Raw genomic sequence first — 40,442 nt, 5'->3', positions numbered from 1 at the left:
AATCAAATTTCTTCGATCTTTTCAACACCAGCGATCTGCATCGCTTCTCTTTAGCAGAGCCTTGCATTGTAGCACGTTTTTTCGTGCTGTCTACAAGACTTTTCTGACTCATCGCTGTCTGCAAGGCAGTGTGGCGACGAGGGATCGAACTATAGCATGGGTTTTTACCGATGGCGTGAAATTCGTGAACTTCCTTGCAGACCCGTGAAGAAGCCACCGCCCCGCCCTCTGAAACCGGCTCGGAGCCTGCCCTGCGGGCAGGCTCCGAGCGGGGAGGCCTTGCTGCCTGCACCAGGAATCGGGCCCGCATAGATAATGCGCGCACGATGGCATTGATTACTTTGATAGACGCCCAACTGGCGTTCGGGCATGTGGCGCTTCTCGACCACGCCCAGTTTTCCCTGGAGAGCGGCGAACGTGTGGGCCTGATCGGTCGAAACGGCGCAGGGAAGTCCTCTTTGTTGAAGATTCTTGGCGGACTGGCCAAGGCCGATGACGGCCAGGTCCAGACGCAGTCCGGTATCCGCATTACTTATGTGGCGCAGGAGCCGGTGCTTGTGCCCGAGCAGACGATCTTCGAGTCGGCGTCCGCCGGCATTGCCGAGGTGATCGCCGTGCGCGAGCGCTATCTGGCGGGTGGCGAGGGCGAGGATCTCGATGCGCTGCAGTCCCAGATCGAGGCCTATGACGCCTGGAATTGGGAGCAGCGCGTGGAAGAGACGCTGCAGCGGCTGCACCTGGATCCCGACGCCCTGGTGGGCACGTTGTCCGGGGGGATGAAGAAGCGCGTTGCGCTTTCCCAGGCGCTGGTGGCCCGTCCTGACGTGCTGCTGCTGGACGAGCCTACCAACCACCTGGATCTGGATGCCATCGAGTGGCTGGAGGAGCTGCTGCTGAACTTCAAGGGCAGCGTGGTGACCATTACCCACGACCGCTCCTTCCTGGACCGCGTCTCCACGCGCATCGTTGAGCTGGATCGTGGAACGCTGCGCTCCTATCCCGGCAATTTCGTTCAGTACCAGCAAACCAAGGAAGATCAGCTGGCCCAGGAAGCCGTGATCAATGCCAAGGCCGACAAGCTGCTGGCCCAGGAGGAGGTGTGGATCCGCAAGGGCGTGGAGGCGCGCCGCACGCGCAGCCAGAGCCGCATCGGCCGATTGGAGCAGTTGCGGGCCAACCGCGCTGCCCGCCGTGATGTGCTGGGCGGGGTGAAGATGGACATTGCCTCGGGCCGGGGCGATGGCTACCAGGGCAAGATCGTGGCCGAGCTGACCGATGTGGCCAAGTCCTTTGGCGACAAGCAGATCGTCTCGCATTTCAGCGCCACCATCCTGCGCGGTGACAAGGTGGGACTGATCGGGCCCAACGGTGCCGGCAAGACGACGCTGCTCAAGATGATCCTGGGCGAACTGGCGCCTGACAGCGGCAACGTGCGGCTGGGTGCGAATCTGCAGGTGGCTTACTTCGACCAGATGCGGCACCAGATCAATATGGATGCCACGCTGGAGGACTTCATCAGCCCTGGCAGCGAGTGGATAGAGATCGGCAACCAGAAAAAGCACGTGAAGAGCTATCTGTCGGATTTCCTGTTCTCTCCGGCACGCGCTCACTCTCCTGTGCGTTCACTGTCCGGCGGCGAGCGCAACCGCCTGCTGCTGGCACGCCTGTTTGCCCGCCCCGCGAATGTGCTGGTTCTGGACGAGCCGACCAACGACCTCGATATCGAGACGCTGGAGATGCTGGAAGACCTGCTGCAGAACTACGACGGCACGGTGTTCCTGGTCAGCCATGACCGCAGTTTCCTGGACAACGTCGTCACCAGCACCATTGCCTGGGAAGGGTCGGGCAAGTGGCGCGAATACGAAGGCGGCGTTCAGGACTGGCTGGACCAGTCGCGCCGCAGCCAGGATCTGGCCGAGGCTGCACAGCCCAAGCCTGCCAAGGAAGAAGCCAAGCCGACGGCGGTGCGCAGCGACAGCAAGCCCAAGCGCAAGCTCAGCTACAAGGAGCAGCGCGAGCTCGATCAGTTGCCCGAGACCATTGCATCTCTGGAGGCGGAGCAGAAATCCATTCGCGAGTCCCTGGCCGACGGCTCGCTGTATGCCAACGACAACTCCCGCGCCGTTCAGTTGCACCAGCGCGATGGCGAGATCGATGAGCAGCTGATGGAGGCACTGGAGCGCTGGAGCGCCTTGTCCGAGTAGGCACCGTGTCGAACTGACAAAAAAAAGAGCGCCATGCGCTCTTTTTTCATGGAGGCCGCCAGAGCGGGCCGTTGCGCTCAGATGCGGTGGTGCACCTGGTCCGAACCTATGCGCAGCTTGCCCAGCAAGGCGGCGGCGATCTGGTTGAGGGGCAGCACTTCGTCGGCAGCGCCGTGGGCGATGGCCTCGCGCGGCATGCCGAAGACGATGCAGCTGGCCTCGTCCTGCACGAGGTTGTAGCTGCCTGCATCGCGCATTTCGCGCATGGCGACCGCACCATCGGCGCCCATGCCGGTGAGCATGATGCCGTAGGCGTTGCGGCCCGCGCAGGCGGCCACCGACTTGAACAGCACTTCGACCGAAGGCTTATGGCGATTCACCGGCGGGCTGTCATCGACCACGGCGACATAGTTGGCGCCGCTGCGCTGCACGGAGAAATGCTTGCCACCCGGGGCGATATAGGCATGACCGGGCAGCAGACGCTCGCCGTGCTGCGCTTCCTTCACGGTCATCTGGCACAGGCTGTTGAGCCGGGCCGCGAAGCTGGTGGTGAAGCTCGGCGGCATGTGCTGGGTGATGACGATGGCCGGGCAGTCGGCCGGCAGATGGGTGAGCACTTCGCGGATGGCCTCGGTGCCGCCCGTGGAGGCGCCGATGGCAACCAGCTTCTCCGTGGAAAGCCGCCCCAGCAGCGACGTCGGTGCAGCCTGGCGCGGCACGGCCGAACCTGCAGAGGAAGCGACCGGCGCTGCCGCGCTGCCTGCGGCAGAGGCTGCACTGCGGGGAGCGACCGGCAGACGCCGTACCTGGGCCACGGCAGCAACGCGGATCTTGTCCACGATCTGCGCGGCCAGTTCCTGCAGGCCGTTGGAGACACCCACGCGCGGCTTGGCCACGAAGTCGATGGCACCCAGCTCCAGTGCACGCATGGTGACCTCGGCGCCGCGTTCGGTCAGCGTGGAGATCATGACCACCGGCATGGGACGCAGGCGCATGAGCCGGCCCAGGAAGTCGATGCCATCCATGCGCGGCATTTCCACATCGAGCGTGATCACGTCGGGATTCATCTCGCGGATCATTTCGCGTGCGATCAGCGGGTCGTTGGCCGAGCCGATGCATTCCATGTCGTGCTGGCGATTGATGATCTCGGACAGCAGACTGCGCACCAGCGCAGAGTCGTCCACCACGATCACCCTGATTTTCCTGTCCATTCCTTTGAACCTTCCTCAAAACAGGTCGACCGAGCCGCCTGCCGTATTGCGTGCCACGACGGCTGCATTGCCGCGCGTGAATTCCTGCTGTACCAGCTCCTCCGGATGGGCATGTGCCAGGCGCTTGACCATGGCCTTGCCGCTGGCGGGGAAGAACACCACCTTGCGAGGGTAGATATCCAGCACATCCTCCGAGACGATGGGGATGCGTTCGGTCTGCAGGTACTGCGTGACGAAGGCGGTATTGCGTTCGCCCACGTTCATGGTGGTGAAGTTGTGCATCACCTGCCCGCCGCCGAAGATCTTGGCCTGCAGCGACTCGCGCCGGGCACCGAGCTTGAGCATTTCGTTGATCAGCAACTCCATGGCGTACGAGCCGTAGCGGCCCGATGCATCGGCAGAGTCGCCGTCGGGCAGCATGAAATGGTTCATGCCGCCCACGCGCATGGTGCGGTCCCAGATGCAGGCCGAGATGCAAGAGCCCAGCACGGTGACCAGGATCACGTCCTCGTTGGAGACAAAGTATTCGCCGGGCAGCACCTTGACGGCGTTGTGCTGGAAATGCGGGTCGTAATAGAAGAACGAAGCCTCGCCAGGGTAGCGCTGCTGGCGCTTGAGCTGCTCCAGCGAGGAACGCGGCACCGGATCGCCCGGTGCCGGATAGTCTGCAGCGGTATAGCTGTTGATGCGCGGCATGCGGCGACGCTCCGAGGGCGCCGGTGGCGGTGCGAAGGCAGGGCGGTCTCCGATCATGGGAGCACCCCCTGGCGTGCGGCAGGACCTGCGTCAGCGGCGCTCATAGACGGTCTTCCCCTTGAGCGTGAACAGATCGCGCGATTCACTGAAGTTCTCGGCATGCCCGACGAACAACAGGCCACCGGGCTTCATCACGCGGTGGATGCGCTCCAGCACGCGGCGCTGCGTGGCCGCGTCGAAGTAGATCATCACGTTGCGGCAGAAGACCACGTCGAAGGGGTCGCGGAACGGCCAGTCGTCACGGATCAGGTTGACGTTGAGAAACTCCACCAGGCGGCGCAGTTCGGGCTTGACGCGCACCAGGCCCGCATTGCCGGCCTTGCCCCGCAGGAAAAAGCGGTGCAGGCGCTCGGCGCTCATGCCCTTGATGCTTTCGGCGCGGTAGACGCCGGCCGATGCCGTGTCCAGCACGCGCGAGTCGATGTCGCTGGCCTGCAGCTGAAAGCTGGGCGTGGCACCCAGCGCTTCCAGCGCCGTCATGACGATGGAGTAAGGCTCTTCCCCGGTCGAGGCGGCATTGCACCAGACCTTCCAGGCCGTGCCGGCCGGCTTGCTGCGCAGATGCTGGGCAAAGATCTCGAAATGGTGCTGCTCGCGAAAGAACGCCGTGAGATTGGTGGTCAGCGCGTTCACGAACTCCTGCCACTCCACGCCGTCGGACTGCGACTCCAGCCAGTCCAGGTAGGTGGAGAAGCTGTCGTAGCCCGTCTCGCGCAGGCGCCGCGACAGGCGGCTGTAGACCATGGCGTGCTTGCCATCGTGCAGGCTGATGCCGGCCCGCTGGTAGATCAACGCCTGTACGCGGGCAAAGTCCCGCGACGACCATTCGAATTCGCGCCCCTGGGCCAGGGGCCCGTTGGCATCCCCGTCGTCGGCGACGGGACGTGCGGCCAGTGCCGCATTGGATGAGCCGGATCGCATGAGGGCGCTCAGTGCAAGAACGGGTCTCAGTCGACCGAGGCGACCAGGCCCATGTCCACGTTGTTCATGAGCTTTTCGATGTCCAGCAGGATGAGCATGCGCTCGCCCACGGAACCCAGGCCCAGGATGCAGCCGCTGTCGATGGCGCTTTCGATGTCCGGCGCGGGGCGCACGGCTTCGGGAGCCAGCTCCATCACGTCGCTGACCGAGTCCACCACGATGCCCACCACGCGGTTGCGCAGGTTCAGGATGATGACGACGGTGAAGCTGTTGTATTCCACCTGGGAGCAGTTGAACTTCAGCCGCATGTCCACGATGGGCACGATGGTGCCGCGCAGATTGACCACGCCCTTGATGAATTCCGGCGCATTGGCAATGCGGGTCGGCGGCTCGTAGCCGCGGATTTCCTGCACCTTCAGGATGTCGATGCCGTATTCCTCCTGGTCCAGGCGGAAGGTCAGGTACTCGCGCGCGCCGGTGGCGACGCCTTCTGCGGTCTTAGCGATCACGCTCATTGCTCAGCTCCTCAACTGTCGGGCCCGCGCCGTGGTGGCGCAGGCCATGGTTTCTTGGCGGCGCGCAGGCACTGCCTGCGGCGCCGTCGATTGTGGTCAGGTATCCCTGTCCCGTTCAGTGGCGTGCACGACGCACCAGCGCGCCGGTGTCCAGAATCAGCGCCACCGTGCCATCGCCCAGGATGGTGGCGCCCGAAACGTTGGGCACCTTGCGGTAGTTCGATTCAAGGTTCTTGACCACCACCTGGTGCTGGCCCAGCAGCTCGTCGACCAGCAAGGCCACGCGGCTGCCGTCGGACTCGACCACCACCATGATGTTGCTGGACTGGCTGGTGTCGCTGCGCGGCACGCGGAAGGTCTTTTCCAGCGCGAACACAGGCATGTACTCGTCGCGCACCTTGACCAGCTGCGTGCCGTTGGCCACGGTGTTCACGTCTTCGGCCTTGACCAGGAAGGACTCGACCACCGAGGACAGCGGCAGGATGTAGACCTCGTCGCTGACGCCGACCGACATGCCATCCATGATGGCCAGGGTCAGCGGCAGGCGAACGGCCACACGCATGCCCTTGCCCTGGGTGGACTCGATCTCGACCGAGCCGCCCAGCGCCGCGATATTGCGCTTGACCACGTCCATGCCCACGCCGCGCCCGGACACGTCGGTGACCACGTCGGCCGTGGAGAAGCCCGGCGCGAAGATCAGCTGCCAGACCTCCTGATCGGGCATGTTGTCCGAGACATCCATGCCGCGCTCGCGGGCCTTCTGGAGAATCCGCTCGCGGTTCATGCCGCGCCCGTCGTCGCGCACCTCGATGACGATGGAGCCGCCCTGATGGGAGGCTGCCAGCGTCAGCGTGCCGTGCTCGGACTTGCCGGCCGCCAGACGGTCCTCGGGCATTTCGATGCCGTGGTCCACGCTGTTGCGCACCAGATGGGTCAGCGGGTCGGTGATCTTTTCGACCAGTCCCTTGTCCAGCTCCGTGGCCTCGCCCAGCGTGATCAGGTCGATCTTCTTGCCCAGCTTGCCGGCCAGGTCGCGCAGCATGCGCGGGAAACGGCTGAACACGGTGGACATGGGAATCATGCGGATGGACATCACCGATTCCTGCAGATCGCGCGTATTGCGATCCAGGTCGGCCAAGCCTGCCAGCAGTTGCTGGTAGGCCGATGCGTCCAGTCCGTGGCTGTTTTGCGCCAGCATGGCCTGGGTGATGACCAGCTCGCCCACCAGGTTGATGAGCTGGTCGACCTTGGACACCGACACGCGGATGCTGGTGGACTCCATCTGCGCCTGCTGCGTCTGGGCCGCCGTCTTGGCGGCGGGCTTGGCCACGGCGCCGGCCGGCTGGATGGCCAGCGCGCCATCGGCCTGGGGCATGCCGGGCGCGCCGTTGAAGAAGCCATAGGCCTCATCGGCAGGCGGAATGGCGGCCGAGGCCAGGGCGGCATCGGGGTCGTGCGCATGCTCTTCAGCGGCCGGGGCTTGCGCCGCCACTGCTGCGGGTGCTGCCTCGGCAGGGGCTCCGGCCGCCGTGATGCGGACCTGCTCCTTGGCCACGTGGAAGGCGAACAGATCGAGCAGGTCGTCGTCGGTGGACGAGGTCTGCACGTCAAAGAGGCGGCTTTGCGGCTGATCGCAGGCCAGGTCCTCGATGCGTCCCAGACCGGGAATGTCGCGGAACAGCTCCTTGATGGCCTCGGCCATCTCCAGGCGCTCCAGCGGACCGATCAGGATATGCAGCGAACGTCCGCCGCTGCTGGGTGCCGTGCCGACGGCGCCGCCCGAGACAGGTGCTGCAGCAACCGGGGCCGGAGCCTGCGCTGGCGCAGCCACAGGGGCTGGAGCCGGGGTCGGTGCGGGAGCCGGCGCTGCCGCTGCAGGTACGGCGCTGCGGCCTTCCGCCAGCGTCTCGATGCGTGCCACCAGATCCGTGGTGGACAGGGCCTCGCCCTCGTTGCCGGCCTGGTGGCGTGCCAGCAGGCTGCGGCTGGCATCAGCCGACTCCAGCAACACATCGACCATCTCCGGAATCGGTGTGATCTCGTGCCGGCGCAGCCGGTCGAGCAGCGACTCCATGCGGTGCGTCAGCTCGGTCACGTCGGCAAAGCCGAAGGTGGCCGCCCCGCCCTTGATCGAGTGCGCGCATCGGAAGATGCCGTTGAGTTCCTCGTCATTGGCCGCTGACAGATCCAGATTCAGCAGCATCTGCTCCATCTGGTCGAGGTTCTCGGCCGCTTCTTCGAAGAAGATTTGATAGAACTGGCTCAGGTCGAAGTCTGCGCCCGCTCCTGCCCCATCCTGGTGTAGATCCGCCATCTTTGGTCCTGCTGTTTCCTGTTGCCCGTACTTATCGGCTCAACGCATTACTTTCTGAATGACTTCGATCAAACGGTTTGGATCGAAGGGCTTGACCAGCCAGCCCGTGGCGCCCGCGGCGCGTCCGGCCTGCTTCATCTGATCGCTGGATTCGGTGGTGAGAATGAGAATCGGCGTGTTCTGGAACTTGGGGTCTTCGCGCAGCTTGCGGGTCAGACCGATGCCATCCAGACGCGGCATGTTCTGGTCGGCCAGCACCAGGTCGACTTGTTCGAGCTGTGCCTTCTCGAGCGCATCCACGCCGTCAACCGCCTCCACAACGCGAAATCCCGCCCCTGCGAGGGTGAACGCCACCATCTTTCGCATCGAGGGGGAATCATCAACAGCCAGAATCGATCGCATGTATAGCTCCAACAGACGGGCAATAAAAGGTAGAAGAGTGCATGGTCAGTGGTCAGAACAGCTCGACCGAGCCAGCATCCATCTCGCTTTGCGTGACGGGATTGGGCCGGTCGGGTATCGCCGGCAGGCCCAGGGAATCGTCCTCCCCCTCGTCCACGCCCATGGTGGCTGCGGCCAACTGGAACGCGCAGCCTTGCAAAATCTTCGTAATATGGGCGATCAACTGGGAGGACATGTCGTGAAACTGCAACTCGGTCACCGCCAACCGAAGCGTGGACCGCGCGGCGTCCAGCTCGGGCAAGGCGCCTAGCGCCTCACCGGCCAGCTGGCCGTGGGTCTCGTCGAAACGGTCCAGCAGGTTCTGCGTTGCATGATTGAGAAGGCCTTCCAGGCGCTGCAGATCGCGCATCGCCACCAGCAAGGCATCCTGCAGGTCTGCGGCCACCATGACGGGCATGGGGACGGCAGGCTCGCCCGAAGGCTTGTGCATTGACTGCATTGTTACTCCACCACCAGCGTTTCAGCCCAATGTTCGCCATGCTCTGCAGCATGGCCAGCCCTTGTCAATCGTCCCCAAGAATGCAGCGCATCCCTTGATATACACGACCACTTGCATTTATGTTCCAAAATGTATCTCATGATAGCGCCCCCGGGGATGCCAGACCACCGCACAAGCCCTTGCGCATATTGCACATCGAGGATTCGGCGGCCGACCAGGCGCTGGCGCGGCTGAGCCTGCTGCGCGGCGGACTGGTCTGCGAGATTGTCGCGGTCGACCTGCTCGATGATGCCGCAGCCGCGCTGCAGAGCCAGGCATTCGACCTCATCCTGGCCGACTACCACCTGCCCGGCTTCACGGCGCTGGACGCCTGGGAGCTGGTGCGCCGCCAGCCCGGGCATCCGCCCTTTGTGCTGCTGTCGGGCGCCATCGGCGAGTCGGCCGCCGTGGACGTGATGCGCGAGGGCATCAGCGACTACCTGCTCAAGGACCACATCACGCGCCTGCCCCATGTGGTCTCGCATGCGCTGGAAGTGCACGAGGCCCGCCTGGCGCGCCGCCGCGCGGCGGCCGAGCTGGCGGCGTCCGAGCGGCGCCTGGCCGATCTGACCGAGCACCTGCAGACCTCCACCGAGCGCGAGCGCGCCAGCATTGCCCGCGAGATCCACGATGACATCGGCGGCTCGCTGACCTCGGTGAAGTTCGATGTGGCCTGGATTGCGCGCAATGCGCCCGAGGGCGGACTGCGCGAGCATGCGCTGGCCGCGCTGGAAATGCTGGAGCATGCGCTGGGTGCAAGCCAGCGCATCATGATGAACCTGCGCCCGCCCGTGCTGGACCAGGGACTGGTGGCCGCCGTGCAGTGGCTGGCCGAGAATTTCGAGCGCCGCACGGGCGTGCCCACCCGGGTGCGCAGCAGCCGCGAGAGCATGGACATCGCGCCCGACATCCAGGTCGTGGCCTACCGCACGGCCCAGGAGGCGCTGACCAACGTCGGCAAATATGCCCAGGCGCGCCATGTGGACATCGATCTCTCGGACCGCGAAGGCTTTCTCACGCTGGAGGTGACGGACGACGGCGTGGGCCTGGCCGAAGGCGCGCGCGACAAGCCCGAATCCTTCGGTTTGCGCGGTCTGGGCGAGCGTGCGCGCACCGTTCAGGGCTGGCTGGATGTCAGCAGTCAAGCCGGGCGAGGAACCTCGGTCATCGTCTCCATTCCGCTGGACGATGGCGGCACTTGCCCTAATATCCCGGGCAATGAATGCTGAACGCCATGGCGGCGTGACCCTTTTTCCAGGAGGCCGACTTTGATCCACGTGGTGCTGTGCGACGACCATGCGGTGCTGCGCCGGGGCATCCGTGACACCCTGGCCGAGGCAGTGGACATCAGCGTCACCGCCGAAGCAGGCAGCTATGCCGAGCTGCGCGAACAGCTGCGCACCGCCACCTGCGACGTGCTGCTGCTGGACATCAACATGCCCGGCCGCAGTGGCCTGGAAGCCCTGGCCAGCGTGCGCGAAACCCATCCGCTGATCAAGGTGCTCATGGTCTCCATGTACCCCGAGGATCAGTACGCGCTGCGCTGCCTGAAGGCGGGCGCGCAGGGCTACGCCAACAAGGCAGGCGACCCGGTGCTGCTGATCGAGGCGGTGCGTACCGTGGCCACGGGGCGCAAGTACCTGACGTCCGAAGTGGCCCAGATGCTGGCCGACAGCCTGGCCCAGCCCGCACCCCAGGTGCCCCATGAAAGCCTGTCCGAGCGCGAGCTGCAGACGCTGATCAAGATCGCGGCCGGCCAGCGGCTGACCGACATCGCCACCGAGCTGATGCTCAGCCCCAAGACCGTCAGCGTCTACCGGGCGCGCGTGCTGGAAAAACTGCAGATGAGCAGCAATGCCGAACTCACGGCCTACGCCATCCACAACCAGCTGATCTGAGGCTTTTGCGGCCGACAGGCCTGTAAATCTGTTGTTTTTCACAACTGCTTACATTGAAGTGCCAAATACCGCAATGCCGCGCTGCAGCAAGGCGACCAGGGGCTGCTCGAGCAGCGGCAGCGTGGCCATCAATCCCGTCAGGCCCACGGTGAGCGTGACCGGAAAACCCACGGCATAGATGTTCATCTGCGGTGCCACGCGCGAAATGATGCCCAGCACCAGGTTCACGAACAGCAGCATGGCGACCATGGGCAGGGCGATCCAGAAGGCACTGGCAAAGACCGCCGCCCCCATCTCGTGCAGCCGCATCTGGTTGATGGCCTGCAGGAAGCTGCCGTCCACAGGAAACGCCTCGTAACTCTTGAGCACGGCCATCAGCACCAGCAGGTGCCCGTTGATGACGATGAACAGCAGCGTGGAAATCTGGACCATGAAGCGCGCCACGGCGCTGAGCTGGGCATTCGTGGTCGGATCGAAGAAGCTGGCGAAGTTCAGCCCCATCTGCAGGCCGACCACCTCGCCCGCAACCTCCACGGCGGCAAACACCAGGCGCACGGCAAAGCCCACGGCCAGCCCCACCCCGACCTGCTGAATCAGCGTGCCCAGCGCCTGCGGCGAGTTGATGCCGATCACGGGCTGGTCGCCCAGCACGGGCTGCGCGCACACCGCCACCAGGAAGGCCAGGCCGATCTTCAGACGCATGGGAATGACGCGCTGCGAGAACACGGGGGCCACGGAAAACATGGCCAGCACGCGCAGAAACGGCCAGAGAACGGGCGACAGCCACGCCACCAGTTGGGCTTCGCTGAAGGTGATCACAGTGGCGTTTCCAGTGCGCGGCGCAGGGCTCAGCCCACCGCCTGCGGAATGGTCTCGATGGTGCGGCGGATGAAGTCCACCAGCGTGCTCAGCATCCACGGGCCCGCTATGGCAAACACCAGCACGGCGGAGATGAGCTTGGGCACGAAGGCCAGCGTGGCCTCATGCACCTGGGTCACCGCCTGGAAGACGCTGACGGCCAGGCCCACGGCCAGCACCACGCCCAGCACGGGCATGGAGATCATGAGCAGCAAGGTCAGTGCCTCGCGGCCGAAGGTGAGCACGTATTGGGAGGTCATGGAAGGATTTCCAAAAAAGAGCGGGGCTAGACGGCGAAGCTGGCGGCCAGCGAGCCTATGAGCAGGTTCCAGCCATCGGCCAGCACGAAGAGCATGAGCTTGAACGGCAGGGCCACCAGCACGGGCGACAGCATCATCATGCCCAGGGACATGAGGATCGAGGACACGACCATGTCGATGACCAGGAAGGGGATGAAGATCATGAAGCCGATCTGGAACGCGGTCTTCAGCTCGCTGGTCACGAAGGCGGGCACCAGCACGCGCAGCGGTGCGGTCTCGCTGGTGACGCCTGCATCGAGCTTGGCCAGCCGCGCGAACAGCGCAAAGTCCGACTGGCGCGTCTGCTTGAGCATGAAGTCGCGCATGGGCGCCTCGGCCTTCTCAATGGCCTGCTCGAAGGTCACGGCATTCGTGGTGTAGGGCACGTAGGCCTCCTGGTACACGCGGTCCAGGGTGGGGCCCATGACGAACAGCGTCAGGAACAGCGATAGGCCGATGATCACCTGGTTGGGCGGCGCCGACTGCGTGCCCAGCGCCTGGCGCATCAGCGACAGCACGATGACGATGCGGGTGAAGCCCGTCATCATCAAGAGGATGGCCGGCAGGAAGGACAGCGCCGTGAAGAACAGCAGGGTCTGGATGGGCACCGAAAAGCTGGTGCCACCGCTGCCCTGGCCGATGACCAGCGGAAGGCTGGCGGGCGCGCCCTGTGCCCAGGAGGCCAGGGGCGTGGCGCAGCACAGCGCCAGCGCTGCGGCGCCAGCGGCCTGGCTCAGCGTGCGCGCCGGGCGCTTGCAGGAATATTCAGACATTCGCACCGTCCGCAGGCAGGCTGCGCGCTTGCGCCATCGCAGCCGAAAAATCAGCAGGGGCCGGGGCCTGCAGCACATGCAGGCACTGGATGCTTTGCGCCGTGACGCCCAGCACCAGACGCACGGTCTGCGCGCCCTCGCCCACTTCCACCGTCACCACCCGCTGCTGCGGGCCCACGCCCACGGCGCCCAGCACCCGCGACTGCAGGCCGGCCGCGCCGCGCAGCGCAGCCGTGCGCTGCTGGAAGCGGCGCAGCAGCCAGGGCAGAGCGGCCATGGCCGTGACCAGGGCCACCACCGTGAGCAGGGTCGGCCACAGCGGGCCCATGCCGGCGCTCTCAGCCACGGCTGACCCGGCGCAAGCGCTCGGACGGCGTGACCACGTCGGTCAGGCGGATACCGAACTTGTCGTTGACCACCACCACCTCGCCCTGGGCGATCAGGTAGCCGTTGACCAGCACGTCCATGGGCTCGCCGGCCAGTGCGTCGAGTTCGACCACCGAGCCCTGGGCCAGTTGCAGGATGTACTTGATCGGCACCTTGGTGCGGCCCAGCTCCACCGACAGCTGCACCGGGATGTCCAGCACCATGTTGATGTCGTTGACCGGCACATCGCCGCCACCGGCGTAGGGACGCACGGGCTCGCCCGTCAGCGGGCCGCCCTGCTCCTCTTCCAGCTTGGCGTCGCGCTCGCGCTGCTCGTCCAATGCCTCTGCCCAGCCCGAGAACGGATCATCGCCAGCGGGCTTTTGCGTATCTTCAGTTGCCATTGTTTTCTCCCATCCAGCCAGCGTCGGCGCCACGCAGGCAGTTCTCGACGCGGATTGCGTACTTGTCGTTGTGAGTGCCGTACTGGCACTCGAAAATCGGGACGCCGCCAATGGAGGCGCGGATCAGCGGCTCGCGGTCGAGTTCGATGAAATCGCCGGGGCGCATGGCCAGCAGCTGCTCCACCGTGGCGTCGGCACGTGCCAGTTCGGCCACCAGGGTCACCTCGGCGGCCTGGATCTCGCGCTTGAGCACCTTGACCCAGCGGCGGTCCACTTCGATGGAGTCGCCCTGTGTCGAGGAATACAGCACATCACGGATGGGCTCCAGCGTTGCATAGGGCATGCAGATGTGGATGGAGCCCGAGATGTCGCCGATCTCCAGCTGAAAGGCCGTGGACACGACGATTTCGCTGGGCGTGGCGATGTTGGCGAACTGCGGTTGCATCTCCGACCGCTGGTAGCCCAGCTCCAGCGGATAGATGCCGTGCCAGGCCTTCTTGTATTCCTCGCAGATCACGTTGACCAGGCGGTTGATCACGCGCTGCTCGGTGTGCGAGAAGTCTCGCCCTTCGATACGCGTCTGCAGCCGGCCCGTGCCGCCGTACAGCGTATCGATGACACCGAACACCAGCGAGGGGTCGCAGACCACCAGGCCGCTGCCGCGCAGCGGACGGATGGCGACGATGTTGAAGTTGGTGGGCACCACCAGCTCGCGCAGGAAGGCGCTGTAGCGCTGCACCGACACCGTGCCCACGGACACTTCGGGACTGCGGCGGATGAAGTTGAACAGGCCGATGCGGAAGTTGCGGGCAAAGCGCTCGTTGACGATTTCCATCGTCGGCATGCGCCCGCGCACGATGCGCTCCTGGCTGGAGATGTCGTACTGGCGGATGATGCCCGCCTCGACCTCCTCGGTCGTGGATTTCTGGCTCTCGCCGGTCACACCCTCCAAAAGGGCATCGACTTCTTCCTGGGAGAGAAACGAATCGCTCATGGCGCCTGGCCTCCCCGGTTACTGGATGATGAAGCTGGAGAAGAGCACGCGGCGCACCGGGTTCTTGCCAGCGGAGGAGCGGCGGCGCTCGCCGTCTTCGTCCTCGGCATCCTCGTCGCGGCTGCGCTTCTTGGCCTTGGCCTGGTTGCCGTAGCCCAGCGGGGCCGAGACTTCGTTGAGCACGTCGGCGGCCAGGCGCTCCTTGCCTTCGCGCTCCAGCAGTTCCTCGGCCGTGCGCTGGGACACCAGCATCAGGATGCCGTTGCGGATGCTGGGCAGGTATTGCTTGACCGTGGTGGCGGTCTTCTCGTCGGCCAGCTCCAGCGTGATGCCGATCTGCACGAAGCGGTCGCCGCCCGTATCGGACAGATTGACCACCAGGTTGTCCAGCGGCAGGAAGGTGGGCACGGTCACGGCCGCCTTGCTGGCGCTGCCCTCTTCCTCATCGCCGCTGCTGTGGCGCTTGGACAGCAGGATGAAGGCAGCGGCCGCGCCTATGGCCAGGACGGCAATGATGACGATCAGCACGATCAGCTTCTTGCCCTTGGCCGGGGCGGGAGCTGCATTGTTGGCGGCATTGGGTGTGGCAGACACTGGAATTCCTCTGGGTGAGCGGGACCGCCACGCGCACGCGCTTCATGCGCGGCGCCATGACGCAGCAGGCCCATGGCAGGAATTATTCGGCGATTGGACCCCGGACCATGGCCTGAATAAGCGCATGAAACCCCGGTTTCTCGCTGGCTTGATGGCCCTCAAACGCCACAGGCCGGGCAGCTTGTCGCCACCCGGCCTGTTGTGAAAACCCTGAAACGGCGCATGCGCCGCCCCGCAAGAAGCGCAGGAAGAATCAGACGAACAGATCCACCCCGCCCGCTGCCGCGCGGCCACCGCCGGCCTGTGCGGCGCCATTGCCGCCCGTGACGCCGGCGGCATCGACCATGGCGCTCACGCGGCCCTGGCGCGCCTGGGCGTCGGCCCCCTGTCTTCCCGAATCGCCGCTGCCGGACTGGCCGCCCGCATCCACGCTGACGCCGGCCAGTTGCAGGCCCTGGGCCTGCAGCAGCTCGCGCAGCTGGTCGGCACCATTGCCCAGCCAGTCACGCGCCTGGGCTTCGCTGGCGCCAAAGCGCACATGGGCCTCGTTGCCCTGCAGGCTGACCTGCACCTGGATGGCCCGGCCCTCATGCTCCACGGACAGCGAGGCGTTCTGGTTCTTGTTGTGGACCCAGAAGGCCACCTGCTCGGACACCTGCTGCTCGCGCTCGGTGGAATTGCCCGGCTGGGCCTGGGCGTCGGGCTGGGCAAAGGCCGCGCCATTTTGGCCGGCCGCCTGCTGGCCCAGGGATTGGCCGGCATGGGCCGCGCCCACGGCAGCCGCAACGCCGTGCAGTCCGTTCGCCGCCGACTCCGTGGAGGCGGTGCCGCCGTCACGGGCTCGCTCGAACAGGCCGCGCCATTCTTCGGGCCGCACTGCGGCCATGCCGTTGAGCGCAATGCCCGACGCCAAGGCCGCGTCCTGCCGCACACCGGCCGCCAGGGCCTGGGGCGTGTGTTCATGCGTGGCCTGGGCGGTGGTTGCCGTGCGTGCGGCGGCGGCCGTCAGTGCCGCATCGGACTGCACGGCGGCCAGCATATCGGCGGCCTGGGCCTGTGCCTGGGTACGGCGCGCAGCGCCATCGGTCAGTGCCCCGGCTGCATTGGGGTCCGCAGCGGCAGCCAGGGCCGCAGCATTGGCGCTGGCCGTGGCCAGCGCCGTGCCTGCGGCATCACCGGCTGCGGACTGCGGAGCCAGGAAGGCCGCGTGCGCCACAGCGCCCTGCTCCTGGCGCAGGGCCATCATGGCAGCGCTGCCCCGGCCGGACAGCCAGTCGCCCGCCACGCCCTGCAGCATGTCGCGGTCGCCCTTGCCGTCCAGATGGGCGGTCTGCCCGACCAGACTGAGCCAGGGCGCCTGGCCGTTGGCAGCCAGCGCCATGGCATCGGCCTGCGCCGAGGTGGTCATATCGGTCGGCTCCGCCTGCGGTTGCAGCGGCAGTTGCGGCTGCTGCAGCAGGCCCTGCGCCAGGCCGGGATCGGCCAGCAGGTCTGCGGCATCCTTCAGGCCGTCCTTGGCTGCGCCCTTGAGGCTGGACAGCGCGGAAAGAGCGGCACTGCCGTCCTCGCCCAAGGCCTGGCCGAGGGCGCCCGAGGCCAGCGCCGGCAATCCGCCAATGCCATCCATCGCCGCCAGCAACGAAGAAAAGCCTGCGGCCTGGTCGTTGGAGGGCGGCTGCGTGCCGCGCGCGGAGCGAACGCCTTCCATGGCGCGCTGCATGGCGCTGCGCGCATCGGCGCGCTGTTCGATCTGGTTGGTGGACATGCGTCAAGCCTCCTGGAATGTCAGCCCGAAGCTGCGACGGAAAAACTGGATGGCCGCACGTTCATCGGTCTCCTTTTGCTCGCGGCGCATCTGGCTCAGCGCCAGATCGCGGCGGCGCACCTCGACGACCTTGCGCAGGCTGCTGACCCGCAGCTCGCAGGCCATCAAGGCCTTTTGCGCGGCCTCCAGGCGGATCGCCAGGTCGGCCAGCACCCGCGTCTGCAGGCCGATGGCGTGCTGCAGGCGGTCCATGAACTGGTACTGGTGGAACATGACCTCGGGCTGCACGGACTGGTTTTCCTGCGCGCCCCAGCGCGTCTGCATTTCCTGCACATAGTGCTGCAGCTGCTCCATTTGCGTCTGCGCGGCCTGCTGCGAGCGCAGGCGCTCCTGCACCGCCTGGCGCGCCTCGTCACGCTTGCGCGACGCGGCATCGATGGCCACCATCAAGGCATTCAAGGACGACATACCGGGGTTTCCTCCCTGTGTTCGTTATCGCGTTGGTCGCGTTTTGGCAGTGCCGCGTCGCCGCGTCACTGCCCACCGAGTGCGGCAGCCATGCCCGAGATGCTCTCGTCCATGGAAGCCGACTCGAACATGCTTTGCTGCAGAAAGGCCGCCATGGCCGGCTGCAGGCGTATCGCTTCATCCATCTGCGGGTCAGAGCCCGCCATGTAGGCACCGACCTGGACCAGGTCCCGCCCCTTCTGGTAGCGCGAATAGACAGCGCGAAAGCGCCGTGCCAGCTCGAAATGCTCGCGCGAGACCACGTTGTGCATCACGCGCGAAGCCGATTGCTCGATATCGATGGCCGGGTAGTGGCCCGACTCGGCCAGCGCCCGCGACAGCACGACGTGGCCGTCCAGAATGGCGCGCGCCGCGTCGGCAATAGGGTCCTGCTGGTCGTCGCCTTCGGACAGCACGGTGTAGAAGGCCGTGATCGAGCCCACGCCGTTGAGGCCGTTGCCGCTGCGCTCGACCAGGGCCGGCAGCTTGGCAAAGCACGACGGCGGATAGCCCTTGGTGGCCGGCGGCTCGCCAATGGCCAGGGCGATCTCGCGCTGGGCCATGGCATAGCGGGTGAGCGAGTCCATGAGCAGCAGCACATGCTGGCCCTTGTCGCGGAAATGTTCGGCAATGGCCGTGGCATAGGCGGCGCCCTGCATGCGCAGCAGCGGCGGCGCATCGGCCGGGGCGGCGACGACCACGGCGCGGCTGCGGTCCTGCGCACCGAGGATGTCCTCGACGAATTCCTTGACCTCGCGGCCGCGTTCGCCGATCAGGCCGACCACGATCACGTCCGCCTGGGTGTAGCGCGCCATCATGCCCAGCAGCACGGACTTGCCCACGCCCGAGCCCGCGAACAGGCCCAGACGCTGGCCCCGGCCCACGGTGAGCAGGGCGTTGAGCGAGCGCACGCCGGTGTCCAGCGTCTCGCGCACCGGGTCGCGGTCCATGGCGTTGATGGGGTTGCGGTCCAGCAGATCGGCGCTCACGTCGGCCAGCGGGCCGCCATGGTCCAGGGGCTGGCCCTGCGAATCCACGACACGGCCCAGCAGGCCGCTGCCAATGGGCAGGCGCAGCACGCCGGCCGCCAGGGACACGGGCGGCTCGACACCGTCGCCAAAGCGCAGCGGTGCGACAAAGGGTTCGGCCGGCGTCACGATGGCGCCGCTGGACAGGCCCTGGATGTCGCCCGCAGGCATGAGAAACGCACGCTCGCCGGCAAAGCCGACGACCTCTGCCAGCACCGGGTCCTGGCCCTGCTGGCGTATCCAGCACTGCGAGCCCACGCGCACCTGCAGGCCCGTGGCCTCCAGCACCAGGCCGGTCAGGCGCGTGAGCGTGCCGTGGGTTTCCAGGGGAATGTCGCCCTGCAGGCGGGCGCGGGCATTGGACAGCAGTTGCTGCCAGGGCCTGGCGGCAGGCTCGGGGGTCAGTTTGGCGGCGTCGGCCAGCGGGGCGTCAACCGGCATCGCGTTCTCCGTCATACCAGGTGGAGACCAGGCCCAGCGCGGCCACGGCGCGGCGCCAGCGCTTGTCCATGCCGGCATCGACCTGGGCGCCGCCCGATTCCACGCGCACATCGCCCTGGGCCACGGAGGCGTCGCTGATCCACTGCACCTTGGACTGGGCGCCATGCTCGGCGCGCAGCGCCTCGTCCAGCACGGCGAAGTCGGCGGGGTTCAGGCGCACGGTGGCGGCGCGACCGTCGGCGGCCAGCATGTCCAGCGCCTCGCGCACCACGGGCAACAGGGCCTGGGGCTGGCTGCGCAGCTCCTGGCGGACCACCTGGCGCGCAATGTCGCAGGCCAGGTTGAGCAGTTCCTGCGCTGCATCCGTCTGCAGCTGCTTGAAGCCGGCATCCAGGCCGGACAGCAGCGCGTCCACGCGCTGCGCCGTCTCGCGGCCCGTGCCGGAGACATAGTCATCCATGTGTTGCTGCCACTGCTGCTGGGCTTCCTGGCGGCCCTGCTCCAGGCCCTCGGCATGGCCTTCGGCGCGTGCCTGTTCCAGCAGGGCATGCAGTTGTTCCTCATCCACTGCGGGGGCGGTGGAGGCCGGGGCGCCCGGCGTGTCGGCTTCGACATCCAGCACCATGGAGTCGGCCTCCAGCCGGGGCGCATCGGAGCGGCCGGGCAGCGACAGGCTGTGAAAGCCCGACGAGGAGGCAGGCGCGCGCGCCATGCCCGCGCCGCCATGCCCAGCCTGGGCACCGGATGCGGCGGGCGCACCCTGGATGTCCGGCAGACCCGCGAGGCTGGGCAGGCTTTTCAGGCCGCCCATGTGGTCCACGGCGCCGAAGCGCCACTGCACCACCTGGCGCTCGTCGATCTCCTCGGAAGGGATGAAGCGCGAGTTCATGCCGTTAGACATAGCTGTCTTCCGCACCGCTGCCGATGGTGATCTGGCCTTCTTCGGCCAGGCGACGCACCACCTTCAGGATTTCCTTTTGCTGCGCTTCCACTTCGGACAGGCGCATCGGGCCGCGGCCTTCCAGGTCCTCGCGCAGCGACTCGGCGGCACGCATGGACATGTTGGCCAGGATCTTGTCGCGCACTTCCATCGAACCGCCCTTGAGCGCGATGATCAGCGTCTCGGACACCACCTCGCGCAGCACCAGCTGCACCGAGCGGTCGTCCAGCTTGACCAGGTCGTCGAACACGAACATCTTGTCCATGATCTTCTGGGCCAGGTCCGGGTCGTAGTTGCGGATGGTGTCCAGCACGGCCACGTCGGCATTGCCGCCGAGGTTGTTGATCATCTCGGCCGCCGTCTTGACGCCGCCCAGCGAGGTCTTGCGGATCTTGTCGCCGCCGGCCAGCACCTGGAACAGCACCTCGTTGAGGTCCTTGAGCGCGGTCGGCTGAATGCCTTCCAGCGTGGCCACGCGCAGCATGACTTCGCTGCGGAAACGCTCGGGCAGCTGCATCAGCACGGCAGCGGCCTGCTCGTGCTCCAGGTGCACGAGGATGGCGGCCACGATCTGCGGATGCTCGCCGCGCAGCAGTTCGGCCACGGACAGCGGGTCCATCCACTTGAGGCTTTCGATGCCGGAGACATCGCCGCCCTGCAGGATGCGGTCGATCAGCAGCGCCGCCTTGTCGTCGCCCAGGGCGCGCTTGAGCACCGAGCGCACATAGCCGCTGGCGTCGTCCACCAGCAGGCTTTGCGCGGCCGCGTCATCGGCAAAGCGGTTGATGACGAAGTCCACCTTCTCGCGCGAGACACCGCGCATGTGCGCAATGGTCTCGCCGAGCTTTTGCACTTCCTTCGGGGTGAGGTGCTTGAACACCTCGGCCGCTTCCTCCTCGCCCAGGGAGACCAGCAAGATGGCGGCGTCGTTCAGGCCTCGTTCGTCCATATCTCAGCAATCCGTGTTTTGAGAGGCTCAGGTGGCCTCGCCGTTGATCCAGGTCTTGACGATGTTGGCCACCGCGATCGGGTTCTGCTTGGCCAGTTGGCGCGCCTGCTCCAGGCGCACTTGCTCCTGCGTGGGCGAAAGATCGACAGCGGGTGCAGCCAGCGCCGGACGGTCCAGCTGCTCGCCTTCGATGGCATTGAGCTGTCCGCCCACGGCCACCGTCTTGCGGCTCTTGAGCATGGGTCGCACCAGGCCCAGCAGCAAGATGGCGCCGAACAGGGCCAGGCCGATGGGCACGCCCAGGCTGCGGGCCATGGCCAGCACTTCGGGCTGGCGCCACAGCGGCACATCGGCGGGCACTTCGTCCTGCACAAAGGGCGTGCTGACCAGGTTGACCGAGTCGCCGCGCTCGGCGCTGTAGCCCACGGTCTCGCGCACCAGGGTCAGCAGTTGCGCCTGCTGCGCCGCCGTCAGGCCGCGTGCGGCGGCAGCGACGGTGGCTGCATCGGTTGCCCCGGCCGCACCGGCAGCGGCCGGCGCAGGGGCAGCCACCAGGGGCGCATTGATGACCACGGCGGCCGTCAGGCGCTTGATGCTGCCCGTGCTGCCGCGTGTGTGGCGCACGGTCTTGTCCACTTCGTAATTGGTGATGGACTCGCGCTTGCTGGCAGCGCGGGCGGCGTTCTGGCCGTCGGCCGCCTGGGGCGCGGGATTGGCGCCGTTGACGGGCGCGGAAGCGTTCTGGGGCGGCTGGTTGCTGGTGGCGCCGGGAATGCCCGTGGGCTGGGGCGGCTTTTGCTCGCCCGAGCTTTCCACCACCTGCTGGCTGCGCACCACGCCCGCGTCGGAGGACTGGTTGGGACGGTGCTGCTCCGAAGTCGATTCGGTCTGGCTGAAATCCATCTCGGCCGAGACCTGCGCCTTCACATTGTTCTTGCCGACCACGGGCTCCAGGATCTCCAGGATGCGGCGCACGTACTGCTGCTCGATCTGCTGGGTGTAGTTCAGCTGCTGCATGTCCACAGCATTGGCGTTGCCGTCGGGCGACTGCGACAGCAGCTTGCCCGAGTCGTCCAGGATGCTCACGGCCGTGGGCGCCATCTCGGGCACGCTGGAGGCCACCAGGTGCACGATGCCCGCGATCTGCGTGCGGTCCAGCACACGGCCCGGGTACAGGCTCAGCAGCACCGAGGCCGAGGGCTTTTGCTGCTCGCGGAAAAAGCCGTTCTGATTGGGCAGGGCCAGGTGCACGCGTGCGCTTTGCACGGCGGCCAGGGCCTGGATGGAGCGCGTCAGCTCGCCTTCAAGGCCGCGCTGGAAATTGAGGCGTTCCTGGAACTGGGTGATGCCGAACTTGCTGTTCTCCATCAGCTCGAAACCCGTCACCGAACCCTTGGGCAGGCCCTGGGTGGCCAGCTTCAGGCGTACATCGTGCACGCGGTCGGACGGGATGAGGATGGCACCGCCGCCTTCCGTGTAGCGGTAAGGCACGTTCATCTGCGACAGCTGGGCGACGATGGCGCCGCCATCCTTGTCGCTCAGGTTGGAGAACAGCACCTTGTAGTCCGGCTGGCGGTAGAACATGGCCGCCGCACCCAGGGCGACGACCAGCAGCACGGCGATCGCGCCCCAACGCAGGCGCGCGCCACGGTCCATGGCCGTCCAGCGCTGCTGCAAGGCAGGCTGGGGCACGGGAGTGGCTTGAGGGACAGGGATTTCAGCGACAGCAGACATCTTGGTTCCAGGTGTTCGAGCCCTGCACACACAGGACCCTAGCGTGCTGTCGATTATTCGAAGTCCGCCGCTTCACATTCGCCCGATAAGCGCGCCGTTTGGCCGTCTATTTGCCGCGATGCGAAAACCCTGCCGCCCTACGATCTCGTCATCTTGCTAACTCCGATGGAATGTGTCATGGACCTTCGCATCCCCAGTACCACCTCTCCCCTGTACGGCACCCAGCTCCCCAAAGGCGTGGGCGCAGGCGACGCATCGACCAAAGTGGCGGCTGGCGGCTTCAGCCAGGCCCTTCAAGGCGCGCTGCAGTCCGTCAGTTCAGCCCAGAACAACTCCAGCCAGCTGCAGCGTGAGGTGCAGTTGGAGAACCCGGCCGTCAGCCTCGAAGAAACCATGATCGCCATGCAAAAGGCGCAGATCGGCTTCCAGGCCACGATGCAGGTGCGCAACCGGCTCGTGCAGGCCTATACCGACGTGATGAACATGCAGGTGTGAGGACGTCCGGCCCCGGCCGGACCCTCTTTGCCTCCTCGGATCGCAGACCGCAGACCGAACGGGATTCGCGCGCGCCATTGCCATTGCATGGCAGCGTCATTTCCGCGCATTTCGGATCTTGCCGCCTTCAGGGTCCTTGCTTCGTTTTCCCCGGATCTGGCCTCTGGCCGTCCCTCATTCCTGGCCGCCCTTCCTGCGCACGGCCATCCAGCACTCCCCTGCCTCCACCTCATTGACCAAGCGCAGCCTCATCCCGCGCATGGATGGGTACGCCCAAGCTGCAGCCTTGCTTGCGCCCGCTGCGCAGATTCATTCAGCCGAATTCCAGCCCGGAAAAGACAAAACCCTCGGGCACGGATGCCGGAGGGTTGAGCAGGGGGAAGAAAGAAGAGAAAGAGAAGAGAGAAAAAAGGGACGCGGCTTCAGCTGGCCGAGTGGTAGATGCGCGCCTTGCCCGGTCCGGCATGGGGATGTCCATACAGGTCGCGTCCATACGTGGCCTGGTCCGAAGTCTGGGGAATCAGCGCCGCCGCCTGGCTCTGGGCCACCACGGCCATGCGTGCCAGCTGGTCGCGCTGCATGGCCATCTGCTCGCCCAGCGCCTGGGCGCGTTCGCGCAGCTCCTGCGTCCAGTCGGCCGCGCTGAAGCGCCGGGCCAGTTCGGAGAACGCCGCCATGGCATCGCGCAGCCGGGTGCTGGACTGCTCCAGCGCGACCGCATCCTTCGATTGCAGCGAGGCGGACACCATCCGGACCACCGCGTCCAGGGAATCGAGCATCTCGCTGAGAGTCATGGGACAGGCCTTGCTGAAAAAAGAAAGCGCGTGCTCGCGCCGGAAGGAAAAAACCGAGAAAGAACCGAACCCGCGCTCAGACGCGCGAGTGCGAGAGGAATTCTTCGGAGTTGGCCAGCAGCTTGTCGGCCACGGCGTCGGCGTTCACGCGGAAGGTGCCGTTGGCAATGGCTTCGCGGATTTCCTTGACGCGGTTGGCATCGAAATCGGCCGTGGCGCGACCAGATTGGTCCAGTGCGCGGGCCGAGGTCGAGAACGACACGGGAACACCGGCCGCCTTGGCAGGCTGGGCCTGGGCGGAGGATTCCTCGGTGGCAATGGTGCTGGCTGTCTTGGGCTGCTTGGCGGCGGCCTGGGAGGCAGCGGCGGGCAGTTCCGGTTTTTGACCTATCTTCATCTTGATTCTCCAATCGCCCTGGCGGCGTGAGGCGCTGTGCCTAGCTTTCGACTGCCTGGAACAAAACTTGAGGTTTTTTTACTGGACCAGCACCACGCCCTCGGGATTCACCACCCCGGAGATGAGCCGGCCATTATCCATGCGAACCCGCACGGTCTGGCCTTCACCGGCGGCCGACATGGCCTTGCCCGACGATGTGACGGAAAAACCACCACCGTTGACCAGAACGCGCACTTCGGCACCCACCGCGAACAGCGCCGGCGTGCGCAGCATGTTCTGGCGCAGCGCCTGGCCTGCGGCCAGCGGGCGGGAAGCCACCAGGCCCACCCAGTCCTGCTGGTTGGCGTAGACGGCGGCCGATTCCTCGGCCCAGTCCACTTCGGCCTGGACGGCATCGTCGGCCGACAGCGGGCGGCCCGAAGGCACACCGTTTTGCAGCACCCAGGCCGGCCCCCAGGCCTTGACCGTGATGGGCAGGAACACATTCCAGGCCACGGCGCCCTGCAGGCAGCGCAGACCCAGGCGGGTACGGCCCCACAGGCGCGAGCCTGCGGGCAAATAGGGTTCGACCTTGGCGCAGGCAGCCAGGCGCAGGCGGGGATCGAGCTGGCCCATCTGCACTTCCATGCGCAGGGGCAAGGCGCCCGCGCCGGCCATGCCCTGCTGCAGGGCCTCGTCGGCAAAGCGCTGGCCGATCTGGCTGAGCTGGGCTGCACCGTCAGGAGCGTTTTGCGCGAAGGCAGGGCCTGCCAGCGACGCTCCAGCGGCAAGCGCAGCGCATGCGGCGGCGCGAGCGAGGGCTCGGACGGCGGATGGCGAATGGGCGGTGCTGAAGTTCGGCATGGCTGTGGCTCCTGACTTGCTCCGGCCTCCCGTCAGGATGGGTGGGACACCTGGAGCGATGCCAGCAAATATAGGGCGAGCGCTCTTTTCCGAAGCGCCGAACTGCGCAGGCAAACGCGCTTTCTTCGCGCTTTAGCGTTCGGGCCCGATTTCCATAATCGACGCATGCCGCAGTCCGTGGGCTGCCGCCATTTCGTCAACCGATCACCGCAAATCCCAGAGGGCGAGGCCGACATGCTCGACAAGATGACTGAACGACTGGACTTCCAGAGCAAGGCGCTGGTGCTGCGCGCCGAGCGCCAGCGTGCAATCGCCAGCAACATCGCCAATGCCGACACCCCGGGCTACGTGGCGCGCGACTTCAATTTCCGCGAGGCGCTGACGGCCGTTACCTCCGGCCCCTCGCCCATGACGCTGGCCAGCGTCAGCCAGGGCGGACACATTCCCCTGCCTGCCGCCGCCTCGGGGCAGAGCGCGCAAAGCCATCTCGGCTACTCGGTGCAGGCCCAGACCAACATGGACAACAACACCGTGGACCTGGACCGCGAACGCGCCAACTTCGTCGACAACGCCGTGCGCTACGAAGCCACGCTGCGCTTTCTGAACGGCCAGGCCAAGACCATGCTGTCGGCCATCCAGGGCCAGTAAGCCGGCGCCACAGACCACAGGAGCTTTCCCATGTCCATGTTCTCCATCTTCAGCATCTCCGGCAGTGCCGTCAGCGCCCAATCGCAGCGCCTGAACGTCGTGGCCTCGAATCTGGCCAACGTCGATGCCGTGGCCGGCCCCGACGGCAAGGCCTACCAGGCGCGCCAGGTGGTCTTCCAGACCGTGGCCATGGGCGAGGAAGGCTCCTCGGGCGTGCGCGTCAGCGCCATCAGCCAGGACAACACGCCCGGCCGCCGCATCCACGACCCCCAGCACCCGCTGGCCGATGCCGAAGGCTATGTGACGCACTCCAACGTCAGCGCCGTGGACGAGATGGTCAACATGATCTCGGCCTCGCGCTCCTACCAGAACAACGTCGAGGTCATGAACACGACCAAGTCGCTGCTGCTCAAAACCCTGCAGATGGGCCAGTGAGCCCCGTCCGCACCACCTTCCAGGAGCCACTCCCATGATCTATGGCGCAGGCAGCGTCGCCAGCACGGCCGACATCAACAACAAGTCCGCCACGAGCAATTCGACCACCGACCCCGCGGCGGCGCAGGACCGTTTCCTGAAGCTGCTGGTCGCGCAGTTGAACAACCAGGATCCCATGAATCCCATGGACAACGCGCAGATGACCTCGCAGATGGCGCAGATCAACACCGTCACCGGCATCCAGCAGTTGAACAAGACCATGGAAAGCATGGCCGGCCAGTTCACCGCCATGCAGGTGCTGCAGGGCACGCAGATGATCGGCCGCACCGTGCTGACCGAAGGCAACACCCTGGGCGTGGGCAAGGAAAAGTCCTATACGGCAGCCTTCGACCTCGAAGGCCCGGCCGCCGATGTCAAGGTGCAGATCACCACGGCCGGCGGCGAGCTGGTGGACACCGTCGAGCTGGGCAGCGGCACCGCGGGCCGCAACTACTTCACCTGGGACGGCAGCAAGTACACGGGCGATGCCAGCCAGCTGCGCTACACGGTGCAGGCCACGAATGCCGACACGGTCGTGGCCTCGACCACGCTGTCGCCCCATGCGGTGCTCGCCACAGGCACCACCGACGGCAAGCTGACGCTGGAGCTGGACGACGGCACCAACGTCGCCTACGCCTCCGTCAAGGCCGTGTACTGACCCCCGCACCATCCACCCAAATACATCGCAGGAGCACACCATGGGATTCCAACAAGGCCTCTCGGGTCTGAACGCCGCCAGCAAGAACCTGGACGTGATCGGCCACAACATCGCCAACGCCAACACCACGGGCTTCAAGTCCTCGCGCGCCGAGTTCGCCGAGGCCGTGGCCAGCGCCGTGGGTTCGGCCAGCGGCCAGAACAGCGGCATCGGCGTCAATGTGGCCGCCGTGACCCAGCAGTTCCGCCAGGGCCCGATCACCACCACGGGCAACAACCTGGACGTGGCCATCAACGGCAACGGCTTCTTCGTCGTGCGCCAGCCCGACGGCAGCACGGCCTACACGCGCGCCGGCAACTTCGGCCTGGACAAGCAGGGCAACCTCAAGACCGTGCAGGGCGACAACGTCATGGGCTACCCCGTGGACGCCACCACGGGCAAGGTGCTGGCCGGCGGCCAGCCAGTTCCCATGGTCTTTCCTTCGGGCCAGCCGATCGCTGCCAAGACCACGACCAAGATCGACGTGTCGCTGAACCTCGATGCGCGCGCCACGCCCGCAGCCGGCAACTCCACCGCCACGCCGCCCGTGCCCGCCACACCGCGCGCCACCTATGGCACCTCGATCAACGTCTATGACAGCCAGGGCGTGCCCACAGCCGTGCCACTGTACTTCGAGAAAGAAGCGACACCAGCTAACACCTGGAAGGTGTATACCAGCCTCGATACAAATGCTGCGGCCGTAGGCTCCCTCACCTTCGATGCATCCGGCAAGCTGACCGGCAATAGCACGATTACCGGCGTACAGATCAACAGCAGCAACCCCAACGCCCCCACGCCCGGCACCATCAACGGCACGGCCGGAGTGACGCTGGACTTCTCCAATCTCTCCCAGTTCGGCTCCAAGTTCGCGGTCAGCAGCCTCAAGCAGGACGGCTACACCTCGGGCGCGCTCACCGGCATCAATGTCGGCAACGATGGCTCCATCGTGGCAACCTACTCCAACGGCGTGACGCGCACCGAGGGCCAGCTGGCCCTGGCCGCCTTCACCAACACCCAGGGCCTGGGCGCCGTGGGCGACAACAAGTGGGTGGAGACCTCGGATTCGGGCCCAGCCCTGAACGGCACGGCCGAGTCGGGCACCTTCGGCTCGCTGCGCTCGGGCGCGCTGGAAGACTCCAACGTGGACCTGACCGCCGAGCTGGTGAACATGATGACCGCGCAGCGCGCCTACCAGGCCAATGCCCAGACCATCAAGACCCAGGACCAGGTCTTCTCGACCCTGGTGAACCTGCGCTGATAGCCAAGAACTGAGTCAGGAGAGCCGGCATGGACCGCATCATCTACACCTCCATGACGGGCGCCAACGCAGCGGCGCAGCGTCAGTCCGTGCTGGCCCACAACCTGGCCAATGCCGGCACCAACGGCTTCCGGGCCGAAATGTCCACCTTCCGCTCCGTGCCCCTGCAGGGCAGCGGCGCGGGCACGCGCGTGTTCGCGCTGGAGGCGACCTCCGGCTACGTGGACACGCCCGGACCCACCCAGCGTACGGGCCGCGCACTGGACGCCATGGCCATGGGCCGCGCCTGGTTCGCCGTCCAGGGCCTGGATGGCCAGGAGGCCTACACACGCAACGGCGTGTTCGAAGTCTCCCCCGAGGGCCAGCTGGTCAACAGCAATGGCCAGGCCGTGCTGTCCGACGGCGGCGGCCCCATCGACATTCCCCCCGAGTCCACGATCACGCTGGGCTCGGACGGCACGCTGACCGCCAAGACCGGCAACCAGCTGCCCGTGGCCGTGGGCCGCGTCAAGCTGGCCACGCCGCCCGAGGACGCCGCGCTGGTGCGCGGCAATGACGGCCTGTTCCGCACGGGCGACGGCGATCCGCTGCCCAACGACGAGAACGCACGCCTGCTGTCCGGCGCCATCGAAGGCTCGAACGTGAACTCGGTGGAGACCATGGTCGGCATGATTGCCGCCGCCCGCCAGTTCGAGACCCAGATGCGCCTGCTGCAGACGGCAGAAACCAATGACAAGACGGCCAGCCAACTCTTGAGCATGAACGGCTGAAAGCACTGAAAAGGAAAACGCCATGATCAATTCACTGTTCATCTCCAAGACCGGCATGGAAGCCCAGCAGACCCAGCTGGACGTGATTTCCCATAACCTGGCCAACGTCTCGACCACGGGCTACAAGCGCGCCAGCGCGGTGTTCGAGGATCTGATCTACCAGAACCTGCGCCAGTCCGGCTCGCAGACGACCGAGCAGAACCAGTTGCCCACGGGCCTGCACCTGGGCCTGGGTGTGCGCACGGTGGCCACCTCGCGCAATTTCCTGCAGGGCGCCCTGCAGCAGTCCAACAATGCGCTGGACGTGGCCATCGACGGCAACGGCTTCTTCCAGGTCAACATGCCCGACGGCACGACGGCCTATACCCGTGACGGCTCCTTCCAGGTCGATGCGCAGGGCCAGCTGGTGACTGCCAGCGGCATGCCCATCGCCAACGGCGTGACCATTCCCCAGGGCGCGACCAAGGTGTCGATCAGCCCCGAGGGCGTGGTCAGCGTGACCATGGCCGGCCAAGCCGCGCCCCAGCAGGTGGGCAATATCGCGATGAGCCAGTTCATCAATCCGGCCGGCCTGGAGCCGCGTGGTCAGAACCTGTTCACCGAGACCGCTTCCTCGGGCCAGCCCCAGCAGGGCCAGCCCGGCGTCAACGGCATGGGCATGATCAAGCAGGGCTACCTGGAAGGCTCGAACGTGAACGTGGTGCAGGAGCTGGTGACCATGATCCAGACCCAGCGCGCCTATGAAATGAATTCCAAGGCCATCACGACTTCGGACCAGATGCTGGCCAAGCTGGCGCAGCTGTAATCGATCTCTCCCCCTGAGCGGCTTCGCCGCTTCCCCCTCTCTCGCTGCGCGGGAGGGGGACGACACCCTCGGTGCGGGGCGGCCCTTCCTCGGTGTCCCTGGGCTGGGACATGCCAGTTCTCGAGGGTGGGGTCTGCATGCGCAGCCATGAACCATTGAACCCGGGAACATCGCCATGACCCAACGAATCTTCTCCCTTTCCGCAACGGGCACGTGCCTGGCGCTGGCGGCAGTCCTGTCGGGCTGCACGACGCTCAATGACCCGCCGCCGGTGGACATGCCGTCCACTGCGCCTCCGGTGCTGATGCCGGCCGCGCCCGTGGCGGGCAGCCCTACGGGCAGCCTGTTCAATGCCGCCAGCTACCGTCCCGGCTTCGAGAACCGGCGCGCGCGCCTGGTGGGGGACATGGTGACGGTGCAGATCGTGGAGCGCGTGACGGCCAGCCAGAAGTCGGATTCGGGCCTGAAGCGCTCCAACAAGACCACGGCGGGGATTTCTGCGCTGCCGCTGTTCTCGGGCAATGCGCTGGCCAATCTCAAGGACCGCTCGAACATCGGTTTCAACAACAACAACGACTACACGGGCTCGGGCTCGACGTCGAGCGACAACACGTTCACGGGCGCCATCAGCACGACGGTGGTCGATGTGCTGCCAAACGGCCATCTGGTGATCGCCGGAGAAAAGCAGATCGGCGTGAACCACAACGTGGATGTGCTGCGCTTCACGGGCACGGTGGACCCGCGCACGATGCAGCCCGGCAGCCTGGTCGCATCGACCCAGGTGGCCAATGTGCGCGTGGAATCGCGCAGCCGCGGACAGGCCGGGGAAGCGCAGTCAATTGGCTGGTTGTCCCGGTTCTTTTTGAACGTTATGCCGTTCTGATTCTCCGGAGAATGGACAGCATGAAAGTACTGTCCATGCTCCTGACATTGCGCCAAGCGCAGCGCCCCTTCTGGGTTGCAGCCGCCCTCGGCGCCAGCATGCTGACCCTGCCGGCGCATGCAACACGCATCAAAGAGGTCGCTGCCATCCAGGGCGTGCGCAGCAACCAGTTGACCGGCTACGGTCTGGTGGTCGGCCTCGACGGCACGGGCGACCAGACCACCCAGATGCCCTACACCAAGCAGGCCCTGGCCAATTACCTGGAGCAGATGGGCATCTCGCTGCCCGCCACAGGCAATTCGGGCCAGCTGCAGCTCAAGAACGTGGCGGCCGTGATCGTCACCGCCGAACTGCCGGCCTTTGCCCAGCCGGGCCAGGCCATCGACGTGGTGGTCTCCTCCGTGGGCAATGCCAAGTCGCTCAAGGGCGGCACCCTGGTGGCCACGCCGCTGCGCGGCGCCGATGGCGAGATCTATGCGCTAGCCCAGGGCAACCTCGTGGTCGGCGGCGCCGGCGCCTCGGCCGGCGGCTCCAAGGTACAGATCAACCACCTGAGCGCAGGCCGCGTGCCGCAGGGCGCCCAGGTCGAGCGCGCCGTACCCACCCCGATCAATGAAGGCGACAGCATCACGCTGGGCCTGAACGCCACCGATTTCCAGACCGCCGACAAGGTGGTGCGCGCCATCAACCAGCGCATGGGCCAGGGCGTGGCACAGGCGCTGGACGGGCGCACCGTGCGCGTGTCCGCGCCCCAGGACCCGGGATCGCGCGTGCGCATGATCGCCGAGATCCAGGAGATGCCGATCGAGACCTCCAAGCCCTCGGCCAAGGTCGTGATCAATGCACGCACGGGCTCCATCGTGCTCAACCAGGCCGTGACCCTGGGGCCCTGCGCCATCGCGCATGGCAACCTGGCCATCACCATCAGCACCACGCCGGTGATCAGCCAGCCCGGCGCCTTCTCGCAGGGCCAGACCGTGGTGGCCCAGAAGTCCGACATCCAGATCAAGCAGGAGCCCGGCAACATCATCAACATGCCCGGCTCCCCGCAACTGACCGACGTGGTGCGCGCACTCAACACGCTGGGCGCCACGCCCCAGGACCTGCTGGCCATCCTGCAGGCCATCAAGGCAGCAGGCGCCCTCAACGCCGAACTGGAGGTGATATGAGCATCGCACTTCCCAACGGATCGCAGACTGCGGCCAGCAATGCGCTGGCGGCCGACGCCCGGTCCCTCAACGCACTCAAATTCGCGGCCGGCGAGAACAGTCCGCAGGCCGCGAAGGAAACCGCCAAGCAGCTGGAATCGCTGTTCATGCGCGAGATGATCAAGAGCATGCGCGAGGCCACCATGAAGTCCGGCCTGCTGGACAGCGCACAGGGCAACCTCAGCACCGACATGCTGGACCAGCAGCTGTCGGTGGCCATGTCGGGCCAGCCCGGCGGCCTGTCGGATGCCATCACGCGCCAGCTGGCCCGCACCATGGGCTCGGAAGCCGCCGAGGATGCCGAAATCTCCGTGCCCTCCACACTGAGCATGAGCCGCATCGCCTGGCGCAGCACGGCCGGCAGCGCCAATGGCACCACAGGTGCCTGGAGCGGCAGCCGCAGCAGCGCGGCCCAGTCCGTCAACGCCTACGCGCCCGCGCCCAAGGGCCGTGACAACTTCGTCGCCCACCATGGCGACGCCGCTGCACGCGTGGCGCAGGAAAGCGGCATTCCGGCCGCCTTCATGCTGGGCCAGGCCGGACACGAGACCGGCTGGGGCAAGAGCGAAATCAAGAATGCCAATGGCAGCAATGCCCACAACCTGTTCGGCATCAAGGCCGGCAAGGGCTGGACGGGCAAGGTCGCCGAGGTCACGACCACCGAATACATCGACGGCGTGGCGCGCAAGGTCACGGCCAAGTTCCGTGCCTACGACTCCTACGAGGAGTCCTTCCGCGACTACGCGCGCCTGATCACCAGCAATCCGCGCTACGAGAAAGCCATGGGAAAGACCGACTCGGCCCTGGCCTATGCAACCGAGCTGCAGAAAGCCGGCTACGCCACCGATCCCGAATACGCCAGCAAGCTCAGCCGCGCCATCCAGAGCGCCGTGCAGAGCGCGGCACGTGCCCAAGCCTAACCAGAGAACACGTCATGAGCCTTTTGAACGTCGGGTCCCGCGCCCTGATGGCGAACCAGATCGCCCTGCAGACCACAGGCCACAACATCGCCAACGTCAACACGGCCGGATATTCGCGCCAGAGCGTGGCCTTCCAGACCTCGCCGGGCCAGAACATGGGCAGCGGCTACATCGGCAATGGCGTGGATGTGAACACCATCCTGCGCAACTTCAATGACCTGCTCAACCGCCAGGCAGCCACGGCCAGCGCCGTGTCGGCGGCCGACTCGGCACGTGCGCAATCTCTGACGCAAATGCAGGAGGTGTTCAGTGGCGGCAAGACCGGCCTCGGCGCGGCGATCACGGACATGATGAATTCGTTTGCCGACATCGTCGGCGCCCCCACGGATCCGACGGCACGCAGCGTGGTGCTGACTCGCATGAACGAACTGGCGGCCCGCTTTCGCTCGTCCTCTGCACAGTTGGAGGAGCTGGACTACAACACACGCCAGCAGATGGGCAATGACGTTACCGTGGTCAACAGCCTTGCCAGCCAGATCGCAACGCTCAACGGGCAGATCAGCCAGTCCATTGCCACAGGCCATGCACCCAATGATCTACTGGATCAGCGTGACCAGTTGGTGCGTGACATGAACCAATACGTCCAGACCACCCAGATTCCGGCCGATGACGGCTCCATCAGCCTGTTCGTGGGTGGTAGCCAGCCGCTGGTACTGGGCCAGAATGCGGCCAAACTAGAAGTCCGGGAATCCTCCCAATACCCTGGCAGTGGCCAGATGACCTTGTACTTCAAGCAATCCGGCGGGACGGATGTGGAGCTCACGCCCGGAATGCTCGGAGGCGGTGAAATCTCCGGCCTGCTCCAATTCCAGGGCAGTGATCTCGCGGAAGGTCGCAACCTGCTCGGGCGCATGGCTGCCGCCCTCGGCGCAGCCATGAATACCCAGCACCAAAGCGGCCTGACACAGGATGGCACGCGCGGCACAGCATTGTTCACGGTACCCACGGCCATAGCAGGTCGCACGACGATCTCGGGCATCACCGCCCAGGTGCAGTTCGTCGACCAAACCTCCACCAGCAATCCCAAGGCTGCGCTGGACTACACGGCCTATGCCGCATCCGACTACAAAGTCGTCTTCAAGACGGGGGGCGCCCTGTCCCTGGTTCGGCTCTCGGACAACAAGACCACGGACTTCGCCAACGTCACCGATCTTGCAAATACCACGGTGGATGGACTGCGCTTCGAGATATCCGCGCCAGGCGCGGCCAACCAGAGCGTGCTGTTCCAGCCTTTTTCTGCCGCCGCTCACGACTTCAAGGCGCTTGTATCGTCTGCCCGGGATCTGGCAATTGCCAACCCCATCACCGCCGGCATGGCTGAAGGCAACAAGGGCAATCTGCAGATGACTTCGCTGAAAATGCTGTCGCCCACTTCAGCACTGCCGCCAACCCCTTCTGGAGTGCAGTTGAGCTTCCAGGTAGATGCGACGACCGGGGCGGTCACCTACAGTTTTACGGGCGCAGCATCGGGCAACGGCACGCCCCAGCCTTATGTCTCGGGTCAACCCATTGTCGTGGACGGCTGGTCCATCACGCTCACAGGTACTCCACATCAAGGAGATTCGCTACGCGTAGGCAACGCGCTGGACCCGCAATATGGCGACAGCTATCTGCGAAACGCCGGCAACGGATCGGCTTTCCTGGACTTGCGCGACAAGCAGGTATTCGACAAGAGCACCTCACTCAGCGATGGTTTCTCCAGCGCGATCGCGCAAGTAGGCGCGCGCACCCAGAGCGCCACTTACGCAGCAAAGCTTTCCGGGACCATCGCCTCCAACCTCGAGGCGGACCGCACCGCGGTGTCAGGCGTGAACCTCGATGAAGAGGCGGCCAAGCTGCTGCAGTATCAGCAGTCCTATCAGGCCTCGGCCAAGATGCTGCAAGTGGCGCAGGGCATTTTCGACAGTGTGCTTCAGGCCGTGGGCCGCTAATTTCGCGAGGAGATCCAACATGAGCAACATCGCACGCATTGGCACTGCCAACATGTACGACAACACGGTGCGCAACCTCACATCGCGCCAGAGCAACCTCGTGGAATTGATGGAGAAGACCACCGCCGGTAAGCGCGTACTGCGCGCCAGCGATGACCCCGTAGCAGCAGCTCAGGCCGAGCGCGCTCAGACCCGGCTCACGCGCACCGCCACGGACCAGCGCTCGCTGGACGCGCAACGCAACATCATGACCAATGCCGAGTCGACGCTCGGTGAGGCTCACTCCGCCATGCAGGAGCTTCGGGACTTGCTGGTGAACGCGGGCAACGGCTCGTTCGATCAGCAGTCGCGCGACACCCTGCTGGCCAGAATGACCAGCCTTCGTGAGCAATTGGTGAACTACGCCAATCGCAAGGACACCAACGGTCTGCCACTGTTCCGGGGCCTGGACAGCGCCGACCAGCCCATCCAGGGCTATAACTTCGTGGGCCAGCCCGGCCAGGCAGGCAGTAGCGATAGTGGCATTGCCAATTCCATCGACGGCGCAGCCGCATGGATGAACGTTCCCACAGGAAACGGCGTCTACCAGGTCAGCCTGGACACGGCCGGTGGTGGAAAATTCTGGACCGACGTAGGCACTATCACCGATCCTGCCGCCGCTGCAGCAGCGACACGCCCCATCACCGTGAAGTTTTCCACCGATGCCAGCGGCAACCTGCAATACAGCGCTGACAACGGAGCCACCTTCAAACCCTTTAAATCGGGCGATGCCATCGAGATCCAGGGCATGCGTGTCACTGTTTCTGGAACACCCAAGGCGGGCGACGGCTTCGTGCTGCAGGACAGCACGCGCTCCGATGTCTTCAGTGTGGTCGACCGTGTGATTGATGCCGTGCGCAATGGAGCCAACGCCGACGGCAGCACCAAGCCTGAACTCACCCAAGCCATTGGCCGAGGCTTGACCGAGATCGATTCCAGCATGAGCCGTCTGCACTCGGCACGCGGCCTGGCGGGCGACTTGCTCAACCGTGCCGATCGCATCGAAGATGGGCTGCTGGACCGTGAAGTCCAACTCGAAGCAGACCGCTCACGCGCCGAAGACATAGATATGATCAAGGCCCTCTCTGAAGTGGACATGCAGAAGGTAGGACTGCAGGCTGCCTTGCAGTCCTATGCCTCGATCCAGAAACTGTCACTGTTCAACTTCATCAACTGATAGCCACCCGCGCATGCATCCATGGTCCAGTCCGTCCTGAGCTCTCTGACCCTCGGCTATAGGCCGCTCTGGAACCAGGCCCGCCGTCTGGCGGGCGTGCAGCTTTATCTTCACGAGGAACCCGGCGTCCAGGCCGACGTGGCCCACCTGCTGCGCATACTGCGCGAGACCTGGGGCACGCAGTCGCCGCCGGTACTTCTGTCGCCCCAGTCGCGCCAGGTGCTGTGCGACCTGCTGGAAAACGCCTCCAAGGGCAGCCCCTGGATCGAAGTGCGCGGCGACTGGCTGCAGGACTCCGCCATCTACGACCTGGTGCGCCAGGCCCATGCGCGCGGCCTGATGCTGGTGTGGCGCGGGCCGCTGTCCGATGTGCCCGACGCCCAGGCCGCCCACTGGTTTGCCAGCAGCGTGCTGCACCTGCCGCCCGAAGGCGCTTCGGGCATGCAAAACCAGACAGCGCTTGCGCTGCAACAGGCCGCGCAGGCAGCCCAGGCACCGACCAAGCTGCAGGCCCTGAAGCAGGCCGTCAGGCCCGCGCCCACCCTGCCGCCCCTGCAACTGCTGGGCGGCCAGATGTATGAGGGGCTGGACAGCCTGGCCCTGACCGATCTGTGCCTGGACAGCTTCCATGCGGGCGCCATCGCCGGCTGGCCCGTGGCCGATACGCTGCATGCCCAGCGCCATCACGCCGCCCTGCCCAGCCGCGACACCGTGCTCGCACTGATGCGCGCCGTCGATGCCGAGCAATCGATCGAGGCCTTCGAGCAGATCCTGGGCGAGGACCCCATCCTGGCCTATCGCTTCATGCTCTACACCAACTCCGCAGCCCTGGGCCTGCGGGGCAATGTGGACTCGCTGCGCCGCGGCCTGGTGATGCTGGGATACGGCACGCTGCAGCGCTGGCTGTCCGACCAGCTGCCCCACGCCTGCACCGAGCCCAGCCTGGTGCCCGTGCGCACCGCCATCCGGCTGCGCGCCAGCCTGACCGAGCGACTGATCGAGGCCGGCATCAGCCACGACCTGCAGCGCGAGGTCTATCTGCTGGGCCTGCTCTCGCAGCTGGACCAGCTGCTGGGCGAACCCCTGCCCACCGCGCTGCGCCGCATTCCCGTGTCCGAGCGCGTCTTCGACGCCGCCGTGACGCGCACCGGCCCCTACGCGCCGGCCCTGCTCATGGCCATTGCGCTGGAGTCCGACGATCCCGCACCGATTCGCCAGCTGCGCGAAGAACACGCCTTCGAGATCGAGGACGTGAACCGCATCCTGCTGCGCATGCTCAGCGAACTGCAGGTGCAGCCCGCGCCTGCGGCCTGATCAGTCCACAGCGGCCGGGTGGGAAGCCTCAGCCGCCGCTGGCATCCGCAGATTCCGCCCATAAAAAAACCGCCTGAACATCAGGCGGTTTTTTTTGTGTCCGGCAGGAAGGCTGCGGATGCAGCTCCTGCCGATCTGCCCTGCTCAATGCATGGCGTGGGGCTGGCCGTCGAACATGTGCTCGAACTGTGCCAGCCAGGGCTCGGCCAGCGTGCGGATCTGGGCATCGTTGCGCAGGATGCGCTGCATGATGCGGGCCTTCTCCTTGCGTTCCTCAGGAGCCAGCGGTTCATCATGGGCCTTGATGCGCAGCTGCTCAATCAAGACTGCGCAAGTGCCCTCGTAGCGCGCTACTCCCTCCCAGTCCTTGTTCTGGGCCGCCTGCAGCATCTTGGCGCTGCTGTCTTCTATGGCGCGATAGAAATCAATCAATGTGTGCTCCATAAACGCATGGCGTTACTGTGCAGCCGCTTCCGGCGAAGTAGCAATGGCCTGCCAGCCCTGGGCAACCGGTTCGACCAAGGCAACGACCTCCTGCACGGCCTCCGCATCGTTGCGCACGTTGGCATGGGTGAGACGCTGGATGCAATAGTCGTACAGGGCGCCCAGGTTAATCGCCAACTCACCGCCTTGCTCACGATTGAGACCGCCTTTGAGACCCTCTTCCAGAATCCGGATGGCACGCCCCAGCTGGGTGCCCTTGGCCTCGACCTCTCCGCGCAGAATCGAACCCCGCGCTGCATTGAGGTTTTGCAACAGGCCCTCGAACAGCATCTGGATGAGTCGGTGGGGTGAAGCACTCTCCACGCCAGACTGCGCACCGACCTGCCGGTAGGCGCTCGCGGCACGGGAAAAAGCAGGGGTATACATAGGGGACATCCTTATCAACGGCTTGCCTTGTATATCGACAGCCGGTCTCCAATATCAAATGTTTTTTTAGGAGGAGCTCTTGTTCCAGCTGGCAACCTGCTGAGTCATGTAGGTGCTCAGCGCGGAGATGGATGCCATCTGCTTGTCCAGCGCCGTGTACTGACGCGTCATCCGTGCCTCCAGAGTGGCAGCGTTCTGGTTGACCTTTTTCTGTTCATCCAGGTTTGCCGTCGATCTTTTTTTCAACGAATCACTCTTGCTGTTGAGCGAGCCATCGTAGGCTAACAACTCGTCCGTGAACTTCTTAAAGTTCACCGCGATGCCACCGCCCGTTCCGTCGCTGGACGACTTGGCAGCAAAAAGGGATTTGAGGGCATCCGGTGATTCCAGCGCCTTGTCCAGCTTGGTCGCATCAGTGATCTTCAGCGTGCCACCCTGCTGCATCTGGATGCCGACCTGAGCCAGGCGATTGAACGCACCAGACGCATTGGAAGCAGTTCCCGTCGTCAGCGAACGCAATGCATTTTGCAGGTTCACCGTGGACGAGTCAGCTTGCAGGACACCCTCGCTTTCATTGTTCGGATCCGTCGAAGCGGTGACCTTTCCATCCACGCTCCGCATGTTCTTGGTGGAGCTGGACAGCAAGTCGTTGACCGCGTTGTAGGCGTCGATAAATTCCTGCAGATTTTTCTTGATCGCGTCCTTGTCGCTCGTAATCGAAACACGCGCATCCTTGCCTGCAGTAGTGACTTCGTTGACCGTAATCTTGAGTCCGGGCAGCACGTTGTCAAAGTTGTCGGACTCCGACACCTGCTCCACACCATTGATCGTGATCTTGGCGTTCTGGGCCGACTGTCCAGCAGGTATGGTGAAGTTCAAACCAGCCGTCGTGAAAGCGGACTTTTCACCGGTTTCCTTGGACGTCAGCATCAAGCGTTCATTGCCCGACGCATCGCGCATCACCGCAGCCTTCACACCGGCACCCTTGTCGTTGATTTTTGCGGCCAGCGTTGTTAGCGTATCGCTGGCCGTGTAATCGACGCCCCAAGATTTCGTACCCTGGGCGATGGTCAACGTCCCCGCCGTCCCCAGCTTGGAGTCCACCACACGTGCGTCACTCACCGAGGTCTGTGCACGCGAAAGCTGGCCCACGCCGATGTCGTAAACCGACTGGCTGGTGATGCCCGTCACCGTCATGGACACAGCCGTATTGCTGGACTTCACGTTCATCGCATTCCAGCCGCTGTCACGCGTTAGCTTGGATGCAGCGTCAGCCAGAGTGCTGGTCAGCGACTTGATCTTGGAATATGTCGATATCTGGGCATCGATGGTCTTGGCCTTGGTCTGCAGGCCATCCAGCGGCTTCTTCGCAAGATCAACCATCTGGGAGATGATTTCCGTGACCTTCAGGCCGCTGCCGATACCGATAGAGGAAATAGCCATTTCACGCTCCTTGACGGCACAGGGCGGACAAGCCCATGCCAATGAATACCGTCGATTCTGAACGAAGGCTGGAAAACCAAAAGCCCGAAAAGCGGCACAGGACCTTGCCAGCATGCGCTTTGTACCAGGCAAAGGCCTCTTGGAACCATGCATGCTTGACGGCAGGATCGGCGAAAACTTGAGCACTTTTTCGCACGTCCCCTGCAAACGGCAAAAAAGGCAGCCGTGCATGAGCAGGGCTGCCATCAAAAAGCAAACTCATCCAAGCTTGCCAGCGCTGGCCCTCATCGAGACGGCGCCAGCAAGCTCCTCCATCAACGCAGCAGGCTCAGCACCTGCTGGGGCAGCTGGTTGGCCTGGGCCACCATCGCCGTACCAGCCTGCTGCAGGATCTGCGTACGGCTCAGGTTCGCCGTCTCCTTGGCAAAGTCGGCATCCGTGATCCGGCTGCGCGCTGCGGAAATGTTCTCGTTCTGGATGTCGATGTTCTCGACCGCCTTCTCGAAGCGGGTCTGCAGTGCACCCAGGTCGCCGCGCGCCGTGTTCACCTTGTCGATGGCGTTGTCGATACGCTGCATGGCTTCCCATGCGCCGGCCTGGGTAGAGATGTCCACCTTGTCGATACCCTTGCCCTCAGCGGTCGAAATGGCTGTGAACGTAGCTGTCGCGCCAGTGATGGTCAAAGCAACGCCGGTTGCGGTTCCATCAGTGTCAGCCTGTGCACGGAAATCAATGGTATTACCATCTTCATTCAGATAGGCCACCACGCCGGTATCAGCCGTCTTGGCATTGATCGCGTTAATGACCTTGCCGACGGTCTCCTTGTCCGTGGAGTTCGCATCAACGGCAACAGCCGTGAACGTGGTGACCGTACCCAGCTTGCCCGTAATGGAGACTTGGACATCCGCAGTAGTGGCGGAAATAGCTGTGGACGAAGCCGTGCCCGTTGCGTAAGAGGAGTTGCCCAGGCTGTCGACCTTCACGTTGCCCAACGAGCCCACGCTG

44 protein-coding genes are annotated in these 40,442 nt (G+C 65.2%); 16 read left to right on the top strand and 28 right to left on the bottom strand.

All coding sequences use genetic code 11. The annotated features are described in order from the left end of the window. Positions 1-326 precede the first annotated feature (326 nt). Complete coding sequence (locus IAE24_RS26690) at positions 327-2,204, top strand: ATP-binding cassette domain-containing protein (protein ID WP_199962070.1); 1,878 nt, start codon at positions 327-329, stop codon at positions 2,202-2,204. A 77-nt stretch (positions 2,205-2,281) separates the two neighbouring features. Here IAE24_RS26690 and IAE24_RS26685 read toward each other — a convergent pair whose 3' ends face one another. The 7 genes from IAE24_RS26685 to IAE24_RS26655 all read right to left on the bottom strand — a co-directional run bounded on the left by IAE24_RS26685 (position 2,282) and on the right by IAE24_RS26655 (position 8,822). Next, positions 2,282-3,415: a protein-glutamate methylesterase/protein-glutamine glutaminase gene (locus IAE24_RS26685; protein ID WP_199962066.1), complete on the bottom strand. Its 1,134-nt coding sequence runs from the start codon at positions 3,413-3,415 to the stop codon at positions 2,282-2,284. Between the two features lie 15 nt (positions 3,416-3,430). After that, positions 3,431-4,168 carry a chemoreceptor glutamine deamidase CheD gene (gene cheD / locus IAE24_RS26680; RefSeq protein ID WP_012202590.1) on the bottom strand — a complete coding sequence of 246 codons (738 nt, stop codon included), beginning with the start codon at positions 4,166-4,168 and terminating at the stop codon, positions 3,431-3,433. Between the two features lie 33 nt (positions 4,169-4,201). After that, positions 4,202-5,092, bottom strand: a complete 891-nt coding sequence (locus tag IAE24_RS26675; RefSeq protein ID WP_013800375.1) for a CheR family methyltransferase — start codon at positions 5,090-5,092, stop codon at positions 4,202-4,204. Between the two features lie 26 nt (positions 5,093-5,118). Beyond that, positions 5,119-5,607 carry a chemotaxis protein CheW gene (locus tag IAE24_RS26670; RefSeq protein ID WP_012202588.1) on the bottom strand — a complete coding sequence of 163 codons (489 nt, stop codon included), beginning with the start codon at positions 5,605-5,607 and terminating at the stop codon, positions 5,119-5,121. A gap of 115 nt (positions 5,608-5,722) precedes the next feature. Next, the gene (locus tag IAE24_RS26665; protein ID WP_123695297.1) at positions 5,723-7,921 is read right to left on the bottom strand and encodes a chemotaxis protein CheW; all 2,199 of its coding nucleotides are present in this window, start codon (positions 7,919-7,921) and stop codon (positions 5,723-5,725) included. A gap of 39 nt (positions 7,922-7,960) precedes the next feature. After that, positions 7,961-8,323, bottom strand: a complete 363-nt coding sequence (locus IAE24_RS26660; protein ID WP_012202586.1) for a response regulator — start codon at positions 8,321-8,323, stop codon at positions 7,961-7,963. Between the two features lie 52 nt (positions 8,324-8,375). Next, the gene (locus tag IAE24_RS26655; RefSeq protein ID WP_012202585.1) at positions 8,376-8,822 is read right to left on the bottom strand and encodes a hypothetical protein; all 447 of its coding nucleotides are present in this window, start codon (positions 8,820-8,822) and stop codon (positions 8,376-8,378) included. A gap of 119 nt (positions 8,823-8,941) precedes the next feature. Between IAE24_RS26655 and IAE24_RS26650 the strand changes: the two genes are divergently transcribed. Continuing rightward, positions 8,942-10,090: a hybrid sensor histidine kinase/response regulator gene (locus IAE24_RS26650; RefSeq protein WP_065346514.1), complete on the top strand. Its 1,149-nt coding sequence runs from the start codon at positions 8,942-8,944 to the stop codon at positions 10,088-10,090. A 39-nt stretch (positions 10,091-10,129) separates the two neighbouring features. Next, on the top strand, positions 10,130-10,759 hold the full coding sequence (locus IAE24_RS26645) for a response regulator (RefSeq protein ID WP_012202583.1): 630 nt from the start codon (positions 10,130-10,132) through the stop codon (positions 10,757-10,759). Positions 10,760-10,807: 48 nt separating this feature from the next. Here the strand turns inward: IAE24_RS26645 and fliR are convergent, their stop codons facing one another. From fliR to fliF, 13 genes are all read right to left on the bottom strand, one after another. Then, positions 10,808-11,578, bottom strand: a complete 771-nt coding sequence (fliR, locus tag IAE24_RS26640; RefSeq protein WP_012202582.1) for a flagellar biosynthetic protein FliR — start codon at positions 11,576-11,578, stop codon at positions 10,808-10,810. Between the two features lie 29 nt (positions 11,579-11,607). After that, positions 11,608-11,877: a flagellar biosynthesis protein FliQ gene (gene fliQ, locus IAE24_RS26635; RefSeq protein ID WP_012202581.1), complete on the bottom strand. Its 270-nt coding sequence runs from the start codon at positions 11,875-11,877 to the stop codon at positions 11,608-11,610. Between the two features lie 26 nt (positions 11,878-11,903). Further along, positions 11,904-12,689, bottom strand: coding sequence for a flagellar type III secretion system pore protein FliP (fliP, locus tag IAE24_RS26630; protein WP_012202580.1), 786 nt, complete (start codon positions 12,687-12,689; stop codon positions 11,904-11,906). Beyond that, a complete protein-coding gene (locus IAE24_RS26625; protein WP_012202579.1) occupies positions 12,682-13,017 on the bottom strand; it encodes a FliO/MopB family protein in 336 nt (111 codons plus the stop codon). The genes fliP and IAE24_RS26625 overlap by 8 nt, the downstream gene beginning before the upstream one ends. A gap of 10 nt (positions 13,018-13,027) precedes the next feature. Beyond that, positions 13,028-13,459: a flagellar motor switch protein FliN gene (fliN, locus tag IAE24_RS26620; RefSeq protein WP_013800372.1), complete on the bottom strand. Its 432-nt coding sequence runs from the start codon at positions 13,457-13,459 to the stop codon at positions 13,028-13,030. After that, a complete protein-coding gene (gene fliM, locus IAE24_RS26615) occupies positions 13,449-14,453 on the bottom strand; it encodes a flagellar motor switch protein FliM (RefSeq protein WP_012202577.1) in 1,005 nt (334 codons plus the stop codon). The genes fliN and fliM overlap by 11 nt, the downstream gene beginning before the upstream one ends. A gap of 18 nt (positions 14,454-14,471) precedes the next feature. Beyond that, positions 14,472-15,047: a flagellar basal body-associated FliL family protein gene (locus IAE24_RS26610; protein WP_012202576.1), complete on the bottom strand. Its 576-nt coding sequence runs from the start codon at positions 15,045-15,047 to the stop codon at positions 14,472-14,474. Positions 15,048-15,300: 253 nt separating this feature from the next. After that, positions 15,301-16,812, bottom strand: coding sequence for a flagellar hook-length control protein FliK (locus IAE24_RS26605; RefSeq protein WP_199962065.1), 1,512 nt, complete (start codon positions 16,810-16,812; stop codon positions 15,301-15,303). 3 nt (positions 16,813-16,815) lie between these two features. Then, positions 16,816-17,280: a flagellar export protein FliJ gene (fliJ, locus tag IAE24_RS26600; RefSeq protein WP_012202574.1), complete on the bottom strand. Its 465-nt coding sequence runs from the start codon at positions 17,278-17,280 to the stop codon at positions 16,816-16,818. Between the two features lie 65 nt (positions 17,281-17,345). Then, the gene (gene fliI / locus IAE24_RS26595) at positions 17,346-18,788 is read right to left on the bottom strand and encodes a flagellar protein export ATPase FliI (protein ID WP_233626374.1); all 1,443 of its coding nucleotides are present in this window, start codon (positions 18,786-18,788) and stop codon (positions 17,346-17,348) included. After that, positions 18,778-19,689: a FliH/SctL family protein gene (locus IAE24_RS26590; RefSeq protein ID WP_123695308.1), complete on the bottom strand. Its 912-nt coding sequence runs from the start codon at positions 19,687-19,689 to the stop codon at positions 18,778-18,780. The genes fliI and IAE24_RS26590 overlap by 11 nt, the downstream gene beginning before the upstream one ends. After that, positions 19,682-20,677: a flagellar motor switch protein FliG gene (gene fliG / locus IAE24_RS26585; protein ID WP_012202571.1), complete on the bottom strand. Its 996-nt coding sequence runs from the start codon at positions 20,675-20,677 to the stop codon at positions 19,682-19,684. Before fliG ends, IAE24_RS26590 begins: the two co-directional genes overlap by 8 nt. 27 nt (positions 20,678-20,704) lie before the next feature. Beyond that, positions 20,705-22,411 (bottom strand): flagellar basal-body MS-ring/collar protein FliF, encoded by a 1,707-nt coding sequence (fliF, locus tag IAE24_RS26580; protein WP_199962064.1) that lies wholly within the window; start codon positions 22,409-22,411, stop codon positions 20,705-20,707. 177 nt (positions 22,412-22,588) lie between these two features. On the opposite strand from fliF, the gene fliE reads away from it, so the two are divergent. Beyond that, positions 22,589-22,906, top strand: coding sequence for a flagellar hook-basal body complex protein FliE (fliE, locus tag IAE24_RS26575; protein ID WP_013800367.1), 318 nt, complete (start codon positions 22,589-22,591; stop codon positions 22,904-22,906). A 422-nt stretch (positions 22,907-23,328) separates the two neighbouring features. Here the strand turns inward: fliE and IAE24_RS26570 are convergent, their stop codons facing one another. The 3 genes from IAE24_RS26570 to flgA form a co-directional block, all read right to left on the bottom strand. Continuing rightward, positions 23,329-23,700 carry a hypothetical protein gene (locus IAE24_RS26570; RefSeq protein WP_012202568.1) on the bottom strand — a complete coding sequence of 124 codons (372 nt, stop codon included), beginning with the start codon at positions 23,698-23,700 and terminating at the stop codon, positions 23,329-23,331. Positions 23,701-23,776: 76 nt separating this feature from the next. Beyond that, a complete protein-coding gene (flgM, locus tag IAE24_RS26565) occupies positions 23,777-24,097 on the bottom strand; it encodes a flagellar biosynthesis anti-sigma factor FlgM (protein ID WP_012202567.1) in 321 nt (106 codons plus the stop codon). 78 nt (positions 24,098-24,175) lie between these two features. Continuing rightward, entirely contained in the window at positions 24,176-24,940 is a 765-nt protein-coding gene (gene flgA / locus IAE24_RS26560; RefSeq protein WP_013800366.1) for a flagellar basal body P-ring formation chaperone FlgA, read from the bottom strand. Positions 24,941-25,174: 234 nt separating this feature from the next. On the opposite strand from flgA, the gene flgB reads away from it, so the two are divergent. From flgB to IAE24_RS26500, 12 genes are all read left to right on the top strand, one after another. After that, positions 25,175-25,588, top strand: coding sequence for a flagellar basal body rod protein FlgB (gene flgB / locus IAE24_RS26555; RefSeq protein WP_013800365.1), 414 nt, complete (start codon positions 25,175-25,177; stop codon positions 25,586-25,588). Positions 25,589-25,618: 30 nt separating this feature from the next. Continuing rightward, complete coding sequence (gene flgC, locus IAE24_RS26550; RefSeq protein WP_012202564.1) at positions 25,619-26,023, top strand: flagellar basal body rod protein FlgC; 405 nt, start codon at positions 25,619-25,621, stop codon at positions 26,021-26,023. Positions 26,024-26,057: 34 nt separating this feature from the next. After that, a complete protein-coding gene (locus IAE24_RS26545) occupies positions 26,058-26,720 on the top strand; it encodes a flagellar hook assembly protein FlgD (RefSeq protein ID WP_097204365.1) in 663 nt (220 codons plus the stop codon). 40 nt (positions 26,721-26,760) lie between these two features. Beyond that, positions 26,761-28,017 (top strand): flagellar hook protein FlgE, encoded by a 1,257-nt coding sequence (gene flgE / locus IAE24_RS26540; protein WP_199962063.1) that lies wholly within the window; start codon positions 26,761-26,763, stop codon positions 28,015-28,017. A gap of 29 nt (positions 28,018-28,046) precedes the next feature. Beyond that, positions 28,047-28,787 (top strand): flagellar basal body rod protein FlgF, encoded by a 741-nt coding sequence (locus IAE24_RS26535; protein ID WP_013800363.1) that lies wholly within the window; start codon positions 28,047-28,049, stop codon positions 28,785-28,787. 22 nt (positions 28,788-28,809) lie between these two features. After that, complete coding sequence (flgG, locus tag IAE24_RS26530; protein ID WP_013800362.1) at positions 28,810-29,592, top strand: flagellar basal-body rod protein FlgG; 783 nt, start codon at positions 28,810-28,812, stop codon at positions 29,590-29,592. A gap of 175 nt (positions 29,593-29,767) precedes the next feature. Continuing rightward, positions 29,768-30,475, top strand: a complete 708-nt coding sequence (locus IAE24_RS26525) for a flagellar basal body L-ring protein FlgH (protein WP_063327631.1) — start codon at positions 29,768-29,770, stop codon at positions 30,473-30,475. Between the two features lie 20 nt (positions 30,476-30,495). Further along, the gene (locus IAE24_RS26520; RefSeq protein ID WP_012202558.1) at positions 30,496-31,644 is read left to right on the top strand and encodes a flagellar basal body P-ring protein FlgI; all 1,149 of its coding nucleotides are present in this window, start codon (positions 30,496-30,498) and stop codon (positions 31,642-31,644) included. Beyond that, complete coding sequence (gene flgJ / locus IAE24_RS26515; protein WP_012202557.1) at positions 31,641-32,603, top strand: flagellar assembly peptidoglycan hydrolase FlgJ; 963 nt, start codon at positions 31,641-31,643, stop codon at positions 32,601-32,603. The genes IAE24_RS26520 and flgJ overlap by 4 nt, the downstream gene beginning before the upstream one ends. 14 nt (positions 32,604-32,617) lie before the next feature. Continuing rightward, positions 32,618-34,594 (top strand): flagellar hook-associated protein FlgK, encoded by a 1,977-nt coding sequence (flgK, locus tag IAE24_RS26510; protein WP_199962062.1) that lies wholly within the window; start codon positions 32,618-32,620, stop codon positions 34,592-34,594. A 19-nt stretch (positions 34,595-34,613) separates the two neighbouring features. Further along, the gene (flgL, locus tag IAE24_RS26505) at positions 34,614-35,810 is read left to right on the top strand and encodes a flagellar hook-associated protein FlgL (protein ID WP_199962061.1); all 1,197 of its coding nucleotides are present in this window, start codon (positions 34,614-34,616) and stop codon (positions 35,808-35,810) included. A gap of 21 nt (positions 35,811-35,831) precedes the next feature. After that, positions 35,832-37,124 carry an HDOD domain-containing protein gene (locus IAE24_RS26500; RefSeq protein WP_199962060.1) on the top strand — a complete coding sequence of 431 codons (1,293 nt, stop codon included), beginning with the start codon at positions 35,832-35,834 and terminating at the stop codon, positions 37,122-37,124. 144 nt (positions 37,125-37,268) lie between these two features. Here IAE24_RS26500 and IAE24_RS26495 read toward each other — a convergent pair whose 3' ends face one another. The 5 genes from IAE24_RS26495 to IAE24_RS26475 all read right to left on the bottom strand — a co-directional run. Next, positions 37,269-37,568: a flagellar protein FliT gene (locus IAE24_RS26495; RefSeq protein WP_199962059.1), complete on the bottom strand. Its 300-nt coding sequence runs from the start codon at positions 37,566-37,568 to the stop codon at positions 37,269-37,271. Between the two features lie 12 nt (positions 37,569-37,580). After that, on the bottom strand, positions 37,581-37,994 hold the full coding sequence (gene fliS, locus IAE24_RS26490) for a flagellar export chaperone FliS (protein WP_199962057.1): 414 nt from the start codon (positions 37,992-37,994) through the stop codon (positions 37,581-37,583). Positions 37,995-38,060: 66 nt separating this feature from the next. Further along, positions 38,061-39,437, bottom strand: coding sequence for a flagellar filament capping protein FliD (fliD, locus tag IAE24_RS26485; RefSeq protein ID WP_199962055.1), 1,377 nt, complete (start codon positions 39,435-39,437; stop codon positions 38,061-38,063). A 1-nt stretch (position 39,438) separates the two neighbouring features. Continuing rightward, positions 39,439-39,699, bottom strand: coding sequence for a hypothetical protein (locus IAE24_RS26480; protein WP_199962053.1), 261 nt, complete (start codon positions 39,697-39,699; stop codon positions 39,439-39,441). Between the two features lie 52 nt (positions 39,700-39,751). Next, positions 39,752-40,442, bottom strand: a 691-nt coding sequence (locus IAE24_RS26475) for a flagellin (RefSeq protein WP_267908936.1), incomplete at its 5' end; no start/stop codon positions are given.

The organism is Delftia sp. S65 (assembly GCF_016516495.1).
Lineage (GTDB): Bacteria > Pseudomonadota > Gammaproteobacteria > Burkholderiales > Burkholderiaceae_C > Comamonas > Comamonas acidovorans.
This window is presented reverse-complemented; position numbering and strand designations above follow the sequence as displayed.

Excerpts from the sequence above, each read along its gene's own strand:
- flgK (WP_199962062.1), top strand. The coding sequence starts at position 32,618 with ATGAGCCTTTTGAACGTCGGGTCCCGCGCCCTGATGGCGAACCAGATC.
- IAE24_RS26675 (WP_013800375.1), bottom strand. The coding sequence starts at position 5,092 with ATGCGATCCGGCTCATCCAATGCGGCACTGGCCGCACGTCCCGTCGCC.
- IAE24_RS26535 (WP_013800363.1), top strand. The coding sequence starts at position 28,047 with ATGGACCGCATCATCTACACCTCCATGACGGGCGCCAACGCAGCGGCG.
- IAE24_RS26480 (WP_199962053.1), bottom strand. The coding sequence starts at position 39,699 with ATGAGTTTGCTTTTTGATGGCAGCCCTGCTCATGCACGGCTGCCTTTT.
- IAE24_RS26650 (WP_065346514.1), top strand. The coding sequence starts at position 8,942 with ATGTTCCAAAATGTATCTCATGATAGCGCCCCCGGGGATGCCAGACCA.
- flgJ (WP_012202557.1), top strand. The coding sequence starts at position 31,641 with ATGAGCATCGCACTTCCCAACGGATCGCAGACTGCGGCCAGCAATGCG.
- fliN (WP_013800372.1), bottom strand. The coding sequence starts at position 13,459 with ATGGCAACTGAAGATACGCAAAAGCCCGCTGGCGATGATCCGTTCTCG.
- fliE (WP_013800367.1), top strand. The coding sequence starts at position 22,589 with ATGGACCTTCGCATCCCCAGTACCACCTCTCCCCTGTACGGCACCCAG.
- flgE (WP_199962063.1), top strand. The coding sequence starts at position 26,761 with ATGGGATTCCAACAAGGCCTCTCGGGTCTGAACGCCGCCAGCAAGAAC.
- IAE24_RS26660 (WP_012202586.1), bottom strand. The coding sequence starts at position 8,323 with ATGCGATCGATTCTGGCTGTTGATGATTCCCCCTCGATGCGAAAGATG.
- flgA (WP_013800366.1), bottom strand. The coding sequence starts at position 24,940 with ATGCCGAACTTCAGCACCGCCCATTCGCCATCCGCCGTCCGAGCCCTC.
- flgB (WP_013800365.1), top strand. The coding sequence starts at position 25,175 with ATGCTCGACAAGATGACTGAACGACTGGACTTCCAGAGCAAGGCGCTG.
- IAE24_RS26625 (WP_012202579.1), bottom strand. The coding sequence starts at position 13,017 with ATGGGCCCGCTGTGGCCGACCCTGCTCACGGTGGTGGCCCTGGTCACG.
- IAE24_RS26605 (WP_199962065.1), bottom strand. The coding sequence starts at position 16,812 with ATGTCCACCAACCAGATCGAACAGCGCGCCGATGCGCGCAGCGCCATG.
- fliI (WP_233626374.1), bottom strand. The coding sequence starts at position 18,788 with ATGCCGGTTGACGCCCCGCTGGCCGACGCCGCCAAACTGACCCCCGAG.
- IAE24_RS26665 (WP_123695297.1), bottom strand. The coding sequence starts at position 7,921 with ATGGCGGATCTACACCAGGATGGGGCAGGAGCGGGCGCAGACTTCGAC.
- IAE24_RS26495 (WP_199962059.1), bottom strand. The coding sequence starts at position 37,568 with ATGGAGCACACATTGATTGATTTCTATCGCGCCATAGAAGACAGCAGC.
- IAE24_RS26690 (WP_199962070.1), top strand. The coding sequence starts at position 327 with ATGGCATTGATTACTTTGATAGACGCCCAACTGGCGTTCGGGCATGTG.
- IAE24_RS26685 (WP_199962066.1), bottom strand. The coding sequence starts at position 3,415 with ATGGACAGGAAAATCAGGGTGATCGTGGTGGACGACTCTGCGCTGGTG.
- IAE24_RS26520 (WP_012202558.1), top strand. The coding sequence starts at position 30,496 with ATGAAAGTACTGTCCATGCTCCTGACATTGCGCCAAGCGCAGCGCCCC.
- IAE24_RS26500 (WP_199962060.1), top strand. The coding sequence starts at position 35,832 with ATGGTCCAGTCCGTCCTGAGCTCTCTGACCCTCGGCTATAGGCCGCTC.
- flgG (WP_013800362.1), top strand. The coding sequence starts at position 28,810 with ATGATCAATTCACTGTTCATCTCCAAGACCGGCATGGAAGCCCAGCAG.
- cheD (WP_012202590.1), bottom strand. The coding sequence starts at position 4,168 with ATGATCGGAGACCGCCCTGCCTTCGCACCGCCACCGGCGCCCTCGGAG.
- IAE24_RS26570 (WP_012202568.1), bottom strand. The coding sequence starts at position 23,700 with ATGACTCTCAGCGAGATGCTCGATTCCCTGGACGCGGTGGTCCGGATG.
- IAE24_RS26525 (WP_063327631.1), top strand. The coding sequence starts at position 29,768 with ATGACCCAACGAATCTTCTCCCTTTCCGCAACGGGCACGTGCCTGGCG.
- fliM (WP_012202577.1), bottom strand. The coding sequence starts at position 14,453 with ATGAGCGATTCGTTTCTCTCCCAGGAAGAAGTCGATGCCCTTTTGGAG.
- IAE24_RS26655 (WP_012202585.1), bottom strand. The coding sequence starts at position 8,822 with ATGCAGTCAATGCACAAGCCTTCGGGCGAGCCTGCCGTCCCCATGCCC.
- fliS (WP_199962057.1), bottom strand. The coding sequence starts at position 37,994 with ATGTATACCCCTGCTTTTTCCCGTGCCGCGAGCGCCTACCGGCAGGTC.
- IAE24_RS26670 (WP_012202588.1), bottom strand. The coding sequence starts at position 5,607 with ATGAGCGTGATCGCTAAGACCGCAGAAGGCGTCGCCACCGGCGCGCGC.
- flgC (WP_012202564.1), top strand. The coding sequence starts at position 25,619 with ATGTCCATGTTCTCCATCTTCAGCATCTCCGGCAGTGCCGTCAGCGCC.
- flgL (WP_199962061.1), top strand. The coding sequence starts at position 34,614 with ATGAGCAACATCGCACGCATTGGCACTGCCAACATGTACGACAACACG.
- fliF (WP_199962064.1), bottom strand. The coding sequence starts at position 22,411 with ATGTCTGCTGTCGCTGAAATCCCTGTCCCTCAAGCCACTCCCGTGCCC.
- flgM (WP_012202567.1), bottom strand. The coding sequence starts at position 24,097 with ATGAAGATAGGTCAAAAACCGGAACTGCCCGCCGCTGCCTCCCAGGCC.
- fliQ (WP_012202581.1), bottom strand. The coding sequence starts at position 11,877 with ATGACCTCCCAATACGTGCTCACCTTCGGCCGCGAGGCACTGACCTTG.
- fliP (WP_012202580.1), bottom strand. The coding sequence starts at position 12,689 with ATGTCTGAATATTCCTGCAAGCGCCCGGCGCGCACGCTGAGCCAGGCC.
- fliD (WP_199962055.1), bottom strand. The coding sequence starts at position 39,437 with ATGGCTATTTCCTCTATCGGTATCGGCAGCGGCCTGAAGGTCACGGAA.
- fliJ (WP_012202574.1), bottom strand. The coding sequence starts at position 17,280 with ATGTCGTCCTTGAATGCCTTGATGGTGGCCATCGATGCCGCGTCGCGC.
- fliG (WP_012202571.1), bottom strand. The coding sequence starts at position 20,677 with ATGGACGAACGAGGCCTGAACGACGCCGCCATCTTGCTGGTCTCCCTG.
- IAE24_RS26545 (WP_097204365.1), top strand. The coding sequence starts at position 26,058 with ATGATCTATGGCGCAGGCAGCGTCGCCAGCACGGCCGACATCAACAAC.
- IAE24_RS26590 (WP_123695308.1), bottom strand. The coding sequence starts at position 19,689 with ATGTCTAACGGCATGAACTCGCGCTTCATCCCTTCCGAGGAGATCGAC.